This is a genomic window from Micromonospora chersina (assembly GCF_900091475.1).
In the GTDB taxonomy this organism is placed as follows: domain Bacteria; phylum Actinomycetota; class Actinomycetes; order Mycobacteriales; family Micromonosporaceae; genus Micromonospora; species Micromonospora chersina.
Map to the genome: position 1 here is coordinate 5859962 of NZ_FMIB01000002.1, position 56602 is coordinate 5916563.

A 56602-nucleotide genomic window follows, 5' to 3' on the forward strand; every position below is an offset into this window, starting at 1 on the left:
GGTTCACGGTTCGCCGGGCTCCGCCGCCGGCACGGAGTCCCGCAACTCCGATCCTGCGCGCACCCCGGGTGACCCGCCCTCACCCGATCCGGGCGGCAACCGCTTGGGAGCGCTTCCATCATCGGTTAATGTGAATGTCTCACCGAGAGGACCCACCATGCGTAGAAGTCTCGCCGGCGTGGCCGCCGCGGCACTGGCCGCCACCGCGGCGGCCGTCGTCGTGCAGTTCGCCGCCGCCCCCGCCACCCCGGCCGCCGCCGCCTCGGCCGAGCCGTACAGCTGGAAGAACGTCCGGATCGACGGCGGTGGCTTCGTCCCCGGCATCATCTTCAACCAGACCGAGAAGAACCTGATCTACGCGCGCACCGACATCGGCGGGGCGTACCGCTGGGAGCAGTCGACCCAGTCGTGGACGCCGCTGCTGGACTGGGTGGGCGCCGACCGGTGGGGCTGGAACGGCGTGGTCAGCCTCGCCACCGACCCGGTGCAGACCAACCGGGTGTACGCCGCGGTCGGCATGTACACAAACGACTGGGACCCGAACAACGGGGCGATCCTGCGCTCCACCGACAAGGGCGCCACCTGGCAGGCCACCGCCCTGCCGTTCAAGAACGGCGGCAACATGCCCGGCCGCGGCATGGGGGAGCGCCTCGCCGTGGACCCGAACCGGAACAGCGTCCTCTACTACGGCGCCGAGGGCGGCAACGGCCTGTGGCGCAGCACCGACTACGGGGTCACCTGGGCCAGGGTGACCAACTTCCCCAACGTCGGCAACTACCGGGCCGACCCGAACGACAGCTCCGGCTACCAGAGCCAGAACCAGGGTCTGACCTGGGTGAGCTTCGACAAGAGCACGGGTACGCCCGGCGCCGCCACGAAGACGATCTACGTGGGCGTGGCCGACAGGCAGAACCCGGTCTACCGGAGCACCGACGGCGGCGCCACCTGGGAGCGGATCCCCGGCCAGCCCACCGGCTACCTGGCCCACAAGGGCGTGGTGGACCCGGTCGGCGGCTACCTCTACATCGCCACCAGCGACACCGGCGGCCCGTACGACGGCGGCAAGGGCGACGTGTGGAAGTTCAACCGGGCCACCGGCGCCTGGACGCAGATCAGCCCGGTCCCGTCGTCCAGCGCCGACGCCTACTTCGGCTACTCCGGGCTGACCATCGACCGGCAGCGCCCGAACACCCTCATGGTGGCCACCCAGGTCTCCTGGTGGCCGGACGCCATCTTCTGGCGCAGCACCGACGGGGGCGCGACCTGGACCCGGATCTGGGACTTCGCCAGCTACCCCACCCGCACGAAGAAGTACACCATGGACATCTCCTCGGTGCCCTGGCTGACCTTCGGCACGAACCCGGCGCCGCCCGAGGAGAGCCCGAAGCTGGGCTGGATGAACGAGTCGCTGGAGATCGACCCGTTCGACAGCAACCGGATGATGTACGGCACCGGCGCGACGATCTACGGCACCACCGAGCTGACGAAGTGGGACACCGGCGGCCAGTTCACCGTCAAGCCGATGGTCGAGGGGCTGGAGGAGACCGCGGTCCTCGACCTGGTCAGCCCACCCTCGGGCGCCACGCTGGTCAGCGCGCTCGGTGACATCGGCGGCTTCCGCCACACCGACCTCACCGCGGTGCCGCCGATGATGTTCACCCAGCCGACCTTCACCAGCACCACCAGCCTCGACTACGCGGAGGCCAAGCCGGCGGTGCTGGTCCGGGCCGGCAACTTCACCGACGCGGACCGCCCCAACGACAGCCACGTCGCGTTCTCCACCGACGGCGGGGCGAACTGGTTCCAGGGCAGCGAGCCGTCCGGGATCAACAGCGGCGGCACGGTGGCCGCCTCCGCCGACGGCAGCCAGTTCGTCTGGGCGCCGGGCGACGCCGGCCAGCCGGTGGTCCGCTCGGTCGGCTTCGGCACCTCGTGGACCGCCGCGGCCGGTATCCCGGCGAACGCGGTCGTCGAGTCCGACCGGGTCAACCCGAACACGTTCTACGGCGTCAGCGGCGGGCGGTTCCACGTGAGCACCAACGGCGGCGCGAGCTTCACCGCCACCGCGGCGAGCGGCCTGCCCACCACCGGGGTCAAGGTCAAGGCCGTGCCCGGCCGCGAGGGCGACGTCTGGCTGGCCGGCGAGGGCGGACTGTGGCACTCGACCGACTCCGGCGCGAGCTTCACGAAGCTGGCCGGCGTCACCTCGACGGTCAACGTGGGCTTCGGCAAGGCCGCCCCGGGCCAGACGTACCCCGCGCTGTTCACGGTGGGCACCGTCGACGGCAGGCAGGGTGTGTACCGCTCGGACAACGCCGGCGCGGCCTGGGTGCGGATCAACGACGACCAGCACCAGTACGGCAACGCCGGCGAGGCGCTCACCGGCGACCCGCGGGTCTACGGCCGGGTCTACCTGGGCACCAACGGCCGGGGCATCCTGGTGGCCGACCGGCTCGGCGGCACGCCCGGCCCGACGCCCACCTCGGCCAGCCCGTCGCCGACCTCGCCCAGCCCGTCGCCGACCTCGCCCAGCCCGTCGCCCACGTCCCCGGACCCGTCGCCGACCGGCAGCGGCTGCGCGGCGACCTACGCGGTGACGAACTCCTGGCCGGGCGGCTTCCAGGGCGAGGTGACGGTGCGCAACTCCGGCACCGCCCCGATCGCCGGGTGGACCGTGTCCTGGACCTTCCCCGACGGCCAGAAGATCACCCAGCTCTGGAACGGGTCGTACACCCAGAGCGGGTCGGCCGTGACAGTCCGGGACGCCGGCTGGAACGGCAACCTGGGTGTCGGAGCGGTCACCACGGCCGGCTTCACCGGCACGTACACCGGCGGCAACCGCGCGCCGACGGTCTCCTGCACCGCCCGCTGACCGCACCGCCCACACACGACGGTGGCCGCCCCCGACGCCGGGGGCGGCCACCGTCGCGTCCGGCTCAGCCGTCGAGGCCGGCGGGGGAGTTGGGGCGGTCGACGTCGACGAACTCGATCTCGTCGACGTCCCGCTCGCGGCTGCCGGCCGCCCGCGCGGCGGTGCCGGCGGCCCAGCCGATCGCCGCGCCGGCGAGCGCCGCGGCGATCAGCAGCGTCCAGGGCAGCGCCGGCCGGCGGCCGGCGAGCGCGTCGAAGGCGAGGCTGGCCCGGCGGCGGGCCTCCTCGGCGGCGGAGCCGACCAGGTCGGTGGCGTCGTCGGCGAAGCCGGAGGAGTTGCGGCGGGCCGAGCGGGCGGCGTCCCGCACACTGCCGCCGGCGGAGCCGGCGGCGGCGAGCAGGTGCTGCCAGGCCTGGTCGGCGACCCGCTCGGGCTTGCTGCGGCGGTCCAGCAGGGTGGATCCGAACATGGGTGTTACCTCCTCGGGGTGCCGAAGTCCGGTGGCCGGTGCGGACTCCGGGTGTCGTCCGGCGCGTGACGGTTCGCTCCCCGTGCCCAGTGCCCCGACCCGTCCCGGCGCAAACCACCCCGGCGGGGCGCGTCGGCGCGGCACCGGACAGACCACCCGGACGCGCCGGGGGTCGGGTGCCACCGGGACGTGCGGCGGCCCGCTACCCTGGGTCGGCGGATCGGCCGGGCCCGCCCCGGTCGATCGACCGATGGGACCCGCGCCGCGGGGACGATCGGAGCCCGAAGGTCCGGATCAGGGTGCCCAGGTGTGCCCAGTCCGCGAATTGCTCATCCCGAGGGGTGGCGACCGAGGCCGTCGGAGGAATACTCTCGGTCGCGGCCCGCGTACTGATGAGGCGCCCAGATGGGCGAGTGGAGGTGCTCGCGTGAGCCTGTCGATCGTGAAGTCGGTGCTGCCGGGTGGTGTGGTCCAGATCGCCCCGCGGGGCGAGATCGACGTCGACACCGCGTACGAGGTGCGGGAAGCGATCGCCGAGGTGCTCGCCAAGGGCCGTCCCTCCCGGATCGAGCTCAACATGCGGCTCGTCACCTTCATCGACTCGGTCGGCATCAGCGCCATGGTCGCCGGTTTCCAGACCTGCGAGGTGAGCGGCGTCAAGCTGGTGGTCACCGAGCCGAGCCGGTTCGTGCACCGGCAGCTCTGGGTGACCGGCCTGCTCGGCCTCTTCGGCGCGCCCGAGCCCTGGTTCGCCGACAGCACCCGTGAGGTGCTCCCCGGCGCCTGAACGGCGCCCACCCCTCCGCTGGTCGACAGGGTCTTCCGACCCGTTGCCAGCCCGGCTCCGGTACGGGACGATCGTGCGGATCCACGACGGCGAGGGGGTACGGCTTGCTCAGCAGCGACAGCTTCAGCTACACCGTGCAGGCCCGTTGCACCCGGGCGGACGCGGTGGCCCTTCTCGGTGACCTGAGCCGGCAGGGCGAGCTGCATCCGCTGATCGTGCGGGTCCGCCAACTGCCGCCCCGCCCGGGCGCGCTGGCCAGCTACGCGATCACCGACCGGCTGGAGCTCGGCCCGCTGCACTTCCCGGTCACCTACCAGGCCGACGTGCTGATCGCCAACGAGGACGAGGTGGTCACCGTGGCCCGGCAGCAGCCGGCCACCACGGTGCGCAACCACACCCGGCTGCGTGACGAGCCCGACGGGGTGGTGCGGATCGACGTGGAGATCACCCTCTCCGCCCCCGCGCCGCTGTTCGGGTACGCCTTCCGGCAGGCCCGGGCGGCCCACCTCGGCCTGGCGAGCCGGCTCGGCGCCACCCTGGAGGGGCGGGCGGCCTGACTCAGCCGCGCCGCCCGGCCGCCGCCGGCCGCCGGGCCGCCGGGCGGGCCGGCCGCAGCCGCCCCCACGGCTTGTACGTGGACAGCACCGTGACGACGAGCAGCAGCGTGCTGGAGACGGTCGGCGCGACCACCAGGTCGACGCGAAGGTGGGTGTCGGCCGCCCCGGCCAGTTCGCCGAGGTGCCGGACCCGCGGGGTGAGCAGGAGCAGCACCAGCGTGAGCACCACTGTCGTGACGGCGAACTTCACCAGCACCCAGCGCCAGCGCAGCAGACCCCACGGGGTGAGCAGCGCGCTGGCCAGCCCGACCAGCCAGACCACCACGCTCAGCGGGGCGAACAGCCAGGTGACCAGCAGCGCGGCCGCCGGGTAGACCACCTCGGGGTCGGCCCCGCGCAGCCCGGCCACGCCGAGGGTGAGCAGCACCAGGTCGGCGCCGAGCCAGCCCACCGAGGTGACCACGTGCAGGGTGAGCAGGGCCTTGCGTCCGGCGGGGGAGAGTCGAGTCATGCCCCCGATGCTCGGCCGTCGCGGGCGCCACGTCGTGGGCCGCGCGGCGACACCCGGCGTACGTCGTGGGGCGTAGGCCGGGTGCCGCCGGGGCGGGTCAGTACACCGACAGGTGCACGTGGTTGGTGTGGTCGCTGGACGGGTCGCCGTTACCGCCGCTGTACGCCTTCCAGCCGCTGCTGGGCAGCCAGATCTGCTTGTACCAGATCACGTACAGCACGGCGAGGGCGTCGGCGTTGCGGATGAAGTAGGCGGCCAGGTTGTTGCCGTACGTCTTGTCGCCGCCGCTGGCCACGCCGCCGAAGCCGTCCGTCTGCGCGGCGAAGTCGCAGGCCCGCCCCTTCGGGTGCTCGCCCGAGCCGCTGGGCCGGTAGCAGGAGACGTACCGGGTGAAGCCGGCCGCCTTGGCCTGCTGGAGCGCGTGCAGCGTACGCGGGGTGATGCAGCCGTCGGCGGGCGTCGGGTCGTTGACGCTGCACGACTCGGGCGGCCAGGAGCCGTCGGCGTTGCGCGGGGCCGGCTTCGCGTTCGCCGAGGAGGTGCCCTGCACGCTGCCGCCGCCGCTGCTGGACGCGCGGTCGTTGGCCACCTCCAGGGCGCGTTCGGCCTGCTGCTTGCGCTTGGCCATCACGGCGACCTGCTTGCGCTGCTCCTGGATCTCGCCGGTGAGCGCGGCCTGCGTGCGGGTGGCCTCGTCCCGGGTCTCGATGAGGTCGCGCAGCGCCCGGTCCTCGTGCGCGGCCACCTGCTCCAGCGCCGCCGCGCGGTCCATGAAGCCCTCCGGGCTGCTGCTGCCGAGCAGCGCCGCGGCCGTGCCCATCCGCCCGGCCCGGTACGCCACCCCGGCGATCTCGCCGACCTTGGCGTCGCGCACGGTCAACTCGGCGTTGACCGTCTTGAGTTGGGCGGTGAGCTGTTGCTGCCGGGTCACCGAGCGGTTCAACGCGGCCCGCGCCTCCAGCCAGCCCTTGCTGGCCGCGTCGAGTTGGGCGCGCAGCGCCGGGGTGCCGCCCTCGTCGTCGCCGGGTGCGGCGGCGAGCAGGCCGGTAGCCGGGGACGCCGAGGCGGGGGAGACCGGCGCGGCCACGACGCCGAGGGTGAGCGTCGCGATGAGCAGGGCCGCCAACCGGGCGGCCGTCCGTCGTACAGGTGCCACTGGGGGCATTCACGTGTCCTTCCGTCAACCGCCGACCGGGTTAGCTGACGGGTTCGGGACGGAAGATCCCTACCGCTGACGCGGATGCACCCCACGAACGTGGTTCCCCGGCTCGCCCCTGCGGGCGATTAGGCGACGGCCGCCGCAGGCGCCGGTGGGCGCCGCCCGGCGGTGGCCGCGGTCGAGCCTACCGGCGTTGCTCCGGGCCGGCTTCGCAGGTGGGAGCCGGTGGCCCGGTCAAAACCGGCACAAGTGCACAATAGCCACTTGGATTTAAGATTGCCCTAATTACCACTCGACCGCACCGCAGGCCCCCGGCGACGCTCCGGGTTCGATCTGCAACGTGGCGTGATCGATCGAGAAGTCCTCGTGCAGGGCGGTGCGGGCCGCGGCCAGCACGTCGCCCACCTCGGCGCCGGGGACCATGGTGAGGTGCGCCGAGGCCACCTCCATGCCCGAGGTGAGCGTCCAGACGTGCAGGTCGTGCACCTCGGCGACGCCGGGCACGGCGGCCAGGCGATCGTGCACGGCGGTCACCTGGAGGTGCTCCGGGGCGGCCTGGACCAGGATGCGGACGGCGGCGCGGCCGAGCCGCCAGGTGCGGGGGAGGATGAACAGCCCGATCGCCACGGCGACCAGCGGGTCGGCCCACCACCAGTCGGTGAGCGCGATGACCACGGCGGCGCCGATCACCCCGAGCGAGCCGAGCAGGTCGCCCAGCACCTCCAGGTACGCCCCGCGCAGGTTGATGCTCTCCTCGGCGCCGGCGCGCAGCAGCGCGAACGCGGCGATGTTGGCGAGCAGGCCGAGCACCGCCACGGCGAGCATCGGCCCGGCCAGCACCTCCGGCGGCTCGCCGAACCGGCGTACCGCCTCGATCAGGACGTAGACCGCCACGGCGCCCAGCAGCACCGCGTTGGCCAGCGCGGCGAGCACCTCCAGCCGGTAGAGCCCGAAGGTGCGCTGCGGATCGGTGTCGGCGCGCCGGGTGGCGCTGATCGCGGCGAGGGCCATGCCGATGCCGAGGACGTCGGTGAACATGTGCCCGGCGTCGGAGAGCAGGGCCAGCGAGCCGGTGGCGAACGCGGCCACCGCCTCGACCGCCATCAGGGCGGTGAGCAGCCCGAACGCGGCCCAGAGGCGACCACGGTGACGGTGCGCGGCGTTGGCCACCGCGCCGCTGTGGTCATGACCTGCGCCCACGCCCACACCCTCCGTCCGTCGCCCCGGCCGAGCTCAATCTATGCTCACATCGCTATATGTGCAAGTGAACGTCGGGGCGGGCAGCCGTCGTCAGCCGACCGGGTCGAGCGTGGTGAGGCGCTGGGTGGCCCGGGAGAGCGCCACGTAGAGGGTGCGCACGCCCGACCCCGGATCGGCCCGGATCTCGCTCGGTGCGACAAGCACCACCCCGTCGTACTCCATGCCCTTGGCCTGGAGGCTGGTCACCACCTGGAGCCGGCCGCCGAGGTCGCCCACCCAGCCGGCCACCTCGTCCCGGCGCGGCACCGGCGTGATCACGCCCACCGTGCCCTCGACCTCCGCCAGCAGCGCGCGGGCCGCCGCCGCGGTGGCGGCGGGCAGCTCGGCGGCGGGCACGGTCCGCTCGACCGGCGCGACGCCGGTGGACCGGACCGCGGTGGGCAGCGGCAGGTCCGGGTGGACGCGGCGGATCTCCGCGGCCGCCACCGCGAAGATCTCCGCCGAGTTGCGGTAGTTGGTGGTCAGCTCGTAGCGGTACCGGCGGCGCCGGCCCAGCGCCTGGTCCCGCGCCCGGGCGAGCTCCTGCGCGTCGCCGGTCCAGGCGGTCTGCGCCGGGTCGCCCACCACCGTCCAGGAGGCCAGCCGGCCGCGCCGGCCGATCATCCGCCACTGCATCGGGGAGACGTCCTGCGACTCGTCGACCACCACGTGCGCGTAGTCGCGGTAGTCCTCCGGGCGCTCCCGGGCGGCGGCCCGGGCGGCCCGCTGCCGGTCGGCGGCCGTGCTCAGCTCGCGGACGCCGCCGGCCAGCTGGAACGGGTCCCGCTTCGGCCTCGCCCGCTGCACCGGCTTGCCGAGCAGCGCGTCCAGCTCGTCCAGCAGCGCCACGTCCGCGATGGTGAGCCCCTCGGCGGCCAGGCTCCGGTACGCCTGCGTCAACAGCCGGATCTCGGCCCCCGACAGGACGCCGCCGGCGTACCGGCGCAGCCGCTCCGGGCGGGCCAGCCAGTCCAGCACGTGCCGCGGGTGCAGCCGGGGCCACCAGGCCTTGAGGAACTCGCGGAACTCCGGCCGCTCGATGATCTCGTCCTCGAACGCGGGCTGCTCCGGCAGCCGGCCGATCCGCAGCGTGCGGGCCTGCGCCCACAACGCCGCGAGCACGGCGTCGAAGGCCGCCCGGCGCACCTCGTTGCGGCGCGCGCCCCGGGACAGCGTCCGGTCCCGGATCGCGTCCAGCTCGGCCCGCTCCAGCCGGAGCAGCTCGCCCCGGTAGAGCAGGCGCAGCTCGGTGGGGGAGTCGGGCACCGCGTCCCGGACCGCGCGCTCCAGCACCCGGCGCATCCGCAGCGACCCCTTCACGGCCGCCACCTCGGGCGGGTCGGTGCGGGTCGCCGACAGGCCGGGGAAGAGCGAGCCCAGCGAGTGCAGGGTGGCGGTCTCCTCACCGAGCGAGGGAAGCACCGAGGCGATGTACTGGACGAACACGCTCGACGGGCCGACCACCAGGATGCCGCCCCCGGCGTACCGGGCCCGGTCGGAGTAGAGCAGGTACGCGGCCCGGTGCAGGGCCACCGCCGTCTTGCCGGTGCCCGGGCCGCCGGAGACGATCGTGACGCCGTTGCCGGGGGAGCGGATCGCCTCGTCCTGCTCCCGCTGGATGGTGCTCACGATGTCCCGCATGCCGTGCCCGGTGGCCCGGGAGAGGGTGGCCAGCAGCGCGCCGTCGCCGACCACCGCCATGTCCGGCGGCGCCGACTCCGGGTCCAGCAGGTCGTCCTCGATCCGGGTGACCCGCTCCGCCGACGACTGGATCGTGCGCCGCCGCACCACGCCGCGCGGCTCGGCCGGGGTGGCCTGGTAGAACGCGGCGGCGGCCGGCGCCCGCCAGTCCACCACCAGGGTCTCGGCGTTCTCGCCGCGCACCCCGAGCCGGCCCACGTGCAGCACCTGCCCGGTGCGCAGGTCCAGCCGCCCGAAGACCAGACCCTCGTGCTCGGCGTCCAGCACGTGGCGGCGCTGCGCCGCGTGGAAGACCATGGCGTCACGTTCGACAAGCGCCCCGAAGTTGCCGACCCGGGCCAGCCGGTAGCCCTCCCGCTCGGCGTCGGCGGCCGACCGACGCAGTTCGGCCAGCCGGGCGTACACCCGGTCGAGATGCCGTTGTTCGACGGCCATCTCCCGTTCCAGGGTGGTCTGGTCGCTCAACGCGGGGGCTCCTGTGGTCAGACGGCGGGCTGAATGAGGGTACGGGCCGCCGACCCGGCCGCTGTCGGGGCCATGCCGTTGCCCGCTGCCCGCCGCTGCGGGTTGCCCGTTATCCGGACGTTCCCACCCGTTGCCCGGACGTTCCCGCGTCCGTTCCCGTCAGCACCTGGTCCAGCACCCCGGCGACGGCCGCGTTCACGTCGTCGGGGCGTTCCATCATGAGCATGTGGCCGGCGCCGGGGCAGACGGTCAGCTCGGTGGTGGGCAGCGCCGCGGCGATGGACTCGGCGCACGGCGGCGGGGTGAGCCGGTCCCGGTCGCCGACCAGCGCGGCGGCCGGCAGCCGGCCCAGCGCCGCGAGGGTGTCCAGCCGGTGCTGGGCCCCGATCGAGGCGCGGAAACCGCCTATCGAGCGCAGCGAGGCGTGCGCCACCGCCGACGTGACAAGCCGGATGTCGGCCGGGTCGCAGCGGTCGCCGAACAGCATCCACCGGATGCTCGGGCGCAGCGCGCGAAGCAGCGCGTGCGGCGGGCGCCAGGCGCCGCAGCGGGCCAGCACCCCGGCGCCGGTCGTCTCGGCGAGCCGGATCAGCCGGGTGATGCGGGGCGAGAGCCCGTAGGCGGTGTGGGTGTGCCCCTCGGCCGTCGTCGAGACGAAGACCAGGCCGGCGGTGCGGCCGGCGAAGTGCTCGGGGTGGCGGTGGGCGTACTCCATCACGGTCATCCCGCCCATCGAGTGCCCGACCAGCACGATCCGCCCGGACGGGACGACCTGGTCGACCACGGCCGCCAGGTCGTCGCCGAGCTGGGCCAGGGTGGCGGTGCGCAGCGCCATGCAGCTCGACCGGCCGTGCCCGCGGGCGTCGTAGGTCACCACCCGGACCCGCTCGCCGAAGCGGTCGCGCAGGTCGGCGAGCTGACGGTGCCAGCTCCGTCCGTCCAGCGTCCAGCCGTGCAGCAGGATCGCGGTGACCTCGGCGTCGACCGGCCCGGTCGCCGCCACGTGCAGGCGTACGCCGTCGGGTAGCCGCACCTCCAGGTGCTCCGGCATGAGTCCACCTCCCCCGGGCCGACCGGTGTCTGTCGCACCGGAGTGACCCGGCGGTAACACCGGCGTACCCGTCATGACAACACGGCAACCGGGGTGGTGAGAAGATTCCCAACCCGGCTTCGTGACGTCGGATCGGTGACCAGGCTGGAGGCATGCCGCCCACCCCCGCCGCCCGGACGCCCCGGGCCGCCCTGGCCGAGCTGCTCGCCGGCAACCGGCGCTTCGTCAGCGGGCAACCGGTGCACGGCCACGACGTCACCGCCGCCGCCGCGGTGGCCTCCGGCGACCAGCAGCCGTACGCGGTGCTGCTGGGCTGCATCGACTCGCGGGTGCCGCTGGAGGCGATCTTCGACCAGACGTTCGGCTCGATCTGCGTGATCCGCACCGGCGCGCACGTGCTCGACCGGGCCGTCTGCGGCTCGATCGAGTACGTGGTGGGGCAGCTCGGCGTACGCCTGGTGATGGTGCTCGGGCACGAGCGCTGCGGGGCGGTGGGCTCGGCGGTCGAGGCGCTGCGCAGCGGGCGGCTGCCGGAGGGCTCGCTGGGCTACGTGGTGGACCGGATCGCGCCGGCGGTCCACGAGGTGGGCGCGGACGACCCGGACGCACACCCCCTCGCCATCCGCCGGCACGTCCGGCGCACGGTGGCCACCCTGCGCGCCGACGACCTCCTGGCCGATCCCGTCAGCGCCGGGGAGGTCGCCGTGGTCGGCGCCCTCTACGACCTGGCCACCGGTGAGGTGGCCCTGCTGCCGGAGGAGTGAACAGACAGAAACCGCCCGCCGGGGTGACCCCGGCGGGCGGTTCGTGGTGTCGCGGGTGAGGGCGCTCAGCCCTCGAAGACGCCGGCCTCGACGAGACGCTTCTCGGTCTTGTCCCAGCCGTGCTCCGGGTGGGAGGCGGCCAGCGCGTTGATCTCGGCGCGCAGCTTGGCGGCGTGGCCGGCGGCGGCCAGCACCCGCAGCTCCTCGACGAAGGCCTCGGAGTCGGTGCGCAGGTGCGCGGTCTTGCCGTTGGTCAGGTTGCGCACGTAGGCGTGCTTGCCGCCGTTGAGCGGGATCAGGTACTTGAACTCGCCCAGCACGCTGAGGGCGCCACCCTGGCCAGCCTGGCCGGCCCGGACTGACGCGCGCGCGGTCTTAGAGGTGTTGCTCGCCACGGAGGTACTCCTTGCAGACGTACGGGAGGACGAAAACGTCCGGGGGCTGATGTGCGGTTTGACGCCCGGGGTGAGCGTCAGCCCGCGAAGACGTGCGGCGGCACAGAACCGCCCAGAGAACTGTACACGACCTCGACGCCTGGCTGGTCGTCGCGCCGTCAGGGAGCACAACCGGGTCAGCCGCCCGGGTATTTCCCGGCCGCCGGGCCCGGCGAATTTTCCGATTCGCTGGCGCACCATCCGTCACTCGGGTCATCATGTGTTGCAGAGGCCACTCGGGTGGACGAGGTCGTAGGGGAAGACGCACCTCGGCTCACCGGGAGGTCACCGTGCCAACGCGTGGCGTCGTATACGTCCACTCGACCCCGCTCGCCGTGTCCTCGCACGTCGAGTGGGCGATCGCGCGCGTCCTCGCCGCGCCGGTCAACCTGCACTGGACGGCCCAGCCCGTCGATCCCGGGGCGCGTCGCGCCGAGTGCGGGTGGACCGGCAGCCCGGGGACGGGCGCCGAACTGGCTGCTGCCCTCCGGCAGTGGCCCATGATCCGTTTCGAGGTGACCGAGGAGCCCAGCCCGGGAGCCGACGGCGAGCGCTTCATGTACGTCCCGGGGCGCGGCCTGTTCCGGGCCACCGTCGGCGCGGCCGGGGACATCCAGCTCGGCGAGGACCGGCTGCGCAGCATCATGGCGTCCGCCCGGGCCCCGGAGGCCCTCGCGCACGCCCTCGACAAGGCGCTCGGCACCGCCTGGGACGCCGAACTGGAGCCCTACCGCTACGCCGGGGACGGCGCCCCCGTGACGCTGCTCACCCGGGTGGGCTGACGAAGGTCAAGTTGCCCCGATACGGTGGGGCGCGTGTCGATTTCCCCGCGTCGCGCCGGCGTCGCGCTCGCCGCACTGACCGCGCTGCTCGTCTCCGGGTGCTCGGGTGAGCCGGAACGGCCCCGAGCGACCCCGTCGAGCCCGGCGCCGGCCCCGTCGTCGGCCGCCCCCTCGCCGACCGGCGCCGACCCGGCCGCCAGGGCGGCCGCCCTGGTGGCGACGCTCACCGACGAGGACCTGGTCGGCCAGGTGCTCATGCCGTACGCGTACGGGAGTTCGGCCACCAGGGTCTCGCCCGGGTCGGCGGCCGGCAACCGGGCCCTGGCCGGGGTCGACACCCCCGCCGAGATGGTCGCGAAGTACCGCCTCGGCGGGCTCATCCTGGTCGGCTTCAGCGCCGACGACCCCACCTCGGGCAACCAGGCCACCACGAACGTCGACAACCCGAAGCAGGTCCGCGCGCTGACCGACGGGCTGCGCGAGGCCGCCGGCCGGCTGCCCGCCGGCCCCGCCCCGTTCCTGATCGGCACCGACCAGGAGTACGGCGTGGTCACCCGGATCACCGACGGCGTCACCCTGCTGCCCAGCCCGCTGGCCGCCGGGGCCGCCGGCAACCCTTCGCTGACCGAGGCCGCCTGGCGGGCCGCCGGCGCCGAGTTGGCCGCCATGGGCGTCAACCTCGACTTCGCCCCGGTCGCCGACGTGCTGGCCACCCGCAGCACGGTGATCGGCTCCCGCTCCTTCGGCGCCGACCCGAAGACCGCCTCGGCGCAGGTGGCCGGCGCGGTCCGTGGCCTCCAGGCCGAGGGGGTCGGTTCCGCCGTCAAGCACTTCCCCGGCCACGGGCTGACCGCCGCCGACTCGCACACCGACCTGCCGGTGGTCGGGCAGTCCCGCGACGTGCTGGACCGCACCGCGTTCCCGCCGTTCCGCGCCGGGATCGACGCCGGCGCCCTGGCGGTCATGTCGGCCCACCTCGACGTCAAGGCGGTCGACCCCGGCACCCCGGCCACCTTCTCCCGCAAGCTCCTCACCGACGTGCTCCGCGGCCAGCTCGGCTTCCAGGGCGTGGTGATCACCGACGGGATGAACATGGCGCCGGCCAAGCGGTGGTCGCCGGGGGAGGCCGCGGTCCGGGCGTTGAACGCCGGCAACGACCTGATCCTCATGACCCCGAACGTGGGCCAGGCGTACGAGGGGATGCTGGCCGCGCTCAAGGACGGCTCGCTGCCCCGGACCCGGCTGGTCGAGGCCGTCACCCGGGTGCTGACCATGAAGTTCAAGCTGGCCGACCGGCCGGCGCCGGCGCTGTCGACGCTGGACAGCGCCGCGCACCGCAGGGCCGCCGCCGACCTGGCCGCCGCCGCCGTGACGATGCTGCGCGGCCGCTGCGGCAGCCCGGTGGCCGGCCCGGTCACCGTCACCTCCTCCGGTGGGCGGGACCGCACCCGGGCCGCGCTGGCGGAGGCGCTCACCGCCGCGGGCGTGAAGGTGGTGCCGAGCGGCGGCACCGTGGTGCACCTCGTCGGGTACGGCGACGGCAGCAAGGACCTGCGTGCCGACGCCACCGTGACCGTGGCCATGGACACCCCGTACGTGCTGGCCGGGGCGAAGTCGCCGACGCTGCTGGCCACCTACTCGTCCACCCGGGCGTCGATGACCGCGCTGGCCGCGGTGCTCGCCGGTAAGGCCCGCCCGACCGGCCGTTCCCCGGTCGCGGTGTCCGGCCTGCCGGCCACCACCTGCGGCACCTGACCGGGTCGGTGCCCGGCGACCCCGCTGGCCCTGACCTGCCCGGCTGGTAGCGTCGGCCCGTCCGCCGCCGCCAGGGAACCGGGGGGTCGAGTGCCGTGACCGCGCCGCAGCCGGCCCTGTCCGTGGTGGTGCCGATGTTCAACGAGGAGGCCGTCCTCCCGCTGCTCGCCGTCCGGCTGCGCGGCGTGCTGGACGGGCTCGGCGAGGCGTACGAGGTGGTGGCCGTCGACGACGGCAGCACCGACGGCACCGCGGCGGCGCTGGCCGCGCTCCGGGTCGGCTGGCCGGAGCTGCGGGTGCTCCGGCTGCGCCGCAACAGCGGCCACCAGGCCGCCCTGCACGCCGGCCTGCTCCGCGCCCGGGGCGCGTACGTGGCCAGCATCGACGCCGACCTCCAGGACCCGCCCGAGGTGATCGTCGAGCTGCTCCGCCGCGCCCGCGCCGACGACCTCGACGTGGTCTACGCCGTCCGGGCCGACCGCAGCCGCGACACCCGGTTCAAGCGGTGGACCGCGGGCGGCTACTACCGCCTGGTCCGCCGGCTGGTCGGCGAGCAGGTCCCCGCCCAGGCCGGCGACTTCCGGCTGCTCAGCCGGGCCGTCGTGGAAGCGCTGCGGGAGCTGCCCGAGCGCAACCCGGTGCTCCGGCTCGTGGTGCCCTGGCTCGGCTTCCCCAGCGGCGAGGTGACGTACGAGCGGCAGGAGCGCGCCGCCGGCCGGACCAAGTACCCGCTGTCCCGGATGGCCGGGCTGGCCGCCGAGAGCGTCACCAGCTTCTCCGCCGCCCCGCTGCGGGTGGCGACCTGGCTGGGCCTGGTCGGGGTGGCGGTCTGCGGGATGCTCGTCGTGGTGGCCGTGCTGGCCTGGTTCGCCGGCGCCACGGTCAGCGGCTGGCCCTCGCTCTACGTGGCGATCCTCTTCCTCGGCGCGGTGCAACTGCTCTGCCTCGGCCTGCTCGGCGAGTACGTGGCCCGGATCTACACCGCGGTGCAGGGCCGGCCCGCGTACGTGGTTGCCGGCGACAGCGCCGCCGCCGGGCCGGACCGTCCGGACCCGGCCGAGCTGGCCGACAGCCTGCGGTGACCGCCCTCGCCGCCGGCGCCGCCCCGGCGGCCGTCGACCCGCGCCGCCGTCCCGCCGCCCTGCGCTGGGCGCCGGCCGTCGCCGCCTACGCCGCCGTGGTCGCCGTGCTGCTCGCCGCCGACACCCCGGTCGCCCCGATCGCCCGCTGGACGGCGTACGCGGCGCTGGCCGTGCTGCTCCCCGGCACGCTGGTGTTCCGCGCGCTGCGCCGCCGGCCGCACACAGTGGTCGAGGACCTGGCCATGGGCGCGGCGGTCGGCCTGGTGCTGGAGCTTGTCGCGTGGGCCGGGTTCACCGCCCTCGGGCTGCCCGGGTGGCTACGGCTCTGGCCGCTGGCCGTGGTGGGGCCGTTCGCCGCCGTGCCGCGGCTGCGCCGGCACTGGCGGGTGCGGTACCCGACCGTGGCGCCGGCGGGGTGGGCCTGGTCGCTGGCGGGGGTGGTGGTCGGCTTCACCCTCTACCTGTACGGCTCGTTCCTCGCCGTCAACCCGGTGCTGCCCGCCGACGAGGGGCAGGCACAGTACATCGACCTCGCCTTCCAGCTCTCCATCGCGGGGGCGGCCACGCACCAGGTGCCGCCCGAGGTGCCGCAGGTCGCCGGGGAGCCGCTGCACTACCACTGGTTCGGCTTCGCCCACCTGGCCGCCACCAGCCTGGTCAGCGGCGTCGACCTGCCCACGGTGCTGTTCCGGCTCGCCGTTCCCGCGCTCTGCGCGCTCGCCGCCGTGCTGGTCGCCGTTGTCGGCTGGCGGATCACCGGCCGGCCGTACGCCGGGGTGGTGGCCGCCGCGCTGCTGTTCACCGTGGGCGAGTTCGGTTTCGAGAACGGCTGGCGGCAGCTCTTCGGCAGCCAGGCCACCTTCATCGTCTGGGGCAGCCCGTCGATGACGTACAGCTGGGTGCTGCTGCTGCCACTGATCGCCGTGCTCGGCGAGATCGTCGGCCGGGCCCGCGGGGTGGCCGTGCCCGCGCTGGGCCGCGGCGCGTGGCCGCTGGCGGTCCTGTTCCTGGCCGCGTCGACAGGCGCGAAGGCCAGCACCCTGCCGGTGGTGCTGGCCGCGCTCGGGCTCACCGCGGCGGCCACCCTGCTGGTCCGCCGCCGGCCGCCCCGGGGCGTGCTGGTCGCCGCCGGGCTGGCGCTCGCCGCGCAGTTCTTCGCCACCGCCGTGCTGTTCGCGTTCGAGAGCCACGGCGTGGTCCTGGACCCGTTCTCCGGGCTGCGCCCGTACGTCCCGACCGACCGGAAGGCCGGGGTGACGGCGCTGTGCTGGGTGCTGGTGGCGGTGGCGTTCCTGCTCAACCTCCAGCTCCGGGTGGCCGGCGCCCTGGCCCTGCTCCGGTTGCGCCGGTGGCGGCTCGAACCGGTGCAGGTGTTCCTGCTCGGGGGCGCGCTCGCCGGCCCGGCCATCTACCTGCTCGTCGGGCATCCCGGCAGCAGCAACCAGTACTTCACCCGCACCGGGTTCGCCTTCGGCGTGCTCCTGTCCGCCTGGGGCTGGGCCGAGGTGGCCGACCGGGCCGCCCTCTCCACCCGGGGCCGGTGGCTGCTCGGCGCGGGCACCGCCGGGCTCGCCGTGCTGCTCACCGCGGTGCAGCTCGACTCCGCGGTCAGCACGCCCGCCGTTCCCGCGTACGCCCCGGTGCTGCCGCTGCTCCTCTGGGCCGCCGCGCTGGCCGTGCCGGTGGTGCTGGCGGCCCTGTGCTGGCCGGCCCTCGTGGGGCGCTGGCCCGGGCTGGCCGGCCGGGGCGGGCTGGTGCTGCTCACCGCCCTGCTGGCCGCCGGGGCGCCGGGGCTGGTCATGGACGCCGCGGCCACCCGGGTCTACCCGAACGGCGGGGCGTACCCGGTGGTGGCGATGCCGGCCTCCCGGGTCGAGGCGGCCCGCTGGGTGCGGGCGCACAGCGCCCCGGACGACGTGCTCGCCACCAACGCGCACTGCCGGGAGGTGGTGGACGGCTGGTGCGACGCCCGCTCGTTCTGGCTCAGCGGCTACGCCGAGCGGTCGGTGCTGGTCGAGGGCTGGGCGTTCGCGCCCCGGATGGTCGGCCGGCCGGAGGGCCCGTACGCGCCGTTCTGGGACGCCGGCCGGCAGCGCGCCAACGACACGGCCTTCACCGCACCCACGGCCGCCGGCCTGGCCGCCCTCCGCGACCGGTACGGCGTGCGCTGGCTGGTGGTGGACCGGCAGGTCGGCGCCGAGGCGCCGGCCCTGCGGACGCTGGCCGACCTGCGCTTCGAGAACTCCCGCACGGCCGTCTACCGGCTGCGCTGAGCGGTCCGCCCCGGGATCAGGACGGGCGGTGCGCGCGCAGCATCAGCGACACCCCGGGCAGCGCCTTCACGGGCAGGTGGCGCTCGGCCGCGACCACCGTGCGCAGGCCCAGGTTCACCAGCGGGTGCAACTCGTCCAGGTCGGAGCCGGTGGACCGGCGGCGACGCCAGGCGGCCACCGGGCGCAGCAGCACGTTCCAGCTCCACAGCTCGTCGAGCGCCAGCCCGGCCTTCGCCACCACGGCCCGCAGCCCGGCACGGTCGTAGCGGCGTACGTGCCCGACCGCCACGTCGTGCGCCGACCAGAGCCGCATGTCGGCCGGCACCGCGATCAGCGCCGTCCCGCCGGGGCGCAGCACCCGCCGGATCTCGGCGGCGGCGAGGTGGTCCTCGTCGAAGTGCTCCAGGATGTCGAAGGCCACCACCAGGTCGAGGCCCGCCGAGGGGACCGGCAGGTGGCGGGCGTCGGCCCGGATGACGTCCAGGCCCCGCTCCCGGGCCACCCCGGCGCCCTCCGCGCTGTACTCCAGGGCGAGCGGCCGCCAGCCGTGTGCCCGCAGCACCCGGGTGTTCCCGCCACCGGCCGCGCCGATGTCCAGCGCCCGGCCCGGATGGACGCCGGTCGCGGCCAGCCGCCGCAGCGCCCGGCCCAGCAGGACCCGCCGCTCCCGGTACCACCAGTGGGTGTCCTCCAGCGCGGCGAGCTTACGGATCTCGGTCGCTTCCACGCGTGGTGCTCCTCGACGGCTCGGCGGCCCTCACCCTAACCGGCCGGGACGCGCTCGGGGCCCGCGTCCGGTGCGGACGCGGGCCCCGAAGCGGGTACGCCGTGCTCAGGGCCGGGTGAACACCAGGGCCACGTTGTGCCCGCCGAAGCCGAACGCGTTGTTCAGCGCCGCGGGGATCTCCAGGTGGCGGGCCTTGTGCGCGGCCACCTCCAGGGAGAGGCCCTCGTCCGGGTCGTCCAGGTTGATCGTCGGGGGTACGACCCCGTCCCGGATGGCCAGGATGGTGGCGATCGACTCCAGCGCACCGGCCGCGCCGAGCAGGTGCCCGGTCATCGACTTGGTGGCCGTCAGCAGGGGGTGGTCGCCCACCGCCTTGTGCAGCGCGCCGATCTCCAGCATGTCGCCGACCGGCGTGGAGGTGGCGTGCGCGTTGACGTGCTTGATGTCGGTCTTCGCGACGTCCGCGTCGGCGACCGCCTTGGCGATGGCCCGGATGGCGCCCTCGCCCTCGGCGTGCGGCTGCACGATGTCGTACGCGTCCGAGGTGATCCCGGCGCCGGCGAGGCGCGCGTAGACCCGGGCGCCGCGGGCGGCGGCGTGCTCGGCGCGCTCCAGGACCACCACGCCCGCGCCCTCACCGAGGACGAAGCCGTCGCGGCCCTTGTCCCACGGGCGGGACGCCTTCTCCGGCTCGTCGTTGCGGGTCGACATGGCCCGCATCGAGGCGAAGCCGGCGATCGGCAGCGGGTGGATGACCGCCTCGGTGCCGCCGGCCACCACCACGTCGGCCCGGCCGGAGCGGATGATGTCCAGCCCCAGCGCGATCGCCTCCGCGCCGGTCGCGCAGGCGCTGGCCACCGAGTGCACGCCGGCCTTGGCGCCGAGTTCCAGCCCGACCCAGGCGGCCGGGCCGTTCGGCATCAGCATCGGCACGGTGTGCGGGGAGACCCGCCGCGGGCCGGACGCCTCCAGGATGTCGTCCTGGGCGAGCAGGGTGGTGGCGCCGCCGATGCCGGAGCCGACGCTGACCGCCAGCCGCTCCGGGTCCAGCCCGGAGTCGGCCAGGCCGGCGTCCGCCCAGGCCTGCTGCGCCGCCACGATGGCGATCGCCTCGGACCGGTCGAGCCGGCGCAGCTTGACGCGGTCCAGCACCGTCGACGGGTCGACGGCGAGCTGTGCGGCGATCCGGACGGGCAGTTGCGCGGCCCACTCCTGGGTGAGCGCACTCACCCCGGAGCGGCCCGCGAGCATGGCGTCCCAGGTCGACGCGACGTCCCCGCCGAGCGGGGTCGTCGCGCCGAGCCCGGTGACGACGACGTCGGGACGACTCATGATCAGGACTGCGCCTCGATGTAGCTGACGGCGTCGCCGACGGTCTTGAGGTTCTGCACCTCGTTGTCCGGGATCTTGACGCCGAACTTCTCCTCGGCCGCCACCACGACCTCCACCATGGAGAGCGAGTCGACGTCGAGGTCGTCGGTGAAGGACTTCCCCTCGGCCACGTCGTCCGGGTTCACCCCGGCAACCTCTTCGAGGATCTCGGCGAGGCCGGCGGTGATCTCGTCACGGGTCATTGCGGTGGGTTCCTCTCATCGGGGGTTCACTCGACGGTCGGCGACGCCGGCCGTCACACCTCGGCGCGCTCGCGCCCGAGGGGGTCTTCAGGGGCAGCGGACGACCTGACCGGCGTAGGTCAGGCCGCCGCCGAAGCCGAACAGCAGCACCGGGGCGCCCGCGGGCACCTCCCGCCGCTCGACAAGCTTCGACAGGGCCAGCGGCACGCTCGCCGCCGAGGTGTTGCCGGACTCGACGATGTCCTTGGCGATGATCGCGTCCGGGATGTTGAGCCGCTTCGCGATGCCGTCGATGATCCGGGCGTTGGCCTGGTGCGGCACGAACGCGGCCAGCTCCGACGGGTCCACCCCGGCCTTCTCGCAGGCCTGGAGCGCGAGCGGGGCCAGGGCCGTGGTGGCCCAGCGGAAGACCGCCTGCCCCTCCTGCGCGATGTACGGCCGCCAGCCCTCGATCCGGACCGCGTCGCTCTTCTCCGGCACCGAACCCCACACCACCGGACCCACACCGGCCGGCTCACCCTCGGCGGCCGCGGTGACCACGGCCGCACCGGCGCCGTCGCCGAAGATGATGCAGGTCGAGCGGTCGGTCCAGTCGGTGAAGTCGGAGAGCTTCTCCGCGCCGATGACGATCGCGTTGCGCGCCGCCCCGGCCCGGATGGCGTGGTCCACGGTGCCGAGGGCGTACGCGAAGCCCGAGCAGGCGGTGTTGATGTCGTACGCGCCCGGCGCGCTGATGCCGAGCTTGGCCGCGACCCGGCAGGCCACGTTCGGGCTGCGGTCCACCGAGGTGCAGGTGGCCACCACGACGAGGTCGATGTCGGCGGCCGTGAGGCCCGAGTTGGCCAGCGCCTTGCCGGCGGCGGCGGCGGCCATGTCGGCCACCGTCTCGTCCCCGGCGATCCGGCGGGTGACGATGCCGACCCGGTCCCGGATCCACTCGTCGTTCGTGTCGACCATCTGGGCGAGGTCGTCGTTCGTGACCACGCGGGAGGGCTGGTAGTGCCCCATCGCGACGATCCGGCTGCCGGGCATCAGTTGTTACCTTCCGTTCCCCGCCCGCCGTGGCGGGCGATCAGGTCCCGCGCCGCGGGCAGGTCGTCGGGGGTGTTCAGGGTGACGATCTCCGGCGCGCCCTCGCCCTTGAGTTCGCGCTTGACCAGGCCGGCCAGGGTGCCGGCCGGCGGCAGTTCGATCACGCCGGTGACGTCGAGGTCGGCCAGCGTGCGCATGCACAGGTCCCAGCGGACCGGGGCGGTGACCTGGCGGACCAGCCGCCGCACCAGCTCCCGGCCGTCGGTGACCGCGCCGCCGTCCAGGTTGGAGAGCAGCGTCCGGGCCGGGTCGGCCGGGGTGATGTCCGCGGCCACCTCAGCCAGCGCGGCCTCGGCCGGGGCCATGTACGGCGTGTGGAAGGCGCCGGCCACCTTCAGCATGATCACCCGGGCCCGGGCCGGCGGCTCGGCGGCCAGCTTCTCCAAGCCGGTCACCGCGCCGGCGGCGACGATCTGGCCGGCGCCGTTGCGGTTGGCCGGGTGCAGCCCGTGCGCCTCCAGGGCGGCGAGCACCTCGTCGGGGTCGCCGCCGAGCACGGCGGCCATCCCGGTCGGCTCCAGCGCGCAGGCGGCGGCCATCTCCCGGCCGCGTACGCCGGCGAGGGTCACGGCCGACTCGGCGGTCAGCACCCCGGCCAGGGCCGCGGCGCCCAGCTCGCCGACGCTGTGGCCGGCGACCACCGCGACCTCGTCCATGGGCAGGTGCTCGCCGGCGAGCAGCGCGGCCGCCACCAGCAGCGGCTGGGTGCGGGCGGTGTCCTTGATCTCGTCCGCGTCGGCCTCGGTGCCGAGGTGGAGCAGGTCGACCCCGGCCAGCGCCGACCACGAGCGCAGGCGCTCCGCCGCACCGGGCAGGTCGAGCCAGGGGGTCAGGAAACCGGGCTTCTGGGAACCCTGTCCGGGTGAGAGTACGGCGAGCACGTCTACGACTCTGACGGATACTCGCGGGTCGCGCTGTAACGCACGGCACCAAACCGCACTAGAAGCTTTGGAGGGAACCTACAAAGATCGGCGCCGATCATCACCTGTCTGCGGCGTTTTGTTGGCACCTGGGGCGGATGTCTGGCTCGGGACCGGTGCGACACCCGGGACCACCGGGTCGAGCCGCCCCACCGTCAGGGCCACCTGCAGGGTGAACGCGTCGCGGGGCGTGAGCGGGGAGAAGCCGGCCACCTCGGCGACCCGCTTCAGCCGGTAACGCACCGTGTTCGGGTGTACGAAGAGCGCCCGCGCCGCGCTCTCCAGCGTGCCGCCGGCCGCGAAGAACGCGTCAAGTGTCTCCAGCAGTTCGCCGCCGGCCCGGGCCAGGGGCGCGTACACGTCGTGGCGCAGCCGCCGGCGGGCCTCGGCGTCCCCGGCCAGGGCCCGCTCGGGCAGCAGGTCGGCGGCGGAGACCGGGCGGGGCGCGGTCGGCCAGGCCGGCGCGGCCCGGAAGCCGGCCAGGGCGGCGCGCGCCGAGTCGGTCGCCTCGTCGAGGCTGGGCACGGCCGGGCCCACCACCACGGGGCCCTCCCCGAACGCGGTGAGCAGCTTCTCCGTGGCCGCCACCGGGTCGGCCGCCCCGCCCAGCACGATGACCAGCCGGTCGCCGTGCACGCCGCCGATCACCTCGACCCCGATCCGGCGGGCCTGCCGGTAGACGGTGTGCAGCACGGCCGCCACCTCGCCTCCCGGGGAGCGGCCCACGGCCACCGCCACCGGCGGCGCGTCCGACCAGCCCAGCGCCGCCGCCCGGCTGGCCAGCACGTCCGGCGAGTCACCCCGCAACAGCGCGTCGACCAGCAACGCCTGCAAGCGGGCGTCCCAGGAGCCGCGGGTCTCGGCGGCGCGGGCGTAGACCCGGGCGGCGGCGAAGGCGATCTCCCGGGAGAAGCGCAGCACCGCCTCCCGCAGCAACTGCTCCTCGCCCTTCACGGCGAGGTGCGACACCTGCTCCTCGACCACCTCGATGGTCACCTTGATCAGCGCGACGGTCTGCTGGAGGGTGATCGAGCGCGCGAGGGCCTGCGGCGCGGCGGCGAAGACCTCGTCCGACACCTCCTGGGTGCTGTCGGTCGCGCCGCCGCCCTGGTGCAGCCACTGCACCAGCGACCGGACACCCGCCTGGGCGACCACCATGACCCAGGAGCGCTGGTCGGCCGGCAGCTCCCGGAACCAGGGCAGCGTCTCGTCCATCCGCGCCACGCTGGCGGTGGACAGCGCGCCCGCCGCCCGCTCGATACGGCGCAGCGTCGCCGACAGTTCGGTCCCGCCCGGTTCACTCACGGCATTCCCTCGGCTCGCGACTGCGGGGCTCACTCCTCGCGCTCACGGCACCAGCCTGACACGCCCTGACCAGCGACTCCACTTCGAGGCCCGCCCGCCGGGCCGGCGACGGCGGCCGGCGGCGACAATGGTTTCCCGTGACCGACACCCCGCGCGCCCTCGCCGACCTCGCCCGCGACATCGACGCCACCTGCCGCCTCACCGGGCGCTTCGTGCTCCGCTCCGGCCGGACCGCCGACGAGTACTTCGACAAGTACCAGTTCGAGGCCGACCCGGTGCTGCTGGACCGGGTCGCCGCCAGCCTGGCCAGGCTGGTCCCGCCCGGCACGGAGGTGCTGGCCGGCCTGGAGATGGGCGGCATCCCGGTGGTCACCGCGCTGGCCCGGCACGTCGGGCTGCCCTGCGCGTTCGTCCGCAAGACCGCCAAGGCGTACGGGACCGCCCGGCTGGCCGAGGGCGCGGACATCGCCGGGCGGCGGGTCCTGGTGGTCGAGGACGTGCTGACCTCGGGCGGCCAGGTGGTGATCTCCACGGGCCAGCTCCGCGAGCTGGGCGCGACCGTCGAGCACGCGCTGTGCGTGATCGACCGGGGCGAGGGCGGCGCGGAGGCCCTCGCCGACCACGGCATCGCCCTGCGCGCCCTGCTCACCCGCGCCGACCTGGACGCCGCCCGCCGCCCCTGACCGATCCCCTCCCGGACGATCTCCACGGGTACGCGCTGACGAGCCCGTCGGGCCCGGCCAGTACGGTGTCAGAGCACGTCGGGGTGACGACCGCCCGACGGGCGATGGCGAGTGTGAGGAGACCGGGATGGCGCACGGGGAGGCCGAGCACGGCTGCGCCCAGGGCGAGCCCTGCCGGCCGGGCCACCACGACCAGCAGGCGTCCGCCAAGCACCCGCGCCGGACGGGCCTGACCCATCCGGGCGAGCCGGCCGCCGGCTGGACGCCCGAGCGCGCGGACGACGAGCCGCCCGTGCCCCGCCAGCGGGCCGCCGAGCCGGCGACCCCGGCCGGGCCCGAGCCGGAGCCGGCGCAGGGCTGCCTCAGCGACCTGCCCGGTTGGGCGGGCGCCCACCGGCACGGCGCGGTCCGTCCGCGCAGCCGTGCGGTGCGCCGGGAGCGACCGCCCCGCCGCTGGTGCTGACCCCACGGTCGCCGTCCGGCGACTAGCGTGGGCCGGGTGAAGGCGATCGCGATCGACGCGTACGGCGATGTCGACCGGCTCACCCTGCGCGAGTTGCCCAGCCCGCCGGTGGGACCGGACACGGTCCTGGTCCGGGTGCGGACCGCCGGGGTGAACCCGGTCGACGGGAAGATCCGCGAGGGGCACCTGGCCGCCCTGATGCCGAGCCACTTCCCGCTGGTGCCCGGCTGGGACGCCGCCGGGGTGGTCGAGGCGGTCGGGCCGGCGGTGGCCGGGTTCGCCGTCGGTGACGAGGTGATCGGCTACGTCCGGCGCGACGACGTGCAGCACGGCACGTACGCGGAGCTGGTCCCGGCCCCGGAGCGGTGCCTGGCGGACAAGCCGGTGCAGGCGTCCTGGGCCGAGGCGGGCGGGCTGCCGCTGGCCGGGCTCACCGCCTACCAGGCGTTGCAGCTGGCCCGCACCGGCGCCGGCGACACGGTGCTGGTGCACGGCGCGTCGGGCGGGGTGGGGCACCTGGCGGTGCAGCTGGCCCGGGCGCTCGGCGCGGGCCGGGTGATCGGCACGGCGAGCGAGGCCAACCACGACTTCGTCCGGTCGCTGGGGGCGGAGCCGGTCAGCCACGGCGACGGCCTGCTGGACCGGGTCCGCGCGGTCGCGCCCGACGGGGTGGACGTGGCGCTGGACCTGTTCGGCGGCGACGCGCTGGACGTCTCCGCCGCGCTGCTCGCCCGGCCGGCGCGGCTGGTCTCCACCGCCGACCCGGAGCACGTCACCCGGCTCGGCGGCAGCTACGTCTTTGTGAAGCCGTCCACGGCCGACCTGAGCGTGCTGGCCGGGCTTGTCGACGCCGGCCGGCTCGCCGTGCACGTGACCCGGACGTTCCCCCTGGCCGAGGCGGCCGAGGCGCAGCGCCTGGTGGCGGCGGGACACGTCCGGGGCAAGGTGGTGCTGGAGGTCTGAGCCGGACGGCTCAGCGGGTGCGGCGGCGCACCAGCAGCGCGATGCCGGCGAGCCCGGCGGTGATGACGACCATCACCCCGACGTTGAGCAGCAGCAGCCGCTGGAGTTCGCCGAGCGCCTCGTCGATGTCCTGCACCGGGTCGAGGGCTTCCTCCGGGATGACCCGCTCGCCGCCGCCGATGCCGCCGCTGATCGTGTCGAACTGCCGGTCCAGCGGCACTCCCACGGTGCGCAGCGTCTCGGACATGTTGAGCCGCCCGAAGAACCAGCCGGCCCGGGTCTTGCTCAGGTCGGGCTGCTTGGCCGGCCGGTAGACCCGGGGGCCGCCCTTGGCGAGCGGGTAGAGGTCGTAGGTCTTCGTCGGCGAGCCCGCGTAGAGCACCACGACCGTGTACTTGGGACCGAGGTCCTTGGCGGCCGGGCCGCGCTGCTGGCCGCTGGCGCCCAGCCACTTGACCTGGTCGACGACCATGTTCACCTCGGCGGGCCGGCTGTCGGCGCGCAGTTGCAGCGGCTGGTCGAGCCGGTGGCCGGTGATGTCCACACCGGCCGGTGCGAGTTTGGGCTTGGGCGCCGCCTGCGCCGCCGTGGTGCCGGCGAGGGCCAGCGAGCACGCGGTCGCCACCACCACTCCGGCCACGGCGGCCAGCAGCCGCTTCACCTTACGGACCATCGCCGCCTCCTCGCCCCGTTCGATGGGTGGCTTCCGCTGCAGATCGCGCTGGACCGGCCGACGGTGGCCGCCGGGCGCGGGCCGGCGTCCACCTTCAAAGACTCCGCAGGATGTCGCTGGGTTGCAGCTGCTGGGAGAGTATTTGGAACTATTTGCGATCTGCGACCGACCAACAGAGCGGCCGATGATCGGCGGCCGGATCGTACCCGGATGGAGGGGTTCATGGGGGGCAGGGTCGCCCGCGTGGCGCGTGGCTTGTTGGTGCTCGGGTTGGCGGCCGCGGTGCCGGTGCTGCTGCCGGCCGCGCCGGCGGCCGCGCACAACTCGCTGACCGGCAGCGATCCGAAGAACGGGGCGCGGGTGGCCACCGCGCCGAAGCGGATCGAGCTCCGGTTCCTCGCCTCGCCGGCGCCCGCCACGACGAAGATCACAGTCACCGGGCCGGACAACGTGCCCGCCACGGGCGGCGCGCCCACGTTCGCCGCCAACCGGGTCAGCGTGCCGTTCACCCCGGGCGCGGCCGGCCTCTACATCGTGGCGTACCGGATCGGCTCGGCCGACGGCCACCCGGTCAGCGGGGAGGTCCGCTTCACCCTGACCACCGGCACGGCCGCCGCGCCGCCGTCGACCACCGCCGTGCCGAGCGGCGCCGCGCCGACCAGCGCCGCGCCGGGCACGCCCGCGGGCTCGCCGGCGACGTCCGCGGCGAGCCCGGCGCCCGCGGCGGACGAGGCGGACGACGACGGGGGTACGGGGTGGCTGTGGGCGATCGGCGCCGCCGTGGTGCTGGTCGCGCTCGGCGCGGGCCTGCTGCTGCGCCGCCGGTCCACCCGCGGCTGACCCCGCGTACGCGAGAAGGGGCCCGCCGGACGACCGGCGGGCCCCTCACGATCCGGGGTCAGAACAGGCGCACCCGGGCGGCCCGCAGCCGGGTCAGGGTGCGGTCGCGGCCGAGCACCTCCAGCGACTCGAACAGCGGCAGCCCGACGGTCCGGCCGGTCACCGCGACCCGGACCGGGGCCTGCGCCTTGCCCAGCTTCAGGCCGCGCTCCGCGCCGACCGCCTCCAGCGTGGACTTCAGCGACTCGGCGTCCCAGGACTCCAGCGCCTCGAACGCGGCGATCGCCGCGTCCAGCAGGTCGGCCGCGCCCTCCTTCATCGCCTTGGCCCAGGCCCCCTCGTCGATGAGCGGGTCGGCCAGGAAGAGGAAGTCGACGTTCGGCACGATCTCGCTGAGCACCGCGATCCGGGTCTGCGCGAGCGGCGCCACGGCGGCGAACGCGGCCGCGTCGAACTCGGCCGGCTGCCAGGGCGGCGGGGCGATCGTGTCGGTGCCGGTCAGCCAGGGCTGGCAGGCGGCGATGAACTCCTCGACCGGCAGCGCCCGGATGTAGTCGCCGTTGAACGCCCGCAGCTTCTTCTCGTCGAAGAACGCGGGGGAGGGGTTCACCTCCTCCAGCCGGAACTCGTCCTCGATGACCGACCAGGGCACGATCTCCCGGTCGCCGGAGGGCGCCCAGCCGAGCAGCATGAGGTAGTTGCGCATCGCCTCGGCGAGGTAGCCCTCGTCGCGGTACGCCTCCAGGGCGACCTTGTCCCGCCGCTTGGACAGCTTCTGCCGCTTCTCGTTGACCACCACGGGCACGTGCGCCCAGATCGGCGGCTTGACCCCGAGCGCGTCCCAGAGCAGCTGCTGCTTGGGCGTGTTGGGCAGGTGCTCCTCGGCCCGGATCACGTGGGTGATCCCCATGGTCATGTCGTCGACGACGTTGGCCAGCAGGAAGACCGGCGAGCCGTCGCCGCGGGCGATGACGAAGTCCTCGATCAGCTTGTTCTCGAAGGTCGGCTCGCCGCGGATCAGGTCGACCACCACGGTCTCGCCCTCGTCCGGGGTGCGGAACCGCAGCGCCCGGCCCTCGCCGGGGCCGAGGCCCTTGTCGCGGTGGTAGCCGTCGTAGCCCTGGTACTGGGAGCCGGTGCGCGCCTGTACGTCCTCGCGGGTGCAGTCGCAGTAGTACGCCCGGCCGCCCTCGTAGAGCCGCTGGGCGGCGGCCCGGTGCTCACCCGCGTACGAGGACTGGAAGTACGGGCCCTCGTAGCTGCCCCGGGCGATGCCGATCCAGTCGAGCGCGGAGAGGATGCCCTCGGTCCATTCGGGCTTGTTGCGGGCCGCGTCGGTGTCCTCGATGCGGAGCACGAACACCCCGCCCTGCTGCTTGGCGTAGATCCAGTTCTGCAGGGCCGAGCGGGCGCCGCCGACGTGGAACATTCCGGTCGGGGAGGGGGCGAAGCGTACACGTACCGTCACGCCCCCCAGCCTACGGCGGCCCGCGACCGCATAAGGAAGGGCCCCTTCTTAACGCCTCGTGAGGGTAAAGGGGCCCTTCCTCACACGTCAGGGCACCGAGCGGATCTTCAGGACGAGGACGCTGCCGACCAGGGTGACCGCCGCGGTGACCGCGTACAGGGTGGGGTAGCCGCCCAGGTGGACCACGATCGGGGCGGAGAGCGCCGGGCCGAGCACCTGCGGCGCCGAGTTGGCGATGTTGATCACGCCGAGGTCCTTGGCCCGGTCGGTGGCGGCGGGCAGCACCTGGGTGATGAGCGCGGCGTCCACGGCCAGGTAGACGCCGTAGCCGGCGCCGAGCAGCAGCGCGGCGACGATCGCCATGGGCCAGGTCGGTGCCACGGCGAGCAGCACCGCCGCCACCGCCATGATCAGCCCGGAGACGATCACGAAGACCTTGCGCCGGCCCGAGCGGTCGGAGAGGCGTCCGGCCACCACGGCCGTGAGCATCATGCCCAGGGTGTAGAGCAGGATCAGCACCAGCAGGGCGCCCTCGGGGTCGGCCACCCGCACCCCGTCGGTGAGGAAGTAGAGCAGGTAGAGCGTGCCCAGCGCGTTGCCGGTCTGCACCAGGAAGCGGGTGAACCAGGCCCAGGCGAAGTCGGGGTGCCGGCGCGGGCTGATCCACATCGAGGCGAGCAGCGCCCGCGCCCGCAGCGGCGACCGGTGCTCGCGCGGCAGCGGGTCGTCCTGGGTGAGCAGCGCGAACGGCAGGGACAGCAGCAGCACCGCGAGCGCGATGGCGGCGTACCCGGCGGCGTTGCCGGTGACCACGGCGGTGACCAGCACCGCGCCGACCACCAGGCCGAGCGCCTGCGGGATGCCCACCCAGCCGGAGACGCCGCCGCGCTGCGCCACCGGGACCCGGTCGGGGATGGCCGCGGTGAGGCTGGCCAGCATGGCGTTGAAGCAGACCTGGGCGGCGACCCAGGCGACCGCCACCCCGGCGATGCTGTCCTGCCGGGCCAGCACCACGAGGGCGAACGCGCCGACCACCGCCCCGCACGCGGTCCAGACGTGCCGGCGGCCGAAGTGCCGGTTGGCCAGCCGCAGCGAGGTACGGTCCGACAGCGCGCCCGCGAGGGGGTTGGCCAGCACCGCGGCCAGCGCGCCGAGACCGGTGACCACCGCGAGCATGGCCTCCTTGTCGCCCGGCGCGATGCGTTCCACCTGCTGCGGCAGGAGCACCTGGATGGGGGTGAAGAAGGCCATCCAGACGCCCAGGTTGGCCGCGAAGATCAGCGCGATCCAGCTCCGCCGCACCGGCACCGTCGGCTCGGCGAGCGCCGCCGGCAGCGAGGCCGGCGTGGGGTTGACGGTGGTCATCGCCGGACCAGGTCCCGGAACCAGGCGTACGACGACTTCGGCGTGCGCCGCTGGGTGGCGTAGTCGACGTGCACGAGGCCGAACCGCTTGGTGAAGCCCTCGGCCCACTCCCAGTTGTCCAGCAGCGACCAGACGAAGTACCCGGTCACCGGCACCCCGGCGGCCATCGCCTCGTGCACCGCCCGCAGGTGCCCGTCCAGGTACGCGATCCGGTCCGGGTCGGGCACCCGGCCGTCGGCGTCCGGCTCGTCGTCGTACGCGCAGCCGCTCTCGGTGATCTGGATGGGCGGCAGGGCGTCGCCGTACCGGTGGTGGAGTTGGAGCAGCAGCTCGCGCAGCCCGTCCGGGGCCACCGGCCAGTCGAAGGCGGTGCGCGGGTAGCCGTCCAGCGGCACGATCTCGAACGGCAGCGGCGAGTCCTCCTCGGCGGGCGCCCGGATGCCGGTCGGGTTGTAGTAGTTCACCCCGAGCACGTCGACGGGCGCGGCGATCACGTCGAGGTCGCCGGCGCGCACCACGGCCGGGTCGAAGCCCAGCTCCTCCGGGTAGCCGCGCCCGAGCAGCGGGTCGGTGAAGAGCCGGTTGTGCAGCGCGTCGTACGCCGCCCCGGCGGCCCGGTCGGCGTCGGTCTCCCCGGCCAGGCGCACCGGTGAGTAGTTGTTGGCGATGGCCACCGGCGCGGTGCCGCGGGCGCGCAGCGCGGAGACCGCGAGGCCGTGCCCGAGGAGCTGGTGGTGGGCCACCGGGAAGGCGTCGAAGAGCAGCATCCGGCCGGGGGCGTGGACGCCCATGCCGTGCCCGAGGCTCATGTGGATGAACGGCTCGTTGAGGGTGATCCACAGCTTCACCCGGTCGCCGAGGCGGGCGGCGACCAGGTCGGCGTACTCGGCGAAGCGGTCGGCGCTGTCCCGGTTCAGCCAGCCGCCGGCGTCCTCCAGGGCCTGCGGCAGGTCCCAGTGGAAGAGGGTGGCGACCGGGTCCACGCCGGCGGCGAGCAGGGCGTCCACCAGCCGGTCGTAGAAGTCGAGCCCGGCCGGGTTCGCCGGGCCCGCGCCGGTGGGCTGGATCCGGGGCCAGGCGATGGAGAACCGGTACGCGGACACCCCGAGCCCGGCCAGCAGCCCGACGTCCTCGGCGTAGCGGTGGTAGTGGTCGCACGCCTCGTCGCCCGTGCTGCCGTCGACGATCCGGCCGGGGGAGTGGGCGAAGGTGTCCCAGATGGACGGCCCGCGGCCGTCGGCGGTGACCGCCCCCTCGATCTGGTACGCGGAGGTGGACACCCCCCACCGGAAGCCGGCGGGGAACTCGGGCATCGGCGCGCTCGTCATTCGCCCTCCCAAAACGCGAAGCGTGCTCGCGACTCTAGGGCTCGGGGGGCCGACGCGCCATAGGCCCAGGAGGGCAGTCGTGGCAAGGGTTTTCGGCGTGTCTTTTCCGAAGCCGTCCACTTAAGTCCGATTTACACATAGAGTGCCGAATATCGCGGATGTGTTTTAAGTGGGGGAAAGATAGACATGATCCTCGTGGAACGCAGTGCGCACGTGGTGGCGCCGGTGGAAGCGGTCTGGGACGTCGTGCAGCGGGCCGAGCAGTTGCCGGCCTGGCTGGCGGGTGTCCGCGCGGCCGAGGTCCTCTCCGGGGAGGGCTTCGGGCGGCGCCAACTGGTCCAGGCCGGGCGCGGCGCGGCACACGAGGCCGAGGTCATCGCCTACCAGGAGCCGACCCTGATCGGGTGGCGCGAACGGGCCAGGGGCGCCGGGGCCCGGGCCGAGGCGCGCACCGAGATCTACGTACAGCTGACCCCGGACGAGGAGGAGGGCGGGACCGTCGTGCGGCTCATCGTCGTGCGGTGGCCCGCCGGACCCGTCAAGGCCGCTCTGCTCCGGCTCGGGCTGCGCCGGGTCGGCGCCGATCTGGAGGACTCGCTGGCCCGGCTCACCGACCTGGCCGCCGTCGGCTGACCGAGCCCGTCCCGGCGCCACCCGCGACGACGATGGTCCGGCGTCCCCGCCAGGGACGCCGGACCATCGTCGCCTCCGCGCGCGCTCAGCCCGCCCGCAGTTCGGAGATGGTCGCCCGGAGCCAGGACCGCTCGGCCCGGCTGATCTCCCTGGCCATCACCAGCATCCCGCGCCGGAAGGGATCGGCCTGCTCGGCGGCCCGCTGCGGCCGGTCGTCGGTGGCGAAGAAGCTCGCCGGCTGGTCGAGGAAGGCCAGCCGGCGTTCGAGCACCGCCGCCTGCGCGGCCGGGTCGGCGAGCTGGCCCAGGAACGCGAGCAGGGTGAAGAAGCGGTTCTGGTCGGTGACGTCCAGCTCCGCCGGATCCCGCAGCCGCCGCCGCAACTCCTCCCGCCCCGCCGCCGTGAGCGAGAGGGTGTGCCGCGGCGCCGCCGCCGCGCCGGGCTCCCGCTGCCGGTTGACCAGCCCGGCCCGCTCCAACCGGTTGATCGCCGGATAGAGGCTGCCGTCGCTCACCGGCCGGGCGTACCCGGCGAGGCGCGTGATGCGGCTCTTCAGCTCGTACCCGTGCAGCGGCTCCTCGCCGAGGAACCCCAGGATCGCCAACTCCAGCACCCCCGCATTCTGCCTTGCCCGCCGCCCGAATACCTCGATACGGTGTACCTCGCTTCGAGGTACAGGAGGATCGCATGCGCGTCAGGGGACACGGCGGGACCCGGCTCAACGTGGTCGACTTCGGCGGCGAGGGCCCCGGCATCCTGCTGCTGCACGGGCTCACCGGCCGGGCCGCCAACTGGACGGCCACCGCCCGCTGGCTCACCCGCCACGGGCGGGTGGTGGGCTACGACGCCCGCGGGCACGGCCACAGCGACAAGCCCGACGGCCCGTACGACCGCGCGGCGTACGTCGGCGACGCGATCGCGGTGATCGAGGGGCTCGACCTCGGCCCGGCGCTGGTGGTCGGCCACTCGATGGGCGGCCTCACCGCCTGGCAGCTCGCCGGGGCCCGGCCGGACCTGGTCCGCGGCGTGGTGATCGCCGACATGAACCCGGTGACCCCGCCCGACCTGGTCGACCGCTGGCGTCGGTGGCTTGCCGACTGGCCGGTGCCCTTCCCGACCCTGGCCGACGTGCGCGACTACTTCGGCGCCGCTCGGCGCACCGAGGGGGAGTCCTTCGTGGAGGTGATGGCCGGCGGCCCGGACGGCTGGCGCCCGCTGGCCCGCCCCGCGCACGTGCTCGCCTCCCTGGCGCACTGGGCGGACCGCGACCACCGCCGGGAGCTCGGCCCGGTCCGCTGCCCGGCGCTCGTGGTGGCCGGGGCGGAGAGCGACCAGCCGGTCGACCGCCAGCGGGAGATGGCCGCGCTGCTGCCCGACGGCCGGTTCGCGCTGGTGCCCGACGCCGGGCACGTTCTGCACTACGACAACCCGGCCGGCTGGCGTGCGGCCGTCGAGCCGTTCGTCGCCGAACTGATCCCGGCCCGGCGGGACCCGGTGCCCGCCGGCTAGCCGGACCGTCGGTGGAGACGACGAAGGGCCCGGCGCGGGTGCGCCGGGCCCTTCGTGCGGGACAGGTCAGCTGTCGCCGCCGGTCTCCCCGACCGGAGCGGCGTTGACGTCGTCCAGCGCGTACTTCTTGGCGGCCTCGGCCGGCACGTGGGCCGGCACCGCGCCGCGCAGGGCGAGCTGGCGCAGCGCGGCGACGGCCACCGACTCGGCGTCCACGTGGAAGTGGCGGCGCAGGGCGTGCCGGGTGTCCGACATGCCGAAGCCGTCGGTGCCGAGCGAGGTGTAGTCGCCGGGCACCCAGCGGGCGATCAGGTCCGGCACCGCGCGCATCCAGTCGCTGACCGCGACCTTCGGCCCGTCGGCGTCGGCCAGCTTCCGCTGGATGTACGGCACCCGCTGCTCGCCGCCCGGGTTGAGCAGGTTGTGCTCCTCGCACTCCACCGCGTCCCGGCGCAGCTCGGTCCACGAGGTCACCGACCAGACATCGGCGGCGACGCCCCAGTCCTCGGCGAGCAGCTTCTGCGCCTTGAGCGCCCACTGCATGCCGGTGCCGGAGGCCAGGATGTTGGCCTTCGGGCCGTCCTCCTCGACCTGCGGTGCCGGCGAGTAGCGGTAGATGCCCTTGACGATGCCCTCGACGTCCACGCCCTCCGGCTCGGCCGGCTGGAAGATCGGCTCGTTGTAGACGGTCAGGTAGTAGAAGATGTTCTCCTGCGCCTCGCCGTACATGCGGTGCAGGCCGCTCTCCATGATGTGCGAGATCTCGAACGCGAACGCCGGGTCGTAGGCGGCCACCGCCGGGTTCGTGGCGGCGAGCAGCAGCGAGTGGCCGTCCTCGTGCTGGAGGCCCTCACCGTTGAGCGTGGTCCGGCCGGCGGTCGCGCCGAGCAGGAAGCCCCGCGCCATCTGGTCGGCCGCCGCCCAGAGCCCGTCGCCGGTCCGCTGGAACCCGAACATCGAGTAGAAGATGTAGAGCGGGATCATCGGCTCGTCATGCGTGGCGTACGCCGTGCCGGCCGCCGTGAACGAGGCGACCGAGCCGGCCTCGTTGATGCCCTCGTGCAGGATCTGGCCGGTGGTGGCCTCCTTGTACGACAGGAACAGCTCCCGGTCCACCGAGGTGTACCGCTGGCCGTGCGGCGAGTAGATCTTCGCCGTCGGGAAGAGCGAGTCCATGCCGAAGGTGCGGGCCTCGTCCGGGATGATCGGCACCCAGCGCTTGCCGAACTCCTTGTCCTTCATCAGGTCCTTGAGCAGGCGGACGAAGGCCATGGTGGTGGCGACCTTCTGCTTGCCCGAGCCGCGCTTGACGTCGGCGAACCGCTCCGGGCCCGGGATCTGCAGCGTCTTGCCGGTGGTCCGGCGGGTCGGCAGGTAGCCGCCGAGCTGCTTGCGCCGCTCGTGCAGGTACTCCATCTCGTCGGACTTCTCGCCCGGGTGGAAGTACGGCGGGAGGTACGGGTTGTCCTCCAGCTGCTTGTCCGGGATGTCCAGGTAGAGCCGGTCGCGGAAGAGCTTCAGGTCCTCCAGCGTCAGCTTCTTCATCTGGTGGGTGGCGTTGCGGGCCTCGAAGTGCGAGCCCAGCGTCCAGCCCTTGATGGTCTTGGCCAGGATCACCGTCGGCTGGCCGGTGTGCTCCATGGCCGCCTTGTAGGCCGCGTAGAGCTTCCGGTAGTCGTGGCCACCCCGCTTGAGGTTCCAGATCTCGTCGTCGCTCAGGTGCTCGACCATCTTGCGGGTCCGCGGGTCGCGCCCGAAGAAGTGCTCCCGGACGTACGCGCCGGACTCCGCCTTGTAGGTCTGGTAGTCACCGTCGGGCGTGGTGTTCATGAGGTTGACCAGGGCGCCGTCGGTGTCCGCCGCGAGCAGCGGGTCCCACTCCCGGCCCCAGACCACCTTGATGACGTTCCAGCCGGCGCCCCGGAAGAACGCCTCCAGCTCCTGCATGACCTTGCCGTTGCCCCGCACCGGGCCGTCCAGCCGCTGCAGGTTGCAGTTGATCACGAAGGTGAGGTTGTCCAACTCCTCGCGGGCGGCCACGCCGATCGCGCCGAGCGACTCGACCTCGTCCATCTCACCGTCGCCGAGGAACGCCCAGACGTGCTGCTGGGAGGTGTCCTTGATGCCCCGGTGGTGCAGGTAGCGGTTGAACCGGGCCTGGTAGATCGCGTTCATGGGCCCGAGGCCCATGGAGACGGTGGGGAACTCCCAGAAGTCCGGCATGAGGCGCGGGTGCGGGTACGACGGGAGGCCGCCGCCCGGGTGCGACAGCTCCTGCCGGAAGCCGTCGAGCTGGTCGGCGCTGAGCCGCCCCTCCAGGAACGCCCGCGCGTACATGCCGGGGGAGGCGTGGCCCTGGTAGAAGATGTGGTCGCCGCCGCCCGGGTGGTCCTTGCCCCGGAAGAAGTGGTTGAAGCCCACCTCGTAGAGGGACGCCGAGCTGGCGAAGGTCGAGATGTGGCCGCCCACGCCGATCTCCGGCCGCTGCGCCCGGTGCACCAGCATGGCGGCGTTCCACCGGATGTACGCCCGGAGCCGCCGCTCGATGTGCTCGTCACCCGGGAACCAGGGCTCGCGCTCCGGCGGGATGGTGTTGATGTAGTCGGTGGTCGTCAGCGACGGCACCCCGACCTGGCGCTCGCGGGCCCGCTCGAGCAGGCGCAGCATGACGTAGCGGGCGCGCTTGGTTCCGCGCTCGTCGATGACACCGTCAAGCGACTCGACCCATTCGCTGGTCTCTTCAGGGTCGATGTCCGGAAGCTGGCTCGGCAGACCAGCGGTGATCACCGGGCGCTTGCGTTCCGTAGCCACAGGCGTTCCCTCGGTTCTGTGTGGGATAGGTCTCTAGCGCCATCCTGCCCCCTGGTGGCGCTCGTCGTCACGTCTCCCTCCCCCAGACGCGACGCTGAACACAGGTACTCACCAGTAACTTTGTGCGACGGCGGGCCGTCCCGCGGCAGCACGTGGGGTGGGCCGGCAGAATGCGCCGTATGCGTAGTGAGGTGATCACCGTCCAGACCGGGTCGCGGCCGACCGTCCGGGACATCACCAGCGAGGCGGAGCGGTTCGTCGCCGGGCAGGGGGACGGCCTGCTGCACGTCTTCGTCCCGCACGCCACCGCCGGGCTGGCGATCATCGAGACCGGCTCCGGCTCGGACGACGACCTGCTGCGGGCGCTGGACGACCTGCTCCCCGCCGACGACCGCTGGCGGCACCGGCACGGCTCGCCCGGGCACGGCCGGGACCACGTGCTGCCGGCCTTCGTCCCCCCGTACGCCACCCTGCCGGTGCTCGGCGGGCGGATCCAGCTCGGCACCTGGCAGTCGATCTGCCTGATCGACACCAACGGCGACAACCCGAGCCGGCAGGTCCGCTTCTCCTTCCTGCCCGGCTAGAGCCGCGTGCCGCCCCGGGTCAGGGGCGGACGGTCTCCGACTCCACCGTCTGCCGGCCCAGGTCGGCCCTCTCCGGGGCCAGGCCGCGGGCGGCGGCCGGCGGCGCGTCGTACGTCAGGTTCAGGCCCGGCACCCGGTCCTCGATGACGAAGGTGGCCCGGGTGTGCGCGGGCGCGTCCGGCCGGCTCACGTACGGCAGCACGTCGAAGTTCGCGGCGAGCTGCGCCGGGGTGATCGTGGTGCGGACGTAGCCGCGCAGGTTGTTCTGGAAGCGCAGGTGCGGGTTGAACCTCAGCCACGGGTGCGAACCGGTGGCCGAGTCCGCGCCGTCGCCGCCGGAGGTGATCGAGGAGCAGACCAGCTCGCTGCCGACGGTGCGGGAGGTCGGGTCGGCGTAGTCCAGCTTGAGGTCGCTGGCCCAGTGCGCGTGCACGTCGCCGGTGAGCACCACGGGGTTGCGCACCCCGGCGGCCACCCAGCCCCGGGTGATCCGGTCCCGGGAGGCGGCGTACCCGTCCCAGGCGTCCATGCCGGTCACCGTGAGCGGGCCGGAGTTGTTGTCCCGCTGGGCGAAGAAGACCTGCTGGCCGAGGATGTCCCAGCGGGCCTCGGAACGGCGGAACCCGTCCAGCAGCCACGCCTCCTGCTCGGCGCCGGTGATCGACCGGGCCGGGTCGTACGCCGCCGGGCAGTCCTTGTAGCCGTCGCCGCAGCCCTGGTCGTCCCGGTACTGCCGGGTGTCGAGCATGTGGAAGGTGGCCAGCCGGCCCCAGCGGACCCGCCGGTAGAGCTGCATGTCGATGCCGCGCGGGATCGAGGTGCGCCGCAGCGGCATGTTCTCGTAGTACGCCTGGAACGCCGCCGCCCGGCGCGCGAGGAAGTCCGGGTCCGGCGCCTCGGGCACCTCGTCGGCCCAGTTGTTCTCCACCTCGTGGTCGTCGAAGACCACCACCCAGGGCGCGACCGCGTGCGCCGCCTGGAGGTCGGTGTCGGTCTTGTACTGGGCGTGCCGCTGCCGGTAGTTGGCCAGCGTCCGGGTCTCCGGCCCCTCGTGGTCGCGCGGGTTGCCGCCCGGCACGGTGTAGGTGTCCGGCGCGTACTCGTACTGGTAGTCGCCGAGGTGCAGGATCAGCTCCGGCTCGGTCTCGGCCAGCCGCCGGTAGGCGGTGAAGTATCCGTGCTCGTACTGGGAGCAGGAGACGAAGCCCATGGCCAGCGCGGCCGGCAGGTGCCACGGCGCCGGCGCGGTGCGGGTGCGCCCGACCGGGGAGATCCACCCCTCGGCCCGGAACCGGTAGAAGTACTCCCGGCCGGGGAGCAGCCCGTCCAGCTCGACGTGCACGCTGTGCGCCGACTCCGGGCGGGCCGGCTCGACGCCGCGGCGGACCACGTGCCGGAAGTTCTCGTCGGCGGCCAGTTCCCACTGCACCGGCACCGACCGGGACGGCATCCCGCCCAGGCCGTCCTCGGCCAGGGGCTCGGGCGCCAGCCGGGTCCAGAGCACGAAGCCCTCGTGGTCCGGGTCGCCCGAGGCCACCCCGAGGGTGAACGGGTCGCGGCGCAGCGGGCCGGGCGGCCGCCGCGCCGGCCACGGCCGGCAGCCCGGTCACCGCGCCGGCGGCGCCGAGCGCCGCGCCGCTGAGCAGGATGGTACGTCGGGACAGTGCCATCGGTTTCCTCCCCGGAGTCCGGTTCCTCGACTCCGGGCAGCCTCGCGACCGTCGATGTCCGCCAGGTGGCCGGCAGGCGACCGGGGACGGCACTTCTTGCCGAACAGCGGCCGGCGGCGGGAACTTGGCGCCGGCTCAGCCCAGCAGCCGGCGCAGCCCGCCCGGGGTGTGGCCCAGCTGGGCCCGGACCGTGCGGGTCAGGTGGGCCTGGTCGGCGAAGCCCAGCTCGGCGGCCAGGCCGGCCAGGCTCTCCGCGCCCTCCTCCAGCCGGTCGAGGAGGCGCCCGACCCGCAGCCGGTTGCGGTAGCGGGTCAGCGGCACCCCGACCCGCGCCTGGAACTCCCGGCTGAGCCGGTAGGGCGAGACCCCGAGCGCCCGGGCCAGCGGCAGCAGCCCGGCGGCCTCGGGAGCGCCGTCGTGCAGGGCGGCACGGGCCCGCTCGACCAGCCGCCGGTCCCGCCCGCTCCCGCCCGCCGCCGGCCCGGTGGCCCCGCCGACCAGGCGGACCAGCCGCTCGGCCGCCGCGTGGTCGGGGTCGGCCGCGGCCCGCAGCAGCAGCCGGTGGGCCAGGTCGACGCGGGCGTCGACGTGCACCACGGCCGGCACCCGCCGGTCCGCGAACAGCTCCCGCCACAGCCGCTCCGACAGGTGCACCGAGGTGCAGTCGTCCCCGCCCGCCGGGTGCGCGAAGCGCTCCTCCTCACCGGGCACGGTCAGGTAGGCCACCGTCGGCTCGACGAACTCGGCGCCCCCGCGCCCGGCCCGGCGGAAGCCGCCGCGGCGGGTCAGCACCAGCCCGTGCGCGGTGGCCGGCTCGGGCGCGGACCAGCTTGTGTGGTCGTCCCGGCACCGCACCACGTCGATCGAGAAGTCCGGGTGCGCCAGCACCGGCACGGCGGTACGCATGCCGGCCAGCGTAGGCCGACCGGGTGACAGAACCGTCCCGCAAGGATCGACAAGACCGCCGCCCGCCCGGCCGGCAGGGTGACTGTCGTGACCGAGTCGAACCGCCGGACCGCCGCCCTGCTCACCGTCCTGCTCACCGGGCAGGCCATGGCCTCCATGGACACCTCCATCGCGGCCGTGGCCGCGCCCGCGATCCGCGCCGACCTGGCCGGGCCGCCGGCCGTGCAGCAGCTCGTGCTGGCCGGCTACACCCTCACCTTCGCCGTGCTGGTGGTGGTCGGGGCCCGGCTCGGCGCCCGGCACGGCAGCCCGCGGATCTTCCGGCTCGGCCTGGCCGGGTTCACCCTCGCCTCGCTGGCCTGCGGCCTGGCCCCGGGGCCGGTCGCGCTGGTGCTGGCCCGGGTGGCCCAGGGCGCGGCCGGCGCGCTGATGGTGCCGCAGGTGCTGGCGCTGATCCAGTCGGCCGTCCCGGCCGCGGCCCGGGCGCGGGCGATCGGGGCGTACTCGATGGTGCTGGCCCTCGGCGTGGCCGCCGGGCAGGTCCTCGGCGGGCTGCTGGTGACCCTCGACCTCGGCGGGCTGACCTGGCGGCTCGCCTTCCTGGTCAACGTGCCGGTCGGCGTGGTGCTCCACCTCGCCGGGCGCCGGGTCCTCGCCGGCCTGCCTGCCGACCCGCCCCGGCGGGAGCCGCTGGACCTGCCGGGCGCGTTCCTGCTCGCCGCCGCGATGCTCACCGTGGTGCTGCCGCTGGTGCTCGGCGGGGACCTCGGCTGGCCGCTGTGGGTCCGGGCCGCCGCGGCCGCCGCCGGCGCCGCCGGGCTGCGGCTCTTCCTCGGGTACGAGGCCCGCCGCGCCCGCCGCGACGCGGCCCCGCTGCTCGACGTGGCGGTGCTGCGCCACCCCGGGGTGCCGGCCGGGCTGCTCGCCTGCTGCGTCGTGATGGGCTGCTACGCGGGCTTCCTGTTCGTGCTCACCCTGCGGCTCCAGGACGGGCTGGGCTTCACGGCGCTGGCGGCGGGAGTGGCCTTCCTCCCGTACGCCTCGGGTTTCGCCCTGTGCGGCCTCGCGGTGGCGCGGCTGCCGGAGCGGGCCCGGACGGTGCTGCCGGTCGCCGGCCCGCCGGTGCTGGCGGCGGTCGTGGTGGCACTGGCCGCACTCGCCGCGGCCGGCTGGCCGTGGCCGGCGGCCAGCGCGCTGCTGGTGGCCGGCGGAGCGGCGCACGCGGCGGCGTTCAGCCCGCTGGTCACCCGCCTCAGCGCCGTCGTGCCGGCCGGCGCGGGCGCGGCGCTCTCCGCGGCCGTCTCCACCGGCACGCTGCTCGCCGCCGTGCTGGGGGTGACAGTGGTCGGCGGCCTGCACCTCGCCCTGGCCGCGGCCGGCCGGCACGGCGCGGCGCTCACCCTGCCCCCGGCGCTCCTGACCGCCGGTCTGCTGCTGGCCGGCGCCGTCGCGGCCCGGCGGGCCACCCGCCCGGCCCCGGAAGCCCGACCGGTCCCCAGCGGCCCCGAGGTCGTCGGGTCACGGCCGTGACCAGGGCCGCACGTAGCATGGGTGGCATGGCGCAGTCCACCGTCCCCACCGCCGGCTCCGACGCGGGCGACCGCTCCGGCGTGGCCGGGGACGCGGTGCGCCGGATCATGCACATCGCCTCGGCCATGCGGCACTACCAGGACGAGGAGATCGCCGCCCTGGGGCTCACCCCGGCGGCCGCCCGCGCCCTGCACGAGCTGGACCCCGACCGCCCGCTGCCCGCCCGCGACCTCGCCGAGCAGTTGCGCTGCGACCGCTCCAACGTCACCGCGCTCGTCGACAAACTGGAGCAGGCCGGGCTGGTGGAGCGGCGGGTCGACCCGGCCGACCGGCGGCAGAAGACGCTTGTGGTGACGGCCGAGGGCCGGCGGGTCCGGGAACAGGTCCGGCTGGTGATGTCCGACTCCCGACTGCTCGGCGGGCTCACCACCGGAGAGCTGGCCACCCTCCGCGAGCTGGTCTGGAAGGTCTCCGACGGCGGTTGCCCGGAGCGGTGCGGGGAGTCCTGACCCCGGCCGGGCGGAACGTGTCCGAGTGGGCGAGGTGGCCTCCGGTCGGTAATGCTGTCCGACGTGAGCACCCCGCAAGATCTCGACGACCGGTTCCGGGCGGCCCTCACCGCGCTCGGCGCCCCCGCCCGGCGGCGTGCCCTCGGTGAACCGCTGCCCGGCGGCGCGCCGCTGACCGGGGCGCAGGCGCTGGCCCTGTTCGACGCCCAGTTGACCAGCCGGCTGCTCGACCTCGCCGGGCGCTGGCTGCGCAGCTTCGGCGAGGGGTACTACACGATCGGCTCCGCCGGCCACGAGGGCAACGCCGCGGTGGCCGCCGCGCTGCGGCCGACCGATCCCGCCCTGCTGCACTACCGCTCCGGGGCCTTCTACTGCCTGCGCGCCGCCCAGGCGGCGGGCGCCTTTCCGGACGGCCCCGCCCCGCTGATCCCCGATCCGCGCACCCCCGGCGACGACGAGGCGGACGCGGAGCCGGCCCTCGACGCCGGCGCACCGGAGCCCGAGGAGGTCACCGGAACCTGGGCGGCCGCCCCCGACGCTGATCCTTCCGACTCCGGTGCCGGGTCATCCGACTCCGGCGCTGGTTCGTCCGGCTCGGGCGTTGCCCGGTCCGGCCTCGGCGCTGAGTCGTCCGTCCCCGGCGCAGGCCCGTCCGACCGTGGAGTGAGTCCGTCCGGCGGCGGGTCGGGTTCGGACGTGGAGATCGGGTCCGGCGAGGCGACGTCGACGGAACGGCCATTGGCCGACGGCGAGGAGGCGCCGGGAGTTCCCGTCCCGTCCGGTGCCGGTGCCGGTGCCGGTGCCGGTGCCGAGGTCGAGGCGGCGAGCCTGCCGGCCGGTGTCGGGGTGGCCGTGGACGCCGCCGGGTCGGCGACGGCCGGCGTACCCGAACTGCCGTTGCCGGACCCCGACGACGCCTACGCGGCCGCGGCGCGCGACGTGCTGCGCGGGATGGTGGCCTCCGCGGAGGAGCCGATCGCCGGGGGCCGGCACAAGGTCTTCGGCCGGGCCGACCTCGCGGTCATCCCGACCACCTCCACCATCGCCTCGCACCTGCCCCGGGCGGTCGGAATGGGCCTCGCCCTGGAGCGGCTGCGCCGTAACGGCCGGCGGGCCGACGGGGACGCCGCGCCCTGGCCGCCGGACGCCATCGTGGTCTGCTCGTTCGGCGACGCCTCGGTCAACCACGCCACCGCCACCGCGGCGTTCAACACCGCCGGCTGGTACGACCACACCGGGCTGCGCATCCCGGTCCTCTTCGTCTGCGAGGACAACGGGCTCGGTATCAGCGTGCGGTCACCGCGGGGCTGGGTGGCCGCGACCCTGCGGGCCAGGCCGGGAATCCGCTACTTCGCCGCCGACGGCACGGACGTGGCCGAGGCGTACCGGGTGGCGGGGGAGGCGGCGGCCTGGGTGCGCCGGCACCGGCGGCCGGCCGTGCTGCACCTGAGCACCGTGCGGCTGATGGGCCACGCCGGCGCGGACGCGGAGACGGCGTACCGGAGCCCGGCCGAGATCGCCGCGGACGTGGCGCGGGACCCGCTGCTGGCCACCGCCCGGCGGCTGGTCGAGGCCGGCTACGCCACCGGCGAGGAGTTGCTGGCCCGGTACGACGAGCGCGGCTGGCAGATCCGCCGGCTCGCCGAGGAGGTGCTGGACGAGCCGAAGCTGGCCTCCCCGGTCGACGTGGTGGCCGAACTGGCCCCGCGCCGGCCGGTCCGCATCTCCCGGGCGGTCGCCGACGCGGGGACCCGGGCGGCGGGCCCGACCGCCGGCGCCCGTGCGGAGGCGTTCGGCGGCAGGCTGCCGGAACTGGCCGGGCCGCTGACCCTGGCGCAGAGCATCAACGCGGCGCTGACCGACGGGATGCTCGACCACCCCGGGATGGCCGTCTTCGGCGAGGACGTGGCCGTCAAGGGCGGGGTGTACGGGGTGACGAAGGGCCTGCGGGACAGGTTCGGGGCGGCGCGCGTCTTCGACACGCTGCTGGACGAGACCTCGATCCTCGGGCTCGCGCTGGGCGCGGGTGTGGCCGGGATGCTGCCGGTGCCGGAGATCCAGTACCTGGCGTACCTGCACAACGCCGAGGACCAGATCCGGGGCGAGGCCGCGACCATGCGGTTCTTCTCCCGGGGGGCGTTCCGCAACCCCATGGTGGTCCGGGTCGCCGGGCTGGCGTACCAGGAGGGGTTCGGCGGGCACTTCCACAACGACAACTCGGTGGCCGTGCTCCGCGACGTGCCGGGGCTGGTCGTCGCGGTGCCGGCCCGCCCGGACGACGCCGGGCCGATGCTGCGTACCTGCCTGGCCGCCGCCGCGGTGGACGGCGCGGTGAGCGTCTTCCTGGAGCCGATCGCGCTCTACCACACCCGCGACCTCTACACCGACGGCGACGGGGAGTGGCTCGCCGAGTACGCCGAGCCCGGCGCCTGGGCCGCCCGCCACGTGCCGATCGGCCGCGCCCGGGTCTACGGGGTCGGCTCGGCCGAGGACCTCACCATCATCACCTTCGGCAACGGCGTCCGGATGTCGCTGCGCGCGGCGGCCACCCTGGCCGACGAGGGGATCGGCAGCCGGGTGGTGGACCTGCGCTGGCTGGCCCCGCTGCCCGTGGCGGACATCGTCCGGGAGGCCTCGGCCACCGGCCGGGTGCTGGTCGTCGACGAGACCCGCCGCTCCGGCGGGGTGGGCGAGGGGGTGATCGCCGCGCTTGTCGACGGCGGATACGTGGGCACGGCGCGCCGAGTGGCCGGACTTGACTCGTTTGTACCATTAGGTCCGGCAGCGCGTCAGGTTCTGGTCTCCGAGGAAGCCATCACCCAGGGTGCCCGTACGCTGCTGGCACGGTAAATTCCGTTCCACCCGGTGCGCCACTTGCGCGGCGAGCCACAACTGTGTGGACTGGGCCCGACGGCGTCGGACGACGCCACGAGCAGGGATGAGATGAGGAGGCACGCGACAGTGAGCGCGACCGCTGGTCAGGCCGCCGACGGGGTACGCAGCCTGGCGGACCGGTTCGGGATCGAGCCGGGGATGGTCGTCATGGAGATGGGCTACGACGACGACGTCGACCAGGATCTCCGGGACGCCCTGACCGACCGCTGTGGAGAGCTGGTCGACGAGGACACCGACGAGGTGGTCGACTCGGTTCTCGTCTGGTACCGCGACGGCGACGGCGACCTCTTCGAGCTCCTCGTCGACGCCCTCGGACCGCTGGCGGACAACGGCGTGGTGTGGCTCCTGACCCCGAAGGCCGGCCGCGACGGTCACGTCGAGCCGAGCGAGGTCGCGGAAAGCGCGCAGACCGCCGGCCTCCAGCAGACCTCCACCATCAACGCGGGCCGCGACTGGAGCGGCGCCCGCCTCGTGCTCCGCCGCGGGTCGAAGGGCAAGAAGTAGGGCCCGGTCCGCGCCCCGGCGGCCGGTGTCGCCCCGTGTGGCAGGCTGATCATCTCCAGACCCGATCCAAGGAGCTCGCATGCCCATCGAGGTTGGCGCCGAGGCGCCGGACTTCGTGCTCAAGGACCAGAACAACCAGGAGGTCCGGCTCGCCGACTTCCGCGGCCGGCGCACCGTGCTGCTGGTCTTCTACCCGCTCGCCTTCACCGGCATCTGCCAGGGCGAGCTGTGCGAGGTACGGGACAACCTCAACGAGTACGTCAACGAGGACGTCCAGGTGCTCACCGTCAGCGTCGACTCGGTGTACGCCCACAAGATCTGGGCCGACCGGGAGGGCTACCAGTTCCCGCTGCTGGCCGACTTCTGGCCGCACGGCGCGGTGGCCCAGGCGTACGGCGTCTTCAACGACGTCGCGGGCATCGCCAACCGGGGCACCTTCGTCATCGACAAGGCCGGCGTGGTCCGGTTCGCCGAGATGAACATGCCCGGTGAGGCCCGGGACCAGCAGGGCTGGCGCAAGGCCCTGGCCGAGGCCGTCGCCGCCTGATCCCACCCGGGCACGTCGTTCGACCGGGTCGGAGGCCGGCAGGTAAGCTTGCCGCTCCGGCCCGCCGTACGGGCGTTCCGGGCGCGTAGCTCAGTGGGAGAGCACTCGCCTTACAAGCGAGGGGTCGCAGGTTCGAAACCTGCCGCGCCCACCACCACCTGACCAGGCAAAATCCGCCCGCACCTGCACAACTTGCCGGGGCGGGCGGAGTGCCTGACATCCAAGCCTGACATCAATCGCTGGGTTGAATGCCTCACCCAGCTTTTCGCAGGGCCTCCGTCTGTTCGGCCATCCCGCTGTGTACGTAGATCATCATCGTGACATCCACGTGTGAGTGACCCGCGATGGCCTGGGCGATGTGGGGCGGCGTCCCGAGGCTGAACAGAAGCGTCAGGCACGTGTGCCGAAGATCGTGAAACCGGATGCCCGGCAGCCCCGCCCGATCGCGAACGCTATAGAAGTGCCGGGTCAGGTTCCGCGGCTCGATCGGCGTACCGACCCGCAGCTCACCGCTGGCTCTCACGAGGTTCTGTCTGACGGTGAGTGTCTTTCTATCGAGGTCGACGTCCGACCAGCGCAGGCCAAGCAGCTCACCGCGTCGAAGGCCCAGCATGAGGGCCAGGACGTAGAGCGAGTACCAGCGGGTTGGCCTGACTGTCTCCAAGAGCCGTTGGGCCTGGAGAATGGCTAGGCCCTGGCCGTCTTCGTAGTCGGGCGTCTCGACCTGGACCAGTCTGGCGACGTTGTGGGTGACGAGCCCCTCCCGAACGGCGTTCTGCAGGGCGTTACGCAACACCGCGTGGATGTACCGGACCATTCGCACCGACAGCCCTGCCTGCCGCTTCGCAGTCAGCAGCTTCCGGACATCCTGCGGCGTGAGCACGACCTCGGTCAACCAGTGGTGCAGGTACCTCTCCAGCGTCCAGGCTTTGACGGCCAGGGGGACCCCCACGACCCGTTCCACCAGCGACCACGTATCTCCACGCCCAGCACCCTAATCGAACAGACGTTCGAGTCGGGCGGCTACGGCGCGCCTGGCACATAACGTGACCGTGGCCTTACCCGACAAAGGCTCAATGTCCACTTCTCCCGCCTGATGTCGTCCGATCGTCGGATCTAGATCGGCCCTCCGGGTCATTAGCCTCGGCACGATTCGCGACAAGGAACGGAGACGCAGTGCAGCAGAAGCTTCAAACCCGTGCGTTCGAGCAGGTGACGCCGATCCTGCAGCCCGGTGAGCAGCCGGTCGTGGCGACGCGGGCCATGGTGGGAAAGTTCTCGGCCGGGCGACTCGGGACGGTCGTCAGCCAGGCGATCAGGCTTGAGGGTGGCGGAGCGTTGTTGGGGGCGGCGCTGGCGTCGACCCGTAAGCAGTTCGTCGTGCTCACCAACCGTCGACTGATCTTCCTGCCGCAGACGTTCCTCGGGGGCCCCGGAAAGAAGGTCCTCGGTGAGGTGGCCCGTGAACACGTCTCGCTGGCCGAGGCCAAGATGGGCGTCGTGAGCCTGCTGCGCCTCGCGTTCGGTACTGCGGGCGACGGCGTGGCTCTCACCTTCCCCCGGGTGGACAAGAAGAACGCCGAGGCGCTCGCGGAAGCCCTTCGGTAGGCTCCGGCGCCTGATCCCGGGTCGGCTGCCGGCTGTGATCCGACAGCTGAGGTGCGACGCAGCTCCGCCAGGTGATGTGCGACAGATCCAGCAAGCTAGGGGCGACAGGATGGCCGCCGACGCAAGGTCTGCTATGCCGATGGGAACTCGCTCGCCGCAGGCTGCCGCGACCAGCGTCGTGGCGGGCACTACGGGCCGGGTCCTCAGCTCCTAGCTGGGAGAGTTCTGTAGCTGCTCGTGGAGCTGGCCGGCGGTATTGAGCACCGCAACGAAGTTGAACACCTGGATTTGATCGACGGCGAAACTGCCCGTGACGATCGGCGGTGGCGCGTAGGCGTAGATCTGGCTGGCGTCCAGGTGAAGCCCGCGCCGGTGGTATGCGGCCATGGCGAGGGTGGCCAGAAGGTACCTGTCCTGGCCACCCTCGGTGTCCAGTTCGGCGGTTAGGTCGGCACGGGAGTCCCACCCCCGTACGAGCTGCCCTTCGAAGGTGTCGAGGAACCACCACGCCCCGTCGGCAGACTCAAGGAACACATCGCCGAACAGTGAGGTGAACCGCGGAGCCTTGCCGGCGAGATCCAGCCAGTCCCATGACTCCAGCGCCCGAGCGTACTGCTGCTCGCTGAACTGCTTGATCAGTTCCACTGCGCCATTGGATCATGTGCGCGCTCAGGCTGCTCCGGCCGTGGTGGCAGCGAGCTGGCCAGACCGCGGAGCATCCGTTTGTGCCACGATCAGACCGCCGACGTGTCGCAGATCAGTTGGCGGACGAGTGTCGCGCATCAGTCGACGGAGGACAGGGTCGGCTGCCGGCGTGTCGGGCTCCACTTGATGCGTGACACATCGATTCCACTGACGCGTGACGGGTTCCCGCATGACGGGCTGCCGCCGTTACACCGCGTTACTACCCAGCCGGACGCCGGGCGGACTCGACAGTCCGTCAGAGACGCGAGGTCAGCGGCAGGTCAGCGCGCCAATTTTCACTAGTAGTGCGCGAGGATCTGCGCGACCGGATGACCCAGAAGGTCGGCCACGCGGGCCAGTTCGTTGGTGTCAAGTTCGTATCTCGCCCTAGTCGCGTTCAAGGCGCTTACCTCGAAGCGTGCAAAGCCAATCGGGTCCTCGTAATGCAAGGTGTTCAGCTCCACGACGGCACCGCAGCAGGGTACCGCCACGTCCAGGTGGTCGAAGCTCGTGCCGTTCTCGCGGACCAGGTCGCCGAGCCAATGCATGCTGATGTCTCCAGCGCAGCGTGGGCATGTGATCCGCTCCGTGTACATGCCTGCGTCTATCAAGGTCACCCGGTCGTAGAAGGTCTGTTTCACCTCGTCGACAGCATCACCGGGCCCGGAGAACAGGCTCGCCACATAGGCAACGACGGCGGCAGCAGCTTCGGGCTCAGGCTGCCAGCTCGGATCCGTGGGAACCAGACGGATGTAATCATCGCTCACCAGGCTCAGTCTGCCCGGCTCATTGGCTAGAAGCGGAGGCCAGCCCTCTCCCGCCGCCCCGCGTTCACACCGGGTAGCCAACGAGCCAGGGCGTCGTGTCACGCGTCAAGTGAGGCCACGACGTAACGCATCAAGCGGAGTACGACTGCCGGCTGCCGGCTGCCGGCTGTCGGCGGTTGGTTCAAAGTTTCTGTACGTCTTCAAGGCGGCCCTTGACGGGCCGCACGCGCCGCCGCCTGGGCGCGCGCCGGCCGCTGCCGCTGTCGCTCTGCGGCCGTCACGCCTGACGCCCGGCGGCCGGCGCGGAAAGCGGGAAGCCCGGGGCCGCCGCAGACGGGATAGCGGGAAGGGTGGTGGAGGTTCGTCGCCGCAGCCGGCCGCGCCGCGCCTGAGCAGCGCGGCGCAGGAGAGGGCCTGCCGGGTCCGCGCGGCAAGCCCCAAGCATGGGGGCGGTGGCCGCGGAGGGCATGCCGGTCGTCCAGGAGCCGGCTCCGCAGCCGCTCAGGGTCAGGTCAACTGCTCACCTGGGACGGGGAGGGTGGCCGCCGGTGGCCACCCTCCGACCCCGGGGACCGGGGCGAGGTTGGGTCAACTGCGCCACTGTGGCGGTGTCCGCTGGGGCGCGGTCCGTGACACGAGAGCCCACTCAGTCCGTTCCGGCAGCGTCCGTCCGTGCGTCAAGGCACGCTTGACGTCGCGGACCGGGCGGCGGCCCGCTCCCCAGGAGAGCGGGTCGACGGCAGACGGTAAGGATGGCAGCAGAAGCGGGGGGTCAGGTCACGCTGTGCGCTGACGCACGCCGCGGGCGACTCGGACAACGATCCAGATGCCGCCGGCCAAGAGACTCAGACCGAACAAGGCGATGAGGGTCTCATAGGTCCGAGAAGCATCGCCGAGAGGCGGCCCATCCGGCGGCAGGCCATCCCAAGCGTTCCAAGAGGCATAGACAAACAGCACACCGACAACTGCCAACGCGAGCGCCACAAGCAGAGCCGCGGCCCGCCCGACCCACACCAACATCGCAGCAGTATTGCAGCAAAAGCCACCTCCGGGCGGATTGCTGTCGACAGCAACGCTGACAGCAACCGGGCCGCACAGCGGCACACCGACGGGGGCTGGCACGGACGAGAGTTTGAGCGTGCGGCCGTTCCCGGACATGTGCATACGGGATGCACAGAGCTTGTAATCGAGACGTCGGAGCCAGGCGGAGTCAGCAGCGAGTCAGCGAACCGCCTGCTGCGCGACGACAGTGGTCGGAACGAACGACGCAGCTGCCGTGTGCGAGCGGACGGGATGGCACCTGTCGGCACTGGCTGACAACCACGACCAGGCTCCCCCGGCGGCGGTCGTAGCCCGGCCGCGCGTACTACCCAATTTTAGCCTTTGACAACCTTGGTTGTCAGCGGGACTCTGAAGTGCGAGGCCACTAGTGAGGGGGTCAGTGATGCGGGAGCTAACCCAGGACGAGCGACAGGACCTGCGGCGGCAACTGGGTGCTATTGCCGCCGAATGGGCGCAGCGGCTGAACGACTCCGATGTGGATGCGCACGGCGGGGGTGCTCACAAGCCGAGCTACGCGGAGGGGATGCGGACTCACCTCGCGCGGATGGCGGCAGGTGAGCAGATGGGCAGCCTTCTCGCTGACCTCGTATCCGCTAGCGCCGAGGAGGCGGTGCAGTACGGTGCTGGGTATCCCGAGCTTGGTGCGGCGGTAGGCGTCAGCCGGCAAGCAGCACGCAAGCGATGGCCTCGCCTATCGATCTCGAAGAGGCGCACCGGCGAGTGGAAGCAACCGCCTGGGAGCATCGGTTGGGCCGGGAGCCACCTGGGCTATCCCGGACCGCCGGGGGCAGCCTGAGAACCTGGCTTGACATCCGTGGCTGACATCAACGGCGGCGGCTGCGGCCGGACATGGCGTACGGACCTCGCCTGCGGCCCGGACGCCATGGACGTCAGCGGACGCTGCGAGTCTCGCCGAAGCGCCTTACAAGCCGATGAGTTCCGGCACGGTCCCAGGTCTTCAGATACATCCACCCCGCGTGTGAATCTGGAGGCACCGTGAAGCTCTTGCTGACGTCAGGCGGCGTCACGAACCCAAGCATCCACTCGGCGCTCGTGCAGCTCCTCGGCAAGCCGATCGCCGAGTGCCACGCCCTCTGCGTCCCGACAGCACAATGGGGTCACCCGATGTGCGGTCCGACATCGGTGCGGGGGTTCGTAGCCGCGGAGCCCGGGTTCCAGTACCTGTCCGGCCTGGGTTGGGCGTCGCTCGGCGTCCTCGAGCTCACCGCCCTGCCCACCATCGGCGCGGAGCGATGGGTGCCGTGGGTCCGGGAGGCCGACGTTCTCCTGGTCGACGGCGGCGACGCGACGTACCTGTGCCACTGGATGCGGGAGTCCGGGCTGGCCGATCTGCTGCCATCGCTGCCCCACCTGGTCTGGGTGGGAGTGAGTGCCGGAAGCATGGTGATGACGCCCCGGATCGGAACGTACTTCGTCGAGTGGCCGTCCGCGCCGGACGACCGCACCCTGGGAGTCGTCGACTTCTCGATCTTTCCGCACCTGGACGCCTTCCCGACGAACACCCTGGCCGACGCGGAGCGGTGGGCCGCCGACATCGGTGTCCCGGCCTACGCCATCGACGAACAGACGGCCATCAAGGTCGTCGACGGCGTGGTCGAGGTGGTCTCCGAAGGGCAATGGAAGAAGTTCGGGTCATAGCCGCCCGGCTTCCGTGAGTCGCGTCGATGGACGTGACCCACCGACTGCGGCATCTCCCGTGACCGGGCCACCAGCCCTCGCCCTGCCCGTCGGGCGGACCTGGAGGACCGCCACGGAGGTGAGCACCAGGGCGCCGCCCGCGAGCTGGACCGGGCTCAGTGATTCCCCGAGGGTGAGCGCGGCCAGTGCGGTGGTGACCACCGGCTCGAAGGTCGACAGGATGGCCGCGGTCGACGGGCCGGTACGCCTCAGGCCGGCGAAGAAGGTGAGCATCGCCAGGACGGTGGAGACGACGGCGATGCAGGCCAGCCAGAACCATCCCGGCGGGCGGAAGTCGAGGTCGACCCCGCCGGTGAGCGCGGCGCCGAGACCGAGGGTGCCGGCGGCCCCGGTCATCACCAGCGCGGACAGGACCACGGGTGGCAGGCGGTGTACGACGGTGTCGGCGACGAGGATGTAGACGGTGTAGGTGACCGCGGCGCCGAAGGCCAGCAGCGCCCCGACCGGGTGGAAGCTCACCCCGCCGGCGCCGAGCAGCACCAGCAGGGTTCCACCGGATGCGGCAAGCAGTGCGGCGGTCCGCCCCGGCGTCAGCCGGTCCCGGCCCAGCAGCACCGCCGCCACGGTGACCAGGACCGGGTAGGTGTAGAGGATCAGGGACAGCAGCGAGGCGTCCATCAGTCGTAGGGCGGAGAAGAACAGACCGGCCTGTGCCGCGTACCCGACGGCGCCCAACGCGATCGCGGTCGCCAGCACCCGGCCGGTCGGTACGGCCCGGTGCTCGCCCGGTTCCGCCCGCCGTAGGCCGGGCCGCAGGAGGAGGACGACGCCCAGCAGCGCGGCTGCCAGGCTGAAGCGCACCAGCAGCAGGGCCGCCGGTGAGACGCCCGCGTCGTACGCGAACTTGCCGAAGATCGCCATCGCGCCGAAGCACGCCGCGGACACGAGACACAGCGCCGGACCCATGCGACGAGCATCGGCCACCGTACCCATCAGGTCCAGCGATGATTGGTGGAGTTGAATCGTTAGAGTTTCCGAATGGTCGCCCTGGATCTTCGCCGTCTCCGGTTCCTCCGGGAGTTCGAGGAGCGGGGCACGCTGGGAGCTGTCGCCGCCGCGCTCGGCTACAGCCCGTCGACCGTGTCCCAGCAGCTGGCCCTCCTGGAGAAGGAGACGGGTGCCCGGCTGTTCGAGAAGGCCGGGCGCGGCGTGCGGCTCACCGACGCCGGGCGGCTGCTGGCCGGGCATGCGCGGGTGCTGCTGTCGGCGGCCGAGGCGGCGGAGGCGGACCTGGCGGCGCTGGGCGGCGACGTCCGGGGCACCGTGCGGGCCGGCGGCCTTCAGTCGGCGGCCCGCCGCCTGCTGGTGCCCGCCGTGGCCCGCATGGCGGCCGACCATCCACGGGTACGCGCGGAGATCTTCGAACTCGAACTCGAACAGGCCCTGCCCGGCGTGCGGCTGGGCGCGGTCGACCTGGTGATCGCCGACGAGTACGACGGCCACCCCCGGCCACGACCGGCGGGGCTCCGCTTCGCGGTCCTGCACGAGGAACCGTTGAAGGTCGTCCTGCCGGCAGCCCATCCGCTCGCCGCGCCGGGGACGCCCGTCCCGATCACCGCGCTGCGGTCCGACGTCTGGACCGCCTCCGCCGAGGGGACCGGCCACCACGCCATGGTGGTCGGGACCTGCCGGTCCCTCGGCGGGTACGAGCCCGACCTGCGACACCGCTCCAGCGACGCGGACGTGCAACTCGAACTGGTCCGGGTCGGGGCGGCCGTCGCGTTGCTGCCGGCGTTGACCCTGCCGGCCGGCGATCCCGCCCTCGCCGCCCGGGACGTCGCCGAAGCCGCCGTCCGGCGCCGCCTGGTGATCGTCACCCGGGACACCCCGCAGCCTCCCGCACTGACCGCCTTCCTGGCGGCCGTGACGGACCAGGCCGGCAGGATCACGCAGGGTGGATCCGCGCCCGTCTAGACCGCCACCGCCGCGGGCGACGGACGTGGGCGCACCTCCACACCTGGATGAGATGCGGAGGTCCGCCCGGCGACACCGCTAGCGGAGTGACCGGAAGGCGGTGCGGAGTTCGTCGCACAGCAGTTCCGGCTGCTCCCAGGCCGCGAAGTGCCCGCCCCGGTCGAGCTTGTTGTAGTGGATGAGGTTCGGATAGGCCCGCTCGGCCCAGGATCGGGGCGCCTGGTAGAGCTCGTCCGGGAAGACGCTGACGGCGGCGGGGACGGAGACGTCCTTGGCGCCGAGGAAGGAGAGCTTGTTCTCCCAGTAGAGGCGGGCGGCGGAGACGCCCGTGTTCGTCAACCAGGTGAGCGTGATGTTGTCGAGGATGTCGTCGCGGGTGAGCCCGCCGGGCTGCCCGGCGAAGGCCCGGCAGATCAGCTCCAGGCTGGCCGCGTCGTGGTCGCACATGAAGGTGGCCAGGGCCATGGGCGAGTCGGCGAGACCGATCAGCGTCTCCGGACGTGTCGCCATGATCAGTGCGTAGGCGGAGTGCTTCCAGAAGAAGTCCTGCTGCTCGCAGGCCCGCCGCTCCTCGTCGGAGAGGTTGGCCGGAAGCTTGGACATCGCGTTGTTGATTCCGGTGATGTCGGACTGGACCAGGGCGTCGATCTCGGGCGGCACGGTGCTCGGCATGTTGGTGTGGATGCCGGCCAGTTCCGGCGGCGCCTGCACGCCCATGACGTTGGTGATCAGTGCGCCCCAGTCGCCGCCCTGGGCGACGAACCGGTCGTAGCCGAGGCGTTTCATCAGCTCGGTCCAGGCACGCGCGATGTGCTCGGGCCCCCAGCCGGGTTCGGTGGGCTTGCCGGAGAACCCGTAGCCGGGCATCGACGGGATCACCAGGTGGAAGGCGTCCGACGCGGACCCGCCGTGTGCGGTGGGATCGGTGAGCGGACCGATGATCTTCAACTGCTCGATGATCGATCCGGGCCAGCCGTGGGTGACGATGAGCGGCAGCGCGTCCTCGTGCCGGGACCGGATGTGCAGGAAGTGGATGTCCAGCCCGTCGATCTCGGTGATGAAGTTCGGCACCGAGTTCAGCCTCGCCTCGACCTTGCGCCAGTCGTACTCCTTCTCCCAGTAGCGGGCGAGCGCCTGGCTCGTCTCCAGCGGCACGCCCTGCGACTGGTCGTTGACGAGTTGCTTGTCGGGCCACCGGGTGGCCGCGATCCGCTGTCGCAGCGCCTGGAGCTCCGACTCGGGGATCTCCACGGTGAACGGCCGGATGTCGGTGGCGCGGGCGAGGGTCTGCGTCTTGACGGCCACGAGGGCCTCCTTCTCCTCGGTCTGTGTCGTGGGCAGGAGGTGCGGTCAGCTCCGGCTCTCTCCCCGCCGGGGGAGCTTCCAGTCGGGCCGGGGGAAGTGGCAGGTGTAGCCGCCGGGATGCTTCTCCAGGTAGTCCTGGTGTTCCGGCTCGGCCTCCCAGAAGGGGCCGGCCGGGGTGACCTCGGTGACCACCTTCCCCGGCCACAGGCCGGAGGCGTCGACGTCGGCGATGGTGTCCTCGGCGACCTGTCGCTGCTGGTCGTCGCAGTAGAAGATGGCGGACCGGTAGCTCGTGCCGATGTCGCCGCCCTGACGGTTCTTCGTGGTCGGGTCGTGCACCTGGAAGAAGAACTCGAGCAGGTCGCGGTAGGAGAGCGTGGCGGGATCGAACTCGATCTCGATCGCCTCGGCGTGGCCCTCGTGGTTCCGGTAGGTCGCGTTCGGCACGTCCCCGCCGGTGTAGCCGACCCTGGTGTGCACGACGCCCGGACGTTTCCGGATCAGGTCCTGCATGCCCCAGAAGCAGCCGCCGGCCAGGACCGCCTTCTGCGTGTCGCTCATCGCTGTCGCCCCCCGTCCGAATGTTCGAACAACCTGCGGTACTCGCCGTAACCCTCGCGTTCGAGGTCGTCGAGCCGGATGAAGCGGAGGGAGGCGGAGTTCATGCAGTAGCGCAGCCCGCCGGCCTCCACGGGGCCGTCGTCGAACACGTGGCCCAGATGGCTGTCCCCGTGTGCCGACCGGACCTCCGTGCGGACCATGCCGAGGGTGGAGTCCCGCACCTCGACCACGTTCCTCGGCTCGATCGGCTTGGTGAAGGACGGCCAGCCGGTGCCGCTGTCGAATTTGTTGACGGAGGCGAAGAGGGGCTCGCCGGACACGACGTCGACGTAGATCCCCGGCTCCTTGTTGTCCCAGTACGGGTTGTCGAAGGCCGGCTCCGTGCCGCCTTCCTGGGTGACCCGGTACTGCTCGGGCGACAACCGGGAGACGGCCTCCGGGTTCTTGCGATACTCGGGTGACACCGTTGTTCCTCTCGGACGGGTCCCGGCAGACCTGCCGGGTCCAATCGGGTCTGCACGCGGCGCCGATGCCTACCCGGCCCGCCGATGGCTAACCGTGCTCCGGCCCGGCCGTCGGCGCGCCGGCACCGGTTTGCGGGTGTGAGCGGCCGGGCAAACGGCTGTTCATGACGGATCCGGAGCAGAGTCGGCGGCAGCAGGAGCAAGCGCTCGAGCGCGGCGAGGTGTACCAGGACGTCGAGGGTCGCCGCACCGAGGACCCGGCGGCGGGAGCCGCGAACGCCCACAGCGAAGCCGACCGCAACGTCGAGCACCTGCGCCGCGGCGAGGTCGGCCCGGGCGTCCCGGAGGAGTAGTCCGGCCGGTCAGCGCCTGCGGCGGGCCTCCGCCTCGACGTCGAGCAGCTCGTTGAGCGCCAGCGCCGTGTTGATCAGCGCGAGGTGGCTGAAGGCCTGCGGGTAGTTGCCGATCTGCTCGCCGGTCGACGCGATCTCCTCGGCGTAGAGGCCGAGGTGGTTGCTGAAGGTGAACATCTTCTCGAAGGTGAGCCGGGCGTCGTCGAGGCGGCCGGAGCGGGCCAGCGCCTCGGCGTACCAGAAGGTGCACATGTTGAACGTGCCCTCGTGGCCGGGGAGCCCGTCGGGGGAGTGGACCGGGTCGTACCGGTGGACCAGGCTGTCGGAGACCAGTTCCCGCTCGATGGCGTCGAGGGTGCGGCACCACATCGGATCCGACGGCGTCACGAAGCCGACCGCCGGCATGGACAGCAGCGCGGCGTCCAGGACGTTCTCGCCGTAGGCCTGGACGAAGGAGCCCCGGCCCCGGTGGTAGCCGCGCGCCATCACCTGGTCGTAGATCAGGTTCCGCTGGGTGGTCCAGCAGCCGATGTCCCCGGGGCGGCCGGTGCGGCCGGCGAGCCGGATGGCCCGGTCCAGCGCCACCCAGGACATCACCCGGCCGAAGGTGTAGTCCCGGGGATGGTGCCGGCTCTCCCAGATGCCGGCGTCGGGCTGGTCCCAGTTGTGGCACAGCCAGTCGACGAGCCGTACGGTGCTCTTCCACACCTGGTGGGAGACCCGGATGCCCTGTTCGTCGGCGACGTGCATGGCGAACAGCGCCTC

General features: G+C 73.4%; 54 protein-coding genes, 1 tRNA gene, 1 pseudogene and 1 riboswitch (1 of these 57 only partly in view). Of the genes and pseudogenes, 26 read left to right on the forward strand and 30 right to left on the reverse strand.

Features of this window, described 5'->3' with window-relative positions:
- Positions 1-157: 157 nt before the first annotated feature.
- The gene (locus GA0070603_RS27350; RefSeq protein ID WP_091319584.1) at positions 158-2872 is read left to right on the forward strand and encodes a cellulose-binding domain-containing protein; all 2715 of its coding nucleotides are present in this window, start codon (positions 158-160) and stop codon (positions 2870-2872) included.
- 64 nt (positions 2873-2936) lie between these two features.
- Here GA0070603_RS27350 and GA0070603_RS27355 read toward each other — a convergent pair whose 3' ends face one another.
- Positions 2937-3341: a hypothetical protein gene (locus GA0070603_RS27355; RefSeq protein ID WP_091319588.1), complete on the reverse strand. Its 405-nt coding sequence runs from the start codon at positions 3339-3341 to the stop codon at positions 2937-2939.
- Between the two features lie 427 nt (positions 3342-3768).
- Between GA0070603_RS27355 and GA0070603_RS27360 the strand changes: the two genes are divergently transcribed.
- Both GA0070603_RS27360 and GA0070603_RS27365 read left to right on the forward strand, forming a co-directional pair.
- Positions 3769-4128, forward strand: a complete 360-nt coding sequence (locus GA0070603_RS27360; protein ID WP_091319593.1) for an STAS domain-containing protein — start codon at positions 3769-3771, stop codon at positions 4126-4128.
- Positions 4129-4232: 104 nt separating this feature from the next.
- Positions 4233-4685: an SRPBCC family protein gene (locus GA0070603_RS27365; protein ID WP_091319597.1), complete on the forward strand. Its 453-nt coding sequence runs from the start codon at positions 4233-4235 to the stop codon at positions 4683-4685.
- Between the two features lies 1 nt (position 4686).
- Here the strand turns inward: GA0070603_RS27365 and GA0070603_RS27370 are convergent, their stop codons facing one another.
- From GA0070603_RS27370 to GA0070603_RS27390, 5 genes are all read right to left on the reverse strand, one after another.
- A complete protein-coding gene (locus GA0070603_RS27370) occupies positions 4687-5196 on the reverse strand; it encodes a hypothetical protein (protein WP_091319600.1) in 510 nt (169 codons plus the stop codon).
- A gap of 97 nt (positions 5197-5293) precedes the next feature.
- Positions 5294-6361, reverse strand: coding sequence for a coiled-coil domain-containing protein (locus tag GA0070603_RS27375; protein WP_091319603.1), 1068 nt, complete (start codon positions 6359-6361; stop codon positions 5294-5296).
- Between the two features lie 5 nt (positions 6362-6366).
- Positions 6367-6497: riboswitch (cyclic di-AMP (ydaO/yuaA leader) on the reverse strand.
- Between the two features lie 143 nt (positions 6498-6640).
- Positions 6641-7555, reverse strand: coding sequence for a cation diffusion facilitator family transporter (locus GA0070603_RS27380; RefSeq protein WP_091322348.1), 915 nt, complete (start codon positions 7553-7555; stop codon positions 6641-6643).
- A 90-nt stretch (positions 7556-7645) separates the two neighbouring features.
- Positions 7646-9760: a HelD family protein gene (locus tag GA0070603_RS27385; RefSeq protein ID WP_091319606.1), complete on the reverse strand. Its 2115-nt coding sequence runs from the start codon at positions 9758-9760 to the stop codon at positions 7646-7648.
- A 109-nt stretch (positions 9761-9869) separates the two neighbouring features.
- Positions 9870-10811: an alpha/beta fold hydrolase gene (locus GA0070603_RS27390; RefSeq protein WP_091319610.1), complete on the reverse strand. Its 942-nt coding sequence runs from the start codon at positions 10809-10811 to the stop codon at positions 9870-9872.
- 152 nt (positions 10812-10963) lie between these two features.
- Between GA0070603_RS27390 and GA0070603_RS27395 the strand changes: the two genes are divergently transcribed.
- Positions 10964-11575, forward strand: coding sequence for a carbonic anhydrase (locus GA0070603_RS27395; RefSeq protein WP_091319613.1), 612 nt, complete (start codon positions 10964-10966; stop codon positions 11573-11575).
- A 65-nt stretch (positions 11576-11640) separates the two neighbouring features.
- Here GA0070603_RS27395 and GA0070603_RS27400 read toward each other — a convergent pair whose 3' ends face one another.
- On the reverse strand, positions 11641-11970 hold the full coding sequence (locus GA0070603_RS27400; RefSeq protein ID WP_091319617.1) for a hypothetical protein: 330 nt from the start codon (positions 11968-11970) through the stop codon (positions 11641-11643).
- Positions 11971-12299: 329 nt separating this feature from the next.
- On the opposite strand from GA0070603_RS27400, the gene GA0070603_RS27405 reads away from it, so the two are divergent.
- From GA0070603_RS27405 to GA0070603_RS31625, 4 genes are all read left to right on the forward strand, one after another.
- On the forward strand, positions 12300-12791 hold the full coding sequence (locus tag GA0070603_RS27405; protein ID WP_091319620.1) for a DUF3145 domain-containing protein: 492 nt from the start codon (positions 12300-12302) through the stop codon (positions 12789-12791).
- 33 nt (positions 12792-12824) lie between these two features.
- A complete protein-coding gene (locus GA0070603_RS27410) occupies positions 12825-14546 on the forward strand; it encodes a glycoside hydrolase family 3 protein (RefSeq protein ID WP_091319624.1) in 1722 nt (573 codons plus the stop codon).
- A 95-nt stretch (positions 14547-14641) separates the two neighbouring features.
- Positions 14642-15628 carry a glycosyltransferase family 2 protein gene (locus tag GA0070603_RS27415; RefSeq protein WP_279627505.1) on the forward strand — a complete coding sequence of 329 codons (987 nt, stop codon included), beginning with the start codon at positions 14642-14644 and terminating at the stop codon, positions 15626-15628.
- Positions 15625-17901 (forward strand): DUF2298 domain-containing protein, encoded by a 2277-nt coding sequence (locus tag GA0070603_RS31625; protein WP_091319633.1) that lies wholly within the window; start codon positions 15625-15627, stop codon positions 17899-17901. The genes GA0070603_RS27415 and GA0070603_RS31625 overlap by 4 nt, the downstream gene beginning before the upstream one ends.
- A gap of 16 nt (positions 17902-17917) precedes the next feature.
- Here the strand turns inward: GA0070603_RS31625 and GA0070603_RS27425 are convergent, their stop codons facing one another.
- The 6 genes from GA0070603_RS27425 to GA0070603_RS27450 all read right to left on the reverse strand — a co-directional run bounded on the left by GA0070603_RS27425 (position 17918) and on the right by GA0070603_RS27450 (position 23519).
- Complete coding sequence (locus GA0070603_RS27425) at positions 17918-18628, reverse strand: class I SAM-dependent methyltransferase (RefSeq protein WP_091319637.1); 711 nt, start codon at positions 18626-18628, stop codon at positions 17918-17920.
- A 105-nt stretch (positions 18629-18733) separates the two neighbouring features.
- A complete protein-coding gene (gene fabF, locus GA0070603_RS27430) occupies positions 18734-19960 on the reverse strand; it encodes a beta-ketoacyl-ACP synthase II (protein ID WP_091319641.1) in 1227 nt (408 codons plus the stop codon).
- A gap of 2 nt (positions 19961-19962) precedes the next feature.
- Positions 19963-20202, reverse strand: a complete 240-nt coding sequence (locus GA0070603_RS27435) for an acyl carrier protein (protein WP_007072348.1) — start codon at positions 20200-20202, stop codon at positions 19963-19965.
- An 87-nt stretch (positions 20203-20289) separates the two neighbouring features.
- Entirely contained in the window at positions 20290-21234 is a 945-nt protein-coding gene (locus GA0070603_RS27440) for a beta-ketoacyl-ACP synthase III (RefSeq protein ID WP_091319644.1), read from the reverse strand.
- The gene (locus tag GA0070603_RS27445; RefSeq protein WP_091319646.1) at positions 21234-22175 is read right to left on the reverse strand and encodes an ACP S-malonyltransferase; all 942 of its coding nucleotides are present in this window, start codon (positions 22173-22175) and stop codon (positions 21234-21236) included. The genes GA0070603_RS27440 and GA0070603_RS27445 overlap by 1 nt, the downstream gene beginning before the upstream one ends.
- 78 nt (positions 22176-22253) lie before the next feature.
- The gene (locus GA0070603_RS27450; protein WP_091319649.1) at positions 22254-23519 is read right to left on the reverse strand and encodes a PucR family transcriptional regulator; all 1266 of its coding nucleotides are present in this window, start codon (positions 23517-23519) and stop codon (positions 22254-22256) included.
- 137 nt (positions 23520-23656) lie between these two features.
- On the opposite strand from GA0070603_RS27450, the gene GA0070603_RS27455 reads away from it, so the two are divergent.
- The 3 genes from GA0070603_RS27455 to GA0070603_RS27465 all read left to right on the forward strand — a co-directional run bounded on the left by GA0070603_RS27455 (position 23657) and on the right by GA0070603_RS27465 (position 25628).
- The gene (locus GA0070603_RS27455) at positions 23657-24202 is read left to right on the forward strand and encodes an orotate phosphoribosyltransferase (protein WP_091319652.1); all 546 of its coding nucleotides are present in this window, start codon (positions 23657-23659) and stop codon (positions 24200-24202) included.
- Between the two features lie 127 nt (positions 24203-24329).
- Positions 24330-24665, forward strand: coding sequence for a hypothetical protein (locus GA0070603_RS27460; protein WP_091319655.1), 336 nt, complete (start codon positions 24330-24332; stop codon positions 24663-24665).
- Positions 24666-24701: 36 nt separating this feature from the next.
- Positions 24702-25628: an NADP-dependent oxidoreductase gene (locus GA0070603_RS27465; protein ID WP_208862952.1), complete on the forward strand. Its 927-nt coding sequence runs from the start codon at positions 24702-24704 to the stop codon at positions 25626-25628.
- A 10-nt stretch (positions 25629-25638) separates the two neighbouring features.
- Here the strand turns inward: GA0070603_RS27465 and GA0070603_RS27470 are convergent, their stop codons facing one another.
- Positions 25639-26301 (reverse strand): hypothetical protein, encoded by a 663-nt coding sequence (locus GA0070603_RS27470; protein WP_091319658.1) that lies wholly within the window; start codon positions 26299-26301, stop codon positions 25639-25641.
- A 243-nt stretch (positions 26302-26544) separates the two neighbouring features.
- On the opposite strand from GA0070603_RS27470, the gene GA0070603_RS27475 reads away from it, so the two are divergent.
- Positions 26545-27141, forward strand: coding sequence for a copper resistance CopC family protein (locus GA0070603_RS27475; RefSeq protein WP_244282622.1), 597 nt, complete (start codon positions 26545-26547; stop codon positions 27139-27141).
- 58 nt (positions 27142-27199) lie between these two features.
- On the opposite strand, the gene gltX is transcribed toward GA0070603_RS27475, so the two are convergent.
- From gltX to GA0070603_RS27490, 3 genes are all read right to left on the reverse strand, one after another.
- Positions 27200-28609 carry a glutamate--tRNA ligase gene (gene gltX, locus GA0070603_RS27480; protein WP_091319661.1) on the reverse strand — a complete coding sequence of 470 codons (1410 nt, stop codon included), beginning with the start codon at positions 28607-28609 and terminating at the stop codon, positions 27200-27202.
- Positions 28610-28696: 87 nt separating this feature from the next.
- The gene (locus GA0070603_RS27485; protein ID WP_091319664.1) at positions 28697-29974 is read right to left on the reverse strand and encodes an MFS transporter; all 1278 of its coding nucleotides are present in this window, start codon (positions 29972-29974) and stop codon (positions 28697-28699) included.
- Positions 29971-31302 carry a GH1 family beta-glucosidase gene (locus tag GA0070603_RS27490; RefSeq protein WP_091319668.1) on the reverse strand — a complete coding sequence of 444 codons (1332 nt, stop codon included), beginning with the start codon at positions 31300-31302 and terminating at the stop codon, positions 29971-29973. Before GA0070603_RS27490 ends, GA0070603_RS27485 begins: the two co-directional genes overlap by 4 nt.
- 186 nt (positions 31303-31488) lie before the next feature.
- On the opposite strand from GA0070603_RS27490, the gene GA0070603_RS27495 reads away from it, so the two are divergent.
- Positions 31489-31935 carry an SRPBCC family protein gene (locus GA0070603_RS27495; RefSeq protein WP_091319671.1) on the forward strand — a complete coding sequence of 149 codons (447 nt, stop codon included), beginning with the start codon at positions 31489-31491 and terminating at the stop codon, positions 31933-31935.
- Positions 31936-32020: 85 nt separating this feature from the next.
- Here GA0070603_RS27495 and GA0070603_RS27500 read toward each other — a convergent pair whose 3' ends face one another.
- Complete coding sequence (locus GA0070603_RS27500) at positions 32021-32548, reverse strand: PadR family transcriptional regulator (protein ID WP_091319674.1); 528 nt, start codon at positions 32546-32548, stop codon at positions 32021-32023.
- A 74-nt stretch (positions 32549-32622) separates the two neighbouring features.
- Between GA0070603_RS27500 and GA0070603_RS27505 the strand changes: the two genes are divergently transcribed.
- The gene (locus GA0070603_RS27505) at positions 32623-33444 is read left to right on the forward strand and encodes an alpha/beta fold hydrolase (protein WP_091319677.1); all 822 of its coding nucleotides are present in this window, start codon (positions 32623-32625) and stop codon (positions 33442-33444) included.
- Positions 33445-33510: 66 nt separating this feature from the next.
- On the opposite strand, the gene aceE is transcribed toward GA0070603_RS27505, so the two are convergent.
- On the reverse strand, positions 33511-36255 hold the full coding sequence (aceE, locus tag GA0070603_RS27510; protein WP_091319681.1) for a pyruvate dehydrogenase (acetyl-transferring), homodimeric type: 2745 nt from the start codon (positions 36253-36255) through the stop codon (positions 33511-33513).
- A 179-nt stretch (positions 36256-36434) separates the two neighbouring features.
- Here aceE and GA0070603_RS27515 point away from each other — a divergent pair, with 179 nt between their 5' ends.
- A complete protein-coding gene (locus GA0070603_RS27515; protein ID WP_167544592.1) occupies positions 36435-36839 on the forward strand; it encodes a secondary thiamine-phosphate synthase enzyme YjbQ in 405 nt (134 codons plus the stop codon).
- Positions 36840-36858: 19 nt separating this feature from the next.
- Here the strand turns inward: GA0070603_RS27515 and GA0070603_RS27520 are convergent, their stop codons facing one another.
- Together GA0070603_RS27520 and GA0070603_RS27525 are read right to left on the reverse strand one after the other, a co-directional pair.
- Complete coding sequence (locus tag GA0070603_RS27520; RefSeq protein ID WP_244282623.1) at positions 36859-38376, reverse strand: alkaline phosphatase D family protein; 1518 nt, start codon at positions 38374-38376, stop codon at positions 36859-36861.
- Between the two features lie 268 nt (positions 38377-38644).
- Positions 38645-39415 carry an AraC family transcriptional regulator gene (locus tag GA0070603_RS27525; protein ID WP_091319688.1) on the reverse strand — a complete coding sequence of 257 codons (771 nt, stop codon included), beginning with the start codon at positions 39413-39415 and terminating at the stop codon, positions 38645-38647.
- Positions 39416-39502: 87 nt separating this feature from the next.
- Here GA0070603_RS27525 and GA0070603_RS27530 point away from each other — a divergent pair, with 87 nt between their 5' ends.
- From GA0070603_RS27530 to GA0070603_RS27555, 7 genes and pseudogenes are all read left to right on the forward strand, one after another.
- Positions 39503-40945, forward strand: a complete 1443-nt coding sequence (locus tag GA0070603_RS27530; protein ID WP_139131940.1) for an MFS transporter — start codon at positions 39503-39505, stop codon at positions 40943-40945.
- Between the two features lie 26 nt (positions 40946-40971).
- The gene (locus GA0070603_RS27535) at positions 40972-41454 is read left to right on the forward strand and encodes a MarR family winged helix-turn-helix transcriptional regulator (RefSeq protein ID WP_091319695.1); all 483 of its coding nucleotides are present in this window, start codon (positions 40972-40974) and stop codon (positions 41452-41454) included.
- 51 nt (positions 41455-41505) lie between these two features.
- Positions 41506-41850 (forward strand): annotated as a pseudogene (locus GA0070603_RS32510) (transketolase); the annotation flags it as partial.
- A gap of 27 nt (positions 41851-41877) precedes the next feature.
- Entirely contained in the window at positions 41878-44304 is a 2427-nt protein-coding gene (locus GA0070603_RS27540; protein ID WP_425270521.1) for a thiamine pyrophosphate-dependent enzyme, read from the forward strand.
- A 111-nt stretch (positions 44305-44415) separates the two neighbouring features.
- Complete coding sequence (locus tag GA0070603_RS27545) at positions 44416-44853, forward strand: DUF3052 domain-containing protein (protein WP_091319704.1); 438 nt, start codon at positions 44416-44418, stop codon at positions 44851-44853.
- A 79-nt stretch (positions 44854-44932) separates the two neighbouring features.
- Positions 44933-45400: a peroxiredoxin gene (locus tag GA0070603_RS27550; protein WP_091319708.1), complete on the forward strand. Its 468-nt coding sequence runs from the start codon at positions 44933-44935 to the stop codon at positions 45398-45400.
- Between the two features lie 79 nt (positions 45401-45479).
- Positions 45480-45554, forward strand: a tRNA-Val gene (locus GA0070603_RS27555).
- Between the two features lie 99 nt (positions 45555-45653).
- Here the strand turns inward: GA0070603_RS27555 and GA0070603_RS27560 are convergent.
- A complete protein-coding gene (locus tag GA0070603_RS27560) occupies positions 45654-46364 on the reverse strand; it encodes a tyrosine-type recombinase/integrase (protein WP_208862953.1) in 711 nt (236 codons plus the stop codon).
- Positions 46365-46576: 212 nt separating this feature from the next.
- Here GA0070603_RS27560 and GA0070603_RS27565 point away from each other — a divergent pair, with 212 nt between their 5' ends.
- Positions 46577-47008 (forward strand): hypothetical protein, encoded by a 432-nt coding sequence (locus tag GA0070603_RS27565; RefSeq protein WP_091319715.1) that lies wholly within the window; start codon positions 46577-46579, stop codon positions 47006-47008.
- Positions 47009-47218: 210 nt separating this feature from the next.
- Here GA0070603_RS27565 and GA0070603_RS27570 read toward each other — a convergent pair whose 3' ends face one another.
- From GA0070603_RS27570 to GA0070603_RS31310, 3 genes are all read right to left on the reverse strand, one after another.
- Entirely contained in the window at positions 47219-47653 is a 435-nt protein-coding gene (locus tag GA0070603_RS27570; RefSeq protein ID WP_091319717.1) for a hypothetical protein, read from the reverse strand.
- Positions 47654-47991: 338 nt separating this feature from the next.
- Positions 47992-48459 (reverse strand): hypothetical protein, encoded by a 468-nt coding sequence (locus tag GA0070603_RS27575; protein ID WP_091319720.1) that lies wholly within the window; start codon positions 48457-48459, stop codon positions 47992-47994.
- A 777-nt stretch (positions 48460-49236) separates the two neighbouring features.
- Positions 49237-49617 carry a hypothetical protein gene (locus GA0070603_RS31310; protein WP_139131941.1) on the reverse strand — a complete coding sequence of 127 codons (381 nt, stop codon included), beginning with the start codon at positions 49615-49617 and terminating at the stop codon, positions 49237-49239.
- A gap of 900 nt (positions 49618-50517) precedes the next feature.
- On the opposite strand from GA0070603_RS31310, the gene GA0070603_RS27585 reads away from it, so the two are divergent.
- Complete coding sequence (locus GA0070603_RS27585; RefSeq protein WP_091319727.1) at positions 50518-51180, forward strand: Type 1 glutamine amidotransferase-like domain-containing protein; 663 nt, start codon at positions 50518-50520, stop codon at positions 51178-51180.
- On the opposite strand, the gene GA0070603_RS27590 is transcribed toward GA0070603_RS27585, so the two are convergent.
- A complete protein-coding gene (locus GA0070603_RS27590) occupies positions 51175-52146 on the reverse strand; it encodes a DMT family transporter (protein ID WP_091319731.1) in 972 nt (323 codons plus the stop codon). The genes GA0070603_RS27585 and GA0070603_RS27590 overlap by 6 nt on opposite strands.
- A 72-nt stretch (positions 52147-52218) precedes the next feature.
- On the opposite strand from GA0070603_RS27590, the gene GA0070603_RS27595 reads away from it, so the two are divergent.
- Positions 52219-53154: a LysR family transcriptional regulator gene (locus tag GA0070603_RS27595; RefSeq protein ID WP_091319734.1), complete on the forward strand. Its 936-nt coding sequence runs from the start codon at positions 52219-52221 to the stop codon at positions 53152-53154.
- A 78-nt stretch (positions 53155-53232) separates the two neighbouring features.
- On the opposite strand, the gene GA0070603_RS27600 is transcribed toward GA0070603_RS27595, so the two are convergent.
- The 3 genes from GA0070603_RS27600 to msrB are packed head-to-tail and all read right to left on the reverse strand — an operon-like array spanning position 53233 to position 55484.
- Positions 53233-54459: an epoxide hydrolase family protein gene (locus tag GA0070603_RS27600; RefSeq protein WP_091319741.1), complete on the reverse strand. Its 1227-nt coding sequence runs from the start codon at positions 54457-54459 to the stop codon at positions 53233-53235.
- Between the two features lie 45 nt (positions 54460-54504).
- On the reverse strand, positions 54505-55020 hold the full coding sequence (msrA, locus tag GA0070603_RS27605; protein WP_091319747.1) for a peptide-methionine (S)-S-oxide reductase MsrA: 516 nt from the start codon (positions 55018-55020) through the stop codon (positions 54505-54507).
- Entirely contained in the window at positions 55017-55484 is a 468-nt protein-coding gene (msrB, locus tag GA0070603_RS27610; protein ID WP_091319750.1) for a peptide-methionine (R)-S-oxide reductase MsrB, read from the reverse strand. The genes msrA and msrB overlap by 4 nt, the downstream gene beginning before the upstream one ends.
- Before the next feature lie 164 nt (positions 55485-55648).
- On the opposite strand from msrB, the gene GA0070603_RS27615 reads away from it, so the two are divergent.
- Positions 55649-55837, forward strand: a complete 189-nt coding sequence (locus GA0070603_RS27615; protein WP_091319752.1) for a ribonuclease — start codon at positions 55649-55651, stop codon at positions 55835-55837.
- Positions 55838-55846: 9 nt separating this feature from the next.
- Here the strand turns inward: GA0070603_RS27615 and GA0070603_RS27620 are convergent, their stop codons facing one another.
- On the reverse strand, positions 55847-56602 hold the end of the coding sequence (locus tag GA0070603_RS27620) for a glycoside hydrolase family 15 protein (RefSeq protein WP_091319756.1). Its footprint extends 1095 nt past the window's final position; only the last 756 of its 1851 coding nucleotides appear in the window; the start codon falls outside the window, past its right edge; it ends in the stop codon at positions 55847-55849.

Bases quoted from the DNA above. Each gene is read 5' to 3' on its own strand.
- GA0070603_RS27350 (WP_091319584.1), top strand. From the start codon at position 158: ATGCGTAGAAGTCTCGCCGGCGTGGCCGCCGCGGCACTGGCCGCCACC.
- GA0070603_RS27355 (WP_091319588.1), bottom strand. From the start codon at position 3,341: ATGTTCGGATCCACCCTGCTGGACCGCCGCAGCAAGCCCGAGCGGGTC.
- GA0070603_RS27370 (WP_091319600.1), bottom strand. From the start codon at position 5,196: ATGACTCGACTCTCCCCCGCCGGACGCAAGGCCCTGCTCACCCTGCAC.
- GA0070603_RS27375 (WP_091319603.1), bottom strand. From the start codon at position 6,361: ATGCCCCCAGTGGCACCTGTACGACGGACGGCCGCCCGGTTGGCGGCC.
- GA0070603_RS27390 (WP_091319610.1), bottom strand. From the start codon at position 10,811: ATGCCGGAGCACCTGGAGGTGCGGCTACCCGACGGCGTACGCCTGCAC.
- GA0070603_RS27395 (WP_091319613.1), top strand. From the start codon at position 10,964: ATGCCGCCCACCCCCGCCGCCCGGACGCCCCGGGCCGCCCTGGCCGAG.
- fabF (WP_091319641.1), bottom strand. From the start codon at position 19,960: ATGAGTCGTCCCGACGTCGTCGTCACCGGGCTCGGCGCGACGACCCCG.
- GA0070603_RS27435 (WP_007072348.1), bottom strand. From the start codon at position 20,202: ATGACCCGTGACGAGATCACCGCCGGCCTCGCCGAGATCCTCGAAGAG.
- GA0070603_RS27440 (WP_091319644.1), bottom strand. From the start codon at position 21,234: ATGCCCGGCAGCCGGATCGTCGCGATGGGGCACTACCAGCCCTCCCGC.
- GA0070603_RS27460 (WP_091319655.1), top strand. From the start codon at position 24,330: ATGGCGCACGGGGAGGCCGAGCACGGCTGCGCCCAGGGCGAGCCCTGC.
- GA0070603_RS27470 (WP_091319658.1), bottom strand. From the start codon at position 26,301: ATGGTCCGTAAGGTGAAGCGGCTGCTGGCCGCCGTGGCCGGAGTGGTG.
- GA0070603_RS27485 (WP_091319664.1), bottom strand. From the start codon at position 29,974: ATGACCACCGTCAACCCCACGCCGGCCTCGCTGCCGGCGGCGCTCGCC.
- GA0070603_RS27490 (WP_091319668.1), bottom strand. From the start codon at position 31,302: ATGACGAGCGCGCCGATGCCCGAGTTCCCCGCCGGCTTCCGGTGGGGG.
- GA0070603_RS27495 (WP_091319671.1), top strand. From the start codon at position 31,489: ATGATCCTCGTGGAACGCAGTGCGCACGTGGTGGCGCCGGTGGAAGCG.
- GA0070603_RS27505 (WP_091319677.1), top strand. From the start codon at position 32,623: ATGCGCGTCAGGGGACACGGCGGGACCCGGCTCAACGTGGTCGACTTC.
- GA0070603_RS27515 (WP_167544592.1), top strand. From the start codon at position 36,435: ATGCGTAGTGAGGTGATCACCGTCCAGACCGGGTCGCGGCCGACCGTC.
- GA0070603_RS27525 (WP_091319688.1), bottom strand. From the start codon at position 39,415: ATGCGTACCGCCGTGCCGGTGCTGGCGCACCCGGACTTCTCGATCGAC.
- GA0070603_RS27535 (WP_091319695.1), top strand. From the start codon at position 40,972: ATGGCGCAGTCCACCGTCCCCACCGCCGGCTCCGACGCGGGCGACCGC.
- GA0070603_RS27550 (WP_091319708.1), top strand. From the start codon at position 44,933: ATGCCCATCGAGGTTGGCGCCGAGGCGCCGGACTTCGTGCTCAAGGAC.
- GA0070603_RS31310 (WP_139131941.1), bottom strand. From the start codon at position 49,617: ATGTCCGGGAACGGCCGCACGCTCAAACTCTCGTCCGTGCCAGCCCCC.
- GA0070603_RS27590 (WP_091319731.1), bottom strand. From the start codon at position 52,146: ATGGGTCCGGCGCTGTGTCTCGTGTCCGCGGCGTGCTTCGGCGCGATG.
- GA0070603_RS27595 (WP_091319734.1), top strand. From the start codon at position 52,219: ATGGTCGCCCTGGATCTTCGCCGTCTCCGGTTCCTCCGGGAGTTCGAG.
- msrA (WP_091319747.1), bottom strand. From the start codon at position 55,020: ATGAGCGACACGCAGAAGGCGGTCCTGGCCGGCGGCTGCTTCTGGGGC.
- GA0070603_RS27615 (WP_091319752.1), top strand. From the start codon at position 55,649: ATGACGGATCCGGAGCAGAGTCGGCGGCAGCAGGAGCAAGCGCTCGAG.